Genomic DNA, 44,203 nt, shown 5'->3' with positions numbered 1-44,203 from the left:
GCGAGCCGGCTTTTTCGTGTTTTAAGCAGGCACGACGCTAAGCCTTGCCTCTTCTACTATCTCGATGATGCAAGGCCCCCTGTCCCGAGTAGAGCAGGGGAGGGGGCTTCTCACTTCCCGCCAGCGATGAAGACGGTCTATTCGCCCTGGGGTAAGGCGGCAGGGCCGCCGTCCGGGTTCATGCCTTCTACGGGCGGCTTCCGCCGTGGGCGAGGAGGCGCGGCGGGTGCGGTGGCCGCGGTGACGTTGACGCCGAGGCGCGTCGCCAGGGCGAGGGCGCGGTTCTCGGTGACCCGGAGATGGCAGAAGCCGTGGGCGCCTTCGCGTGCATAGGTGCGGCAGAGCTGCTCGCGGTCCGACGAGAACGCGGCTTGCTCCGTCACGATCGGGCGGACGTCCTCGCGCCGCGCCCGCTGGGTCATTAGCTTGTAGTTCTCGCGCACCGCCTTGTCGGCGACGCCCCGGGCTGAATCGAACTCGGAGGAGCGGGGAATCAGGGTGGCCGCGGCCGGCCCCCACAGGCCGACGGGGGTGGTTGCGCAATCCTGGGCGGAGAACGTGCAGACCGGCGTCGGCCCGAGGCTCGATACCAGCACGCCGCCTTCCGTCACGTCGAACCGCAACGGGCACTCCGCGGCCGCCGCCTCATAACGGGGCACACCTTCCGGCCGGCCCTCCGGGGTCAGGGTGATTGTGCCTCCGCCGCCGAGCGGCACCTTGCAGGTCTCCGTCGGCTGCGAGACTTTGGTGCCCGGCAGCGTGATCCGCGCGGACAAACCCGAGCCGGCGCGCTCGAGCTTGAGGCTGCCGCTCAAGCCGTTGAGCATCAGCTCCTGGCCGACCAGCCCATCTTCCGATGGGGCCTTCAGCACCACGGGGCGCGAGGGGACGACCGGGCGCGGTGCCTCGGGCACGGAGGCCGCGGGATCGTCGGGAAGCGGCGTGCCGGGGATCGGTGCGGCGGGCGGGCCCGCCGGGACCCCGCGCGGCGGCACAGGAGGTTTCGCTGCGCGGCCGATCCCGAACAGCTCCTCGAAGAAGTTTTGGGCCGAGGCTTCGCCGGGCATCAGGGCCGCGAGCGCGAAGCAGGGAACCGCGAGAAACGGGATGACGGGGCTGCGGGTCGGACGCATCGGGTCTTTCGGTACGGCGGCAGGTGGCCCGCGCGATGCCGGCCTCGCACCATGCTGGACGCTCTTTACGAAGCGTTAACACGGCTTCGGTGGCGGAGGCGTGGCCGAGGCGCAACAAAATGCAGGCCGGCGGGACGGCGTTCGAGCAAGTCCTGGAGGCGAGTCGGCACCATAGCGATGCAATGCACGGGCGAAACAGCTTCAAAATCGATCGGCCGGCCGCGTTCCGCGTGACGGCGCAGGCACTTGGCGCGAACGCGCATCTCGGAGGCGGCTTCGCCTTGCGAGCCTGCATCGCCCTTCTTATATCCGGCGAGACGCGGGATTAAGCGTGGGATCGGAGCCGTTCGCGGCCCCTGTTCCGGCCCCGGTTCCGTCTCCACATCTTCCAGCACCACACCGCCATGGGCCGAGCTGCTTCGGGGCTCGGCGGTCTGCTTGATCGCAACCAACATAAGGGATCCCACCATGGGTAAAGTCATCGGCATCGACCTCGGCACCACCAATTCGTGCGTCGCCGTGATGGAGGGCTCGCAGCCCAAGGTCATCGAGAACGCGGAAGGCGCCCGCACCACGCCGTCCATCGTCGCCTTCACCGACGACGGCGAGCGCCTCGTCGGTCAGCCGGCCAAGCGCCAGGCTGTCACCAACCCCGACCGCACCTTCTTCGCCATCAAGCGCCTCGTTGGACGCACCTACGACGATCCGATGACGCAAAAGGACAAGGGTTTCGTGCCCTACACGATCGCCCGCGGCGACAACGGCGACGCCTGGGTCGAGGCCGACGGCAAGAAGTACTCGCCCTCGCAGATCTCCGCCTTCACGCTGCAGAAGATGAAGGAGACCGCGGAGGCTCATCTCGGCCAGCCGGTGACGCAGGCCGTCATCACGGTGCCCGCCTACTTCAACGATGCCCAGCGCCAGGCGACCAAGGATGCCGGCAGGATCGCCGGCCTCGAGGTGCTGCGCATCATCAACGAGCCGACCGCGGCCGCGCTCGCCTACGGCCTCGACAAGAAGAAGGCCGGCACCATCGCGGTCTACGACCTCGGCGGCGGCACCTTCGACGTGTCGATCCTCGAGATCGGCGACGGCGTGTTCGAGGTGAAGTCGACCAACGGCGACACCTTCCTCGGTGGCGAGGACTTCGACAACCGCGTGGTCGAGTACCTGACCGCCGAGTTCAAGAAGGAGCAGGGCATCGATCTGACCAAGGACAAGCTCGCCCTTCAGCGCCTCAAGGAAGCCGCCGAGAAGGCGAAGATCGAGCTGTCCTCGGCGACGCAGACCGAGATCAACCTGCCCTACATCACCGCCGACGCCACCGGGCCGAAGCATCTCGCGCTCAAGCTCAGCCGCGCCAAGTTCGAGTCCCTCGTCGACGACCTGGTGCAGCGCACGATCGAACCCTGCCGCAAGGCGCTCAAGGATGCCGGCGTCTCCGCGTCCGAGATCGACGAGGTCGTGCTCGTCGGCGGCATGATCCGCATGCCGAAGATCCAGGAAGTGGTGAAGTCGTTCTTCGGCAAGGAGCCACACAAGGGCGTGAATCCGGACGAGGTCGTGGCCATCGGCGCCGCGGTCCAGGCCGGCGTGCTCCAGGGCGACGTCAAGGACGTGCTGCTCCTCGACGTGACCCCGCTCTCGCTCGGCATCGAGACGCTGGGCGGCGTGTTCACGCGGCTCATCGACCGCAACACCACGATCCCGACCAAGAAGAGCCAGACCTTCTCGACGGCCGAGGACAACCAGAACGCGGTCACCATCCGGGTCTTCCAGGGTGAGCGCGAGATGGCGGCCGACAACAAGCTGCTCGGCCAGTTCGACCTGATGGGCATTCCGCCGGCTCCGCGCGGCATGCCGCAGATCGAGGTGACCTTCGACATCGACGCCAACGGCATCGTCAACGTGACGGCCAAGGACAAGGCGACGAACAAGGAGCACCAGATCCGCATCCAGGCCTCGGGCGGCCTGTCGGACGCCGACATCGAGAAGATGGTCAAGGACGCTGAGGCCAACGCCGAGGCGGACAAGAAGCGCCGCGAGCTCGTCGAGGTGAAGAACCAGGGCGAGAGCCTGGTCCACGCGACCGAGAAGTCGGTGAAGGAGTACGGCGACAAGGTCTCGGAGGCCGACAAGGGCGGCATCGAGACTGCGATGACCGCGCTCAAGACTGCGCTCGAGGGCGAGGACGTCGAGACCATCAAGGCCCGCACGACGGACCTGATGCAGGCCTCGATGAAGCTCGGCGAGGCGATGTATGCGTCCAGCCAGACGCCCGAGGGTGGGCCGGAGGCGACCGCCGGGGCCGAGGCCAAGAAGGACGACGTCATCGACGCCGACTTCTCGGAGGTCGACGAGAAGGACCAGAAGAAGCGGGCGTAAGCTTCGCGTACGAGTTGAAGCGGGGCCGGAGCGATCCGGTCCCGTTTTCGCTTGCGGCGGCGGCGTCCGCCCTTCATTCCGGGGCCGCCGACGGCCCCGAAGGTCGGAACGCCGCCGGCCACTGGGACGACCCTTCACGACGACGGCACGACGGCGCCGACTGCCGGGGGCAGGCGGACGGCCGGTTAGGCACTATCGAGGCAAGGCATGTCGAAGCGGGACTATTACGAGATCTTGGGTGTCGCCAAGACCGCGTCGGACGGCGAGATGAAGGTCGCCTTCCGCAAGCTCGCGATGACCTACCATCCGGACAAGAATCCCGGCAACAAGGACGCCGAGATCAAGTTCAAGGAGATCAACGAGGCGTATCAGTGCCTGTCCGACGGGCAGAAGCGCGCCGCCTACGACCGGTTCGGCCACGAAGCCTTCACACAGGGCGGCGGCCAGGGCGGCCCCGGATTCGGCAACGAGTTCGGCGACTTCATGTCGGACATCTTCGACAACTTCTTCGGCGACGGCCGCGGCGGCGGCCAGCAGCAGGCCCGCGGGCGCGGCGGCGCGCCGGGCCGCGAGCGTGGGGCGGACCTGCGCTTCAGCCTGGAGATCACCCTCGAGGAGGCCTTCACCGGCAAGGCCGAGACCATCAAGATCCCGACCTCGATCACCTGCGAAACCTGTGCGGGGTCGGGCGCGAAGCCCGGCTCCAAGCCGCGCACCTGCCAGACCTGCGCCGGCTACGGCCGGGTGCGGGCCGCGCAAGGCTTCTTCGCCATCGAGCGCACCTGCCCGAACTGCCACGGCCGCGGCGAGATCGTCGACGACCCCTGCGCGGCCTGCGCCGGGGCGGGTCGGGTCAACCGCGAGCGGACGCTGGCCATCAACGTGCCGGCGGGCGTCGACGACGGACTGCGCATCCGCTTGGCCGGTGAGGGCGAGAGCGGCCTGCGCGGCGGGCCGGCCGGCGACCTCTACGTGTTCCTCTCGATCAAGCAGCACGCCTTCTTCCAGCGCGACGGCGCCGACCTGTTCTGCCGGGTCCCGATCTCGATGGTGACGGCGGCGCTCGCCGGCGAGATCACCGTGCCGGTGATCGACGGCTCGCAGACGCAGGTGCGGATCCCGGCCGGCACCCAGACGGCCAAGCAGTTCCGCATCAAGGGCAAGGGCATGCCGGTGCTGCGCGCCCGCGAGGTCGGCGACCTCTACATCCAGGTCTTCGTCGAGACGCCGCAGAACCTGACCAAGCGCCAGCGCGAGTTGCTGCAGGAGTTCGGCCAGACCGCGTCCGACGACAACCACCCCGAGGCCGCCGGCTTCTTCTCGAAGGTGCGCGACTTCCTCGGCGGGTTCGGCGGCACCGCCCGCCCGTAACCCTGTGCAGACCCCGCGGCGTCCACCGGATGAAATCGTCGCCGGCCCGGTTGAGCCTGCGGCCGGGACCGGATCGATCGGCGCAGGCATGTGTGATCGCATTGTGCTAGGCACGGGCGCGACCTTGCCTGTAAGACAAGTGCCGACCGTCGCGTTCACTGCCGGGATCGCCTTTCCGTGATCCAACCTGAAGGAACACCGGACTTGCCGCCGCTACGTCGTTCCAGTGCGAAAACCTCGTCCGTGAACGCGAAGGTGCGGCGCGATCCGCTGGAGGACGAGGCACGGTTCCTCAAGTCCTGGCTCGAGCGCCCACTCGTCACCGGCTCGGTCACGCCGTCCGGCAAGATGCTGGCCAGGACCATGGCGGCCTACGTCGACCCGGCCGTTTCAGGGCAGGTGATCGAGATCGGACCCGGGACGGGTCCCGTCACCGAGGCGCTGATCCGCCGGGGCGTCGCGCCCGAGCGCCTCGTGCTGATCGAGTTCAACCCTGATTTCTGCACCCTGCTGCGCCGCCGCTTCCCCGGCGTCACCGTGGTGCGCGGCGACGCCTACGACATTCGCGGAAGCGTCGGCGCAGTGATGACGGGGCCGGCCGCGGCGACCGTCTCCAGCCTGCCGCTCTTCACCAAGCCGCTGGAGCAGCGCCTCGACCTGCTCAACACCGCCCACGACCTGATGCATCCGGGCGCGCCGTTCGTGCAGTTCACCTACGCCGTCGTCCCGCCGATCCCGGCGCGCTGCGCGATGGGCAGCTACACCGCCAGCGGCTCGAACCGGGTCTGGCTCAACCTGCCGCCGGCCCGGGTCTGGGTCTACCGCCGGCCCTGATCGAAGCTGCCCGAACACAATCTGAGCGCGTGCCTCAGGTCACATTCAGGTGAGGCCCGCTATCTCTCCGCTCAACGCCGTCGGCGAAAGCCGCGGCGCACAGCAGGAGAGCGCCGATGACCACGACACCGACCCGCACCAGCCTCGCCCTCGCAGCCCTCGCGCTCGCTGGCGGCCTCGCCCTCGCGGCACCGGCCCAGGCCGCGCCGTTCGCACCGGCCCCGCTCGCCGAAGCTCATGCCGACGTTGTGCAGGCGCAGTACGGCTACGGATACGGCCACCGCCATTTCGGCCACGGCCCCCGCCACTTCGGCTATGGCCCGCCGCGCGGCCGTCATTTCGGCGGTCATCACGGATTCGGCGGCCCGCGCTTCGGGCATCACCATCACCATGGGCGCGGCTACGGCTACGGCCGGGGCTACGGCCGCGGCGGTTGGTAGGTAAGATCGGGCCGGTGGCGAAAGCCACCGGCCTTCTTCATGGCTTCGGCGCGATCCGCTCGATCACCGCCGGCCCCTCGGCCGCCGCCTCGCCCAGGCTGTAGGCCGCCCGCAACGCAGCCTCCGCGCGATCCGCCGCCGCCGCGTCGGCGGCGTGAACGATCCCGAGCAACCCGCTCGCATCCCCCGGCCGGGCGAGCTCAGAGAATCCCACCCGCCCGTCGATCCCGTCCTCCGGACGGGTACGGCCGCCGCCGAGGCCGATCACCGCGAGCCCGATCGCGCGGGTCGCGACCCGCGCGACTTTGCCCTCCGCCCGCACCTCCCGGATCACCGGCGCCGCCGGCAGGTGCCTGGTGGGATGCTCCATCAGGTCGGCAGGGCCGCCGAGCGCGGCGAGCATGCGCGAGAACGTCTCCGCGGCCCGGCCCGAGGCGAGGCTCGCCTCCAGCATCGTGGCCGCCGCGTCGAGATCGGGCGCGAGCCCGCCGGCCACCAGCATCTCTGCGGCGAGCGCCAGGGTCACTGCATGGAAGCGCGGCTCGCGGCGCCCGGCGAGGTAGTCGACCGCGTAGGCGACCTCCAAGCCGTTTCCGGCGGCGCTCGCCAGCGGCGCGTCCATGTCGGTGATCAGCGCCACGGTGCGCAGGCCCGCGCCGTTCGCCACCGCGACGATGCTGTCGGCGAGCGCCCGCGCCGCGTCGATCCCGGCCATGAAGGCGCCGGAGCCGACCTTCACGTCCATGACGAGGCCGTCGAGCCCTGCGGCGAGCTTCTTGGCGAGGATCGAGGCGGTGATCAGGTCGACCGACTCCACCGTCCCGGTCACGTCGCGGATCGCGTAGAGCCGGCGGTCTGCCGGCGCGAGGTCCGCGGTCTGGCCGATGATGGCGCAGCCGACCTCGGAGACGACGCGCCGGAACCGGTCGAGGTCGGGCGTCGCGTCGTAGCCGGGAATGCTGGCGAGCTTGTCGAGCGTGCCCCCGGTATGGCCGAGGCCGCGCCCGGAGATCATCGGCACGTAGCCGCCGCAGGCCGCCACCATCGGCGCGAGCACGAGGCTGACCGCGTCGCCGATGCCGCCCGTCGAGTGCTTGTCGAGGACCGGGCCGGACAGGTTCCAGGCCAGCACGCTGCCCGATCGCGTCATCGCCTGCGTCAGCGCTACCCGTTCGGCGATCGACATGCCTTGGAAGAACACCGCCATCGCGAAGGCCGCCGCCTGGCCTTCGCCGACGCGCCCGTCGGTCAGCCCGGCGATGAAGTCGGCGATCTCCGCGGGCTCCAGCGTCGCCCCGTCGCGCTTGCGCCGGATGGTCTCCTGCGGAAGCCTCATGGCGTCGCCTCCGGACTGGTGGCATCCCCGCGGGCGGCCATCAGCACGCCGAACAGGCTGCTGGCGCCGAGCCGGAACGTCCCAGGGCCGGCCCAACCCGACCCCATGACTTGGTCTGTGAGCGCGAGGTAGGTCGCGGCGTCGGCGAGCGTCCGCAGGCCGCCGGACACCTTGAGGCCGCCCCGCCCGGCCTCGCGAATCGCGTGCAGCATGGTCTCGGCCGCCTCCGGCGTGGCCGAGACCGCGCTCTTGCCGGTGGAAGTCTTGATGAAGTCGGCGCCGGCCGCGAGCGCCAGCCGGCTGGCTGTGGCGACGGTTTCGCGGGCCTGCAACTCGCCGGTTTCCAGGATCACCTTCAACGCGGTTCCGGGGCAGGCCTCGCGCACCGCCTCGACCATGAGGCGGGCCGCCTCCGCATCGCCGCGCAGGAGCGCCCGGTAGGGCAGGACGAGGTCGATCTCGTGCGCACCATCGCGCAGCGCCTCCGCGGTGTCCTCGACCGCGCAGTCCACATCTTCGCCGCCCGCCGGGAAGTTGATCACCGTGGCGATCCGCACCGGCCCGCCCGCCAGAACGCGCGCCGCCTGATGCACGAATTGCGGCCAGACGCAGACCGCAGCGACCCCGCCCGCGCGGGCGTCCCGGCATAGCGCGTCGACCTGCGTCGCCGTGCAGGTGTCGCCGAGGTCGGTCAGGTCGAGCAGCGCGAGAGCGCGCCGGGCGGTCGAGGCCGAGTTCAAGGTCGGTTCGGGCATGCGCGTGCGCTTTCGGGGCGGCGTGAGGCTCAAGGATCGCCGCCGGGCAGGCCGGCGACGAAGTTTTGGATCAGCCGGACGAGGTCGCCGGCCGCAGCCGCCGCCGCCTGCTTGGTCTCGGCATGATGCGGGTCGCCGTCGCCGATCCCGGCGGCGCGGTTCGTCACCACCGAGACCGCGGCGACCGGCAGGCCGAGGAAGCGGGCGAGGATCACCTCCGGTACCGTCGACATGCCGACGAGGTCGGCGCCGAGCAGCCCCGCCATCCGCACCTCGGCCGGGGTCTCGAAGGACGGCCCGGAGAACCACGCGTAGACGCCCGCATGCAGGGGGATGCCGCAGGCGGCCGCGGCCGCATCGAGCCGGGCGTTCAGGGCTGGGTCGTAGGCCCGCATCATCGGTACGAAGCGGGCGTCGCTCGGCTCGCCGACGAGCGGGTTCATCCCCGACAGATTGAGGTGGTCGGACAGCCGCACGAGGCTTCCGGGGCCGGCCGCCGGCATCAGCGAGCCGGAGGCGTTGGTGAGTAGCAGGCAGGCGGCGCCGAGGGCCTGCGCGGCGGCGAGCGGCACGCGCATCGCGGCGGCGTTCCCGTGCTCGTAGGCGTGCGCCCGACCCTCGAACACCAGCACCCGCCGCCCGGCGATCGAACCGCGATGAAGCCGCCCGCGATGGCCGCTGACGCCGGCGCCCGGAAAGCCGGGGATCTCGGCATAGGGCCGCGAAACCGCATCCGCGAGCCCGTCGGCGAGGCCGCCGAGCCCGGTGCCGGCGACGATCGCGCAGGCATAGGGGCCGGCAAAGCCCGCCGCGCGCAACGTGTCGACCGCCTCAGTCACCGAGCATCTCCTGGACGAGCGTTTCGGGCCCGAAGGAGTCCGGCAGCAGCGCGTCGAGGGTGAAGCTGCGCCGGACCCCCTCCGGCCCCGCCGCGTGGATCGGCGTCGCGGGCGCGGCGAATTCGCGGATGCGCTGACGGCAGGCGCCGCAGGGCGTGACGAGGCCGCTGCCGTCGCCGAGCACCAGGATTTCGCGGATGCGCCGGCCGCCGGCCAGGATCATCGCGGCGATCGCCCCGGCCTCGGCGCAGGTGCCGACCGGATAGGCCGCGTTCTCGACGTTGCAGCCGGCATGGATCGCGCCGTGCTCGTCGCGGAGCGCTGCGCCGACCGCGAAGCGCGAGTACGGCGCATGCGCCCGGCCGCGTGCCCCGGCGGCGGCGTCGAACAGGGCGGCGAGGTCGAGAGGGGAGGGCGGCATCCCCGATCATTGGCATCGCCCGGCGTGAGCTGTCGAGGGGGGCGCGGGGCGGCGCATGCGGGTGCGGCGCCGGCTTTCCCTTGCCGGGGGCACGTTCTAGAACCCTCGCCAGGAATTCATCACCCGAGGACGACGATGCTGGGCCGGTACGAGCGCGGAGCGGGGGGCGAGGCGGTGGTCGCCTACGGCGACGGCACGATGCGCGTGGTGAAGCCCGGCGCCTTCGTGCGTTGCGCCACCACCGGCGTGCCGATCCTGCTCGACGACCTGCGCTACTGGAGCGCCGTGCGCCAGGAAGCCTACGCCACACCGGACGCCGTGATGGAGCGGCTGAAGCAGACCGGGCGGCCGTAGGCGGCGTTCATACTAAGTCTCATGGGTCAGGACCCATGAGGTCCGGCGGATTGCCGCCGCCCCGCAGTCGCGGGGGCCAGACCTCGATGAGTCGGGCTCATCAAGGTCTGGTATCAGACGTCGCGGCGTTCCAGGATCTCGATGCGGACGCCGTCCGGCCCGTCGATGAAGGCGACCCGCAGGCCCGGCCGCATCACCGTCGTCTCGACGAGCACCGTCACGCCGCGCGCTCGCAGGTCGGCCATCGTCGCGTCGATGTCGGCGACGCCGAGCCCGATATGTTCGATGCCGAGATGCGGTGCTGTCGCGGGCGGCGCGAGGTCGGCCGGTGCCTGCTCGATGAACACCCTCAGGCCGCCGAGGTCGAGCACGACCCGACTGAGCGGCGTGCCCTCACGGCGGATCTCCCGCGCAGCGAGCGTGTCGACGTAGAAGGCGGCCGCGGCCGCCGCGTCGCGGCTGCGCAGGTGGACGTGGTCGATGTGGAAGTCCATTCGGTCCTCGCGGTGACCTAAATCAAAGCCCGGTCGAGGCGGATGATCCGACACGGGGCGCCGGCGCGCGCGGCCGGCGCGTGCGGTGCGCGGACCAGCAGCGCCTCGGCTCGGCCCAGCACCGCCAGCATCGACGAATCCTGGCGCGATTCCGGGTGCGCCACCGGCAGCCGGTCGGGGGCGGTGTCGAGCACGGCGCGCATGTAGTCCTGGCGACCGTCGTTGGCGTCGAGGTCCCGGCCGAGGGTGGCGGGCTCGCTGCGGTCGGCCCCGGCGCGGGGATCGCCGAGCAGCGCACGGATTGCCGGCACGACGAAGAGCAGTCCGCAGACGATGGAGGAGACCGGGTTTCCCGGGAGCCCGATCACCAGCATGTCCCCGAGATGCCCGTGCATCAGCGGCTTGCCGGGGCGCAGCGCCACGCGCCAGAACCCGAGCTCCAGCCCTTCGGCGGCGAGCGCGGTCTGGACGAGGTCGTGGTCGCCGACCGAGGCGCCGCCGAGGGTCACCAGCAGGTCGGCCTCGACCGAACGCGCCCGCGCGAACGCCGCCTCCAGCGCCGGGAGCGTGTCGCCGGCGATGCCGAGGTCGATCGGCTCGCCGCCGGCGCCGTTCACCAGGGCGGCGAGCGCCAGCGCGTTCGAGGCGACGATCTGGTCCCAGGCCGGGATTTCGCCGGGCTGCACCAACTCGTCGCCGGTGGCGAGGATCGCGACACGGGGCTTGCGCCGAACCGCGACCCGGCCGTGGCCTGCCGCGGCGGCGAGGGCCAGGCGGCGCGCGTCCAGGGTGTCTCCCTCCGTCAGGAGCACGTCGCCTTCCGAGAAATCGAGGCCGGCGCGGCGGACGAATCTGTGGGGCGTCACCGCTTCGAGAGCGTGGATCGTCGGGCCTTCGGCGCGTGCGTTCTCCTGGATCAGGATCCCGTCGGCGCCCTCGGGGACCGGGGCCCCGGTGAAGATCCGCACCGTCTCGCCGGGGCCGATCGTCCCCGAGAAGCCGTGGCCGGCGGCGCTCGTGCCGACGAGGCGCAGGCGCGTGCCCTCGGTCGCGTCGGCGGCGCGCACGGCGTAGCCGTCCATGGCGGAGGCGGGGAAGGGCGGCTGCGTCCGGGTGGCGACGACGTCGACCGCCAGCGTCCGCCCGGCGGCGGAGGCCAGCGGCACGTCCTCGGCCGCGGTCGCGCCGGGAACGCTCGCGAGGATGCGCGCCAGCGCCTCGGCGACGGGGATCAGTCCGCTCATCTAGCGTGCCCGGTCACTTGGCGCCCGATCACGCCGCGTCCTCCGCCCGGTAGGCGCCGGAGCGGCCGCCGTCCTTGGCGAGCAGGCGGATGCCCTCGATCCGCATGCCGCGGTCGGCCGCCTTCACCATGTCGTAGACCGTGAGGCAGGCCACCGAGACCGCGGTGAGCGCCTCCATCTCGACGCCGGTCGGCCCCTGTACGCGGACCTCCGCGGTGAGACGCAGGCCCGGCAGCGCGTCGTCGATCTCGCACTCGACGCGCACCTTTGTGAGGAGGAGCGGGTGGCAGAGCGGGATCAGCTCGTGGGTGCGCTTGGCCGCCATGATGCCGGCGAGCCGCGCGGTGCCGACCACGTCGCCCTTCTTGGCGTCGCCCTCGCGGATCAGCGCGAGGGTCGCCGGCAGCATCACCACCCGCCCCTCGGCGCGGGCGGTGCGGGTGGTCGCGGGCTTGTCGCCGACGTCGACCATGTTGGCCGCGCCGCTGGCGTCGAGGTGGGTGAGGCGAGGTTCGTCCACGCTCACGCCTTCGCCTTCTTCGCGGGCTTGGCGTTGAAAGGCTTGCCGCCGAACAGCAGCGCGTGCGTCGCCGCCGTCACGTCCGGCTGGCGCATCAGGCTCTCGCCGACGAGGACCACGTTGAGCCCGTGCCGGCCGAGCCGCGCCACGTCGTCGTGTCCGCCGATGCCGCTCTCGGCCACCGCGATGCGGTCGGGCGGGATCGCGGCGCCGAGCTTGATCGCGGTCTCGAACGAGACCTCGAAGGTCTTCAGGTTGCGGTTGTTGACGCCGATCAAGGCGGTGCCGAGGGGGATCGCGCGGGCGAGCTCGGCGGCGTCGTGGACCTCGACCAGCACGTCCATGCCGAGTTCCTTCGCGGTCTCGACCAGGGCCAAAGCCTCGTCGTCGTCGAGGCAGGCCATGATCGCCAGGATGCAGTCGGCGCCCCAGGCCCGCGCCTCGTAGACCTGGTAGGGCTCGAACAGGAAGTCCTTGCGCAGCACCGGAAGCCCGCAGGCGTCGCGCGCCTGGATCAGGTATTCGGGCCGGCCCTGGAACGAGGGCTCGTCGGTGAGCACCGAAAGGCAGGTGGCCCCGCCCTTCTCGTAGGCCGCGGCGAGCGTCGCCGGGTCGAAATCCGCGCGGATCAGGCCCTTCGACGGCGATGCCTTCTTCACCTCGGCGATCAGGGCCGGGCGGCCTTCCGCCACGTGCGCGCGGATCGCGTCGGCGAAGCCCCGCGGCGGCGAGGCCTTGGCGGCCCGCGTCTCCAGCTTGGCCAGCGGCACTCGCAGCTTCGCCTCGGCGATCTCGCGGCGCTTGTACGCCTCGATGCGCGCGAGCACGCTCGAACGGTCGGTGGCCGGCGGCTCGGTCGGAGGCGGCGGCTCGGCGAGGGCGTCGGTGGCCATCGGTATCCCTTATCCGTTCGAGACCGCGACGAGGCGGGCCAGCGTCGCGCGGGCCGCCCCCGAATCGATCGCATCCTGCGCCCGCGCGACGCCGTCGGCGAGGGCATGCGCCGAACCTGCGACCACGAGCGCGGCGCCCGCATTGAGAACCGCGATGTCGCGGTAGGCATTGCGCGTGCCCGAAAGCACCTGGCCGAGCGCCTGCGCATTGTGCTCGGGGTCGCCGCCGCGGAGCGCCTCGAGATCGTGCAGCGGCAGGCCGACGTCGCGCGGGTCGATCGCGAAGGTCGAGGTCCGCCCGTCCTCCAGCGCGACGACCTGCGTCGGGCCGGTGACGGTGATCTCGTCGAGGCCGTCCGAGCCGTGGACGGTCCAGACCCGGCGGCTGCCGAGTTCCGCGAGGACCCGCGTCAGCGGCTCGGCCCAGGCGCCCTGCGAGACGCCCAGCAGCTGGCATTCGACGCCGGCGGGGTTCGAGAGCGGCCCGAGCAGGTTGAAGATGGTGCGGACCGGCAATTCCGAGCGCACCGCCGCCACGTGGCGCATCGCGCCGTGGTGGGTCTGGGCGAACATGAAGCACAGTCCGGCTTGGGTGAGGCATCGGCTCAGGCCCGCGGGGTCGAGGCCGAGCCTGACGCCGAGTGCCGCCAGCACGTCGGCCGCGCCCGAGCGCGAGGTCGCGGCGCGGTTGCCGTGCTTGGCCACCGGCACGCCGCAGGCCGCGGTGAGGATCGCGGCCAGCGTGGAGACGTTGTAGCTGCCCGAATGGTCGCCGCCGGTGCCGACCACGTCGACGCTGCCGGGGGGCGCCTCGACCCGGACCATGCGGGCGCGCATCGCCTCGACGGCGCCGACGATCTCCTCCGGCGTCTCGCCGCGGACCTTCAGGCCGACAAGGAAGGCCCCGGCCTGGACCGGGGTGACCTCCCCGGAAAGCAGGTCGTCGAAGGCCGCGCGAGCCTCGGCCCGGTCGAGGGAGAACCCGGCGGCGACCTTGGCGAGATGGGGCTTGAAGGATTCCATCGGCTCGACGGGCGGCGCGTTCGCGGGATGCCGCGTCAATGCACGCCGGGGCGGGCCTTGTCACCTGCCGGGTTTCGCCCGCGGCCGTGCGCCTGGTTCCACGCCGTCGCGATGTCGAGGAAGTTCTGCAGGATGCGCGTTCCGTGATGCGAGAGGATGCTCTCGGGGTGGAACTGCACCCCGTGCACCGGCAGGTGCGCGTGCTCCAGGCCCATGATCAGGCCGTCGGCCTCGGCGGTCACGGTCAGGGCCTCGGGGCAACCGGCGCGGTCGACCACCAGCGAATGGTAGCGCGTGGCGTCGAAGCTGTCGTTGAGCCCGCGGAAGATGCCCGTCGCGCCGTGGCGGATGGTCGAGACCTTGCCGTGCATCGGCGCGGGCGCCCGCACCACGTCGCCGCCGAAGGCCTGCCCGATCGCCTGGAGGCCGAGGCAGACCCCGAAGATCGGGATCTCGCCCGAGAGCTGGCGCACCGCGTCGAGACAGATGCCGGCCTCGTTCGGGGAGCAGGGGCCGGGCGACAGCACCAGGGCGTCGGGCGCGCGCGCGCGGATCTCGTCCACCGTCACCTGGTCGTTGCGCACCACCTCGATCGCGCCGCTGAGCGGGCCGATCAGGTGGACGAGGTTCCAGGTGAAGGAATCGTAGTTGTCGATGACGAGGACGGAGGGCGTCGGCGCAGGGCTCATGGCCGACGATCTGGCCCGGCGGGCCGCGTCGGTCAAGACGCCGCGAGCGTCCCCCTTCGCGTCGCGGATCAAGCCGCCGGTTTCGGCCCGACCAGGGCGAACGGCGTGCCCTGCGGGTCCTGGGCCTGGACGATCCAGTCGCCGCCGGGCACCGGGTGAGGACCCTGCAGGACCGTACCGCCTGCCGCCGCGACGCGCTCGGCCGCGGCGTCGATCGCCTCGACGGCGATGTAGAACAACCAGGACGGGGCCGTCGGAAGCGGTGCGCTCATCATGCCGCCGAGGTCCACGCCGTTGCGGGCGAAGACCTGGTAGGTGCCCATCGGCCCCATGTCGACGGCCATGGATGTCTCCCAGTCGAACAGCCCGGCATAGAAAGCGAAGGCCGGCTCCCAGTCGCGGGCGTGCAACTCGTGCCAGGCGAAGGGGCCGGGCGTGCCCCGCGGCGGCATCGGCGGCGGGGGGCCGTCGCCGCGGAAGAGCGCGAAGGCCGCGCCCTGCGGGTCGGCGGCCATGCAGAACCGGCCGACCCCGGGGATGTCCCGCGGCGCGAAGGTGATGCGCCCGCCGGCCGCCGTGACGCGCTCGGCGGAGGCGTCGACGTCGGCGACGCCGACATAGCCGAGCCATCCGTGCCGCGTGCCGGCGGGCGCCTCGCATCCGGCCGACGCCATCATCCCGCAGATGCGCACGTCGCCGACCGTCGCGAGGCGGTAGTCGATGCCGGGCATCCCCGCATCGACGATCGCCCAGCCGGCGACCGCGCCGTAGAAGGCCTGCGCCGCCGCGACGTCGGGGGTGGTCAGCTCGTACCAGACGAAGGTGCCCGCGTGATCCGCCATCGCCTTCGATCCTTTGCACGGGCCGGTTTGTCGCATTGCGATCTATGTTGATATCAACGTAGATCGATTCATGTCAACGGCCGTCTCCTTCGCGACCACCGCCCACATCCGCGACGCCTGCCTCTGCCTGCACGCGCAACGGGCCGCCCGCGCGCTCGGCCGCCGGTTCGACGACGCGCTTCGGCCCCTCGGGCTGACGAGCGGCCAGTTCTCGCTGCTGATGGCGCTGAACCGGCCTGAGCCCGCCGCGATGTCCGCGGTGGCGCGCCTCCTCGCCATGGACCGGACCACGCTGACCGCGGCCCTGAAGGTGCTGGAGCGGCGCGGCCTCGCGACGGTGGCGGTGGACCCGGAGGACGGGCGCGGGCGGCGTCTGTCCTTGACCGAGGCCGGCCGCGCAGGCCTCGCGGCCGCGGTTCCGGTCTGGCGCGCGACGCACGCGGCCGTCGAGGCGACGCTCGGCGGCGTCGACGCCGACATGCTGCGGACGGGCTTGCGCGCTCTCGCCTGAGGCGGCCTGCGCGTCGGCCGGGCCTACTGCCCGCGCTTCGCCTGGGCCGCGAAACGCACCGCGTCCTCGGCGGCGCGGAACAGGGCGCGGGCCTTGTTCACGCATTCCTGATGCTCGGAGGCCGGGTTCGAGTCGTAGACGATGCCGGCGCCGGCCTGCACGTGCATGCGGCCGTCCTTCACGATCGCGGTGCGCAGGACGATGCAGGTGTCCATCTCGCCCTGCGCGCCGAAATAGCCGATGCAGCCGCCGTAGGGCCCGCGCTTCTCGCGCTCCAATTCGTCGATGATCTCCATCGCCCGCACCTTCGGCGCGCCCGAGACCGTGCCGGCCGGGAACCCGGCCGCCAGCGCCGCGAGGGTGTCGTGCCGCGGGTCGAGGTCGCCCTCGACGTTCGAGACGATGTGCATCACGTGGCTGTAGTATTCGAGGAAGAACGAGCCGGTGACCGTGACGGTGCCGAGCTTGGCGACGCGGCCGACGTCGTTGCGGCCGAGGTCGAGCAGCATCAGGTGCTCGGAGCGCTCCTTCGGGTCGGCCAGGAGCTCCTCGGCCAGGGCCCGGTCCGCGGCCGGCGTCGCGCCGCGCGGGCGGGTGCCGGCGATCGGGCGGATCGTGACCTTGTCGTCGCGCACCCGCACCAGGATCTCGGGGCTCGAACAGACTACCTGGAAGTCGCAGAAGTCGAGGTAGCACAGGAACGGCGCCGGGTTCGTGCGCCGGAGCGAGCGGTACAGCGCGATCGCGGGCAGGGTGAACGGCGCCTCGAAGCGCTGCGACAGCACCACCTGGAACACGTCGCCGGCGACGATGTACTCCTTCGCCTTGGCCACCATCGCGAGGTAGGCCTCCGGCGTCGTGTTCGAGACCGGCTCGGGATGCGCCACCGCTGCAAGGTCGATCCGCGCCTCGATCGGCAGCGGCCCTTCCAGCGCCTCGGCGATCCGGTCGAGGCGGGCGAGCGCCGCCTCGTAGGCGGCCCGCGCCGTCACGCCCGCGGCCGGCCGCACCGGGCAGACGACCGTGATCAGGTCGCGCACGGAATCGAACACCACCATCACCCGCGGGCGCACGAGGATGGCGTCGGGCACGCCGAGCGGGTCGGGATTGGGCTCGGGCAGCCGCTCCATGGCGCGAACCATGTCGTAGCCGAGATAGCCGAACAGGCCGGCGGCCATCGGCGGTAGCTTGGGCCCCTCGCGCTCCACGATCGCGCTTTCGGCGATCAGCGCGCGCAGGGAATCGAGGGGCGTCCGGTCGTCGGCGGCGAAGTCGGCGAGGTCGCCGCGGGCCAGCGCCGCCCGGCCGTCGCGGCAGCGCCAGGCGAGGTCGGGATCGAGGCCGATCATCGAGTAGCGCCCGCGCACCACGCCGCCCTCGACCGACTCGAGCAGGAAGGCGGGGCCGGGATGGCGGGCGCGGAGCTTGAGGAACGCGGCGACCGGCGTCTCGAGGTCGGCCACCAGCGTCAGGTCGAGGAGGACCGGCCGTCCGGCCTCGTAGGCCGCCTCGTAGGCGGCGTAGTCGGACGCGTCCGCCATCGGCCTCAGGACTCGCCGCCGATCGCGCGCCGCAGGGCCGCCTGGTTGACGCTGACACCGGCGTTCTTCTGCACCTCGGCGATGTATTCGCCGAGCACGTCGTCGGCGAGCGCCGTGCGGAAGTTGCCCTCGATCGTCTTGTCCGCCGGGCTGCCGGCGACGAAGGCCGGCATCGTCGCGGCCTCGACCTTGTAGACCGCGCGCGACTCGCCCGACGCAGCAGAGCCGGCCTTGCCGACGGCGGTGGCGAAGATGCGGTTGACCACGTCCACGGTCAGCGCATCCTTGGTCTGGTTGCGGGCGAGGTCCTCGCCGTCCTGCGGGTTGACGCCGACCTCGGTGCCGAGCGCCTCGATGGTTTCGCCCTTGTCGAGCCGCTCGGCCAGCGCCTTGCCCTTGACCTGGAGCAGGCGCGACACCTCGGCCTCGCGCCAGCCGGCGGCGACCGCGTCGCGGACCTCGTCGAGGGGCTTGTCGTGTGCGGCGTCGATCTTGGTCACGTCGTACCAGACGTAGCCGCCGGCCTTGGTCCGCAGCGGCTCGTTGTCCCCGCCGATCTCGGCGCGGTAGAGCGCCGGCAGCGTCGTCCCGGAATCGGGGATGCCGGAGACCGTCTGGCCCGCCGGGTCTTTCCCCTGCGCGTCGACCGCCGGGATCGTCACGATCGGCAGGTCGCGCTCCTTCGCGATGTCGGCGAGGGGCTTGGCGCCGGCGCGCTGGTCCTCGATCGCGTCGTGGATCTTGTCGACGCCGTCGCGGGCGCGCGCCAGGGCGATCTGCTTGCGGATCTCCGGCTCGACCTCGGCCAGCGTCTTCACCGTCGCCGGCTCGATCGCGGTGACGTGGAGGAGCACCGTGCCGAAGCGGCCCTTCACCGGCTGGCTGGTGCCGTCCTTCTCAAGGCCGAAGGCGGCGTCGGCCACCGCCGGGTCGAACAGCTCGGCCCGCGTCAGCGTCCCCAGCGTCAGGTCCTTGCCGTCGGCGCCGCGCTCCTGCGCCACCGCATCGAAGCTCTTGCCCTCCGTGATCGCCTTGCGCGCCGCCTCGGCGGCGGCGGCGTCGGGGAACACGACCTGCTGGATCGTGCGCTTCTCGGGAGAGCCGAACCGCGCCTTCTCCTGGTCGTAGACCTTCTGCACCTCCTCGGCCGTGACGGCGTCGGGCTTGGCCATCGCCGTCGGGTCGAGCACCAGCAGGGTCGCGGCGCGGTATTCCGGCGCGCGGTAGGCCGCGCGGTTGCCCTCGTAATAAGCCTTCAGCGCGTCCTGGCTCGGGGCGGCGATGTCGCCGGCGGCGGACGGCGGCAGCATCAGGTAGGCGGCCTTGCGCCGCTCGGTGGCGTAGCGGTGCACCGCCCCGCGCATCGCCTCGGGCACGTGCAGGTCGGCGGAGACGGCTTCGGCGAGCTGCAGGCGGGCGATGACGGCGCGCTGCTCGCGCACGAACATCGCCTCGTTCAGGCCGGCGCGCTGGAGGGTCTGGTAGAACAGCGCCGACTCGAACTGGCCTTGCGCGTTCTGGAAGCTCTTCTCGTCGTGGATCGCCCGGATCACCGAGGTGTCGGGCACCGCGAGGCCGAGGTCGTGGGTCTTCTGGTCGAGGGAGGCCTCGGTGACGAGCTGCGACAGCACCTGCCGGTCGACGCCGAGCGCCCGGGCCTGGTCCGGGGTCAGGGTGCGCCGCATCTGCGTCTGGTAGCGCTGCAGCTGGTTCTGGTACGCGGTGCGCACGGCCTCGGCGGTGATCGGCGTCTTGCCGACCGTGGCCACCGCGGTCGACGAGCCGCCGCGGAAGAACTCCTCCACGCCGAAGACCGCGACGCCCGCGATCAGGAACGTGAAGATCACCGTCAGCACGATCTTGCCGAGCCAGTGCTGGCTGGCGTTGCGGATGTTCTGCAGCATGCTGGTGGCTTGACTCTCTTGCAGGCTCGCGCGCGCTCGGATCGCCGGGGCGGGCGCCGCGAGGCGCCGTCCTTCGATCCGTCCGCGATAGCCTAGTCCGCCCCGGCAGGCAAAGGCGGGCGCGCGACCGCCTACTGCGTCAGGCGGGTCATCCGCACGGCACGGTCGAACATCGCGCTGAGCGAGGCATTGATCTCGTCCGACGAACTGGCCGTGAAGAAATAGCCCGGTGAGGCGCAGCTCTTAAGCGGCGTCGAAAGCGTCGGGCTGAACTGATTGACGCGGTTGTTCTCCCAAGCCGTATAGGTCCCATCGTCCGGGGAATTGATGGTAATGTACGGGATGTAGAGAATCGAGATCGTTGCACCGGCATTCTTCAGTGCTGTGCAGTTGGCGGGATCGATCTGAGAAGGGCTAGAACTATCCCACCAAGCATTGGAGTACCCAGCAAATTTGGACGGATTTCCGGGATAGGTGTACTTTCCGTTCTTTATGATATAGTAGTGCTGCCCGTTCTGCATGCCGTCCGTGATCAGAAATACGAACGGTTTGGGGTTGCTGGTGGACGACCCGTCACCGAAAGCCGAGATCGCCGACTTCATCTGGGGCAGGGCAACTTCGAAATGCGTCCCGCCGCTCCCGGTGCCGGTGCTCGGGTCAACGTTGACCGAGAGCTGAGTGGTGTTGGTGTCGAGAAGTTTCGTAAGCGTCATCGGCCAGGTCTTGGCGCAATCGGCCGCGGTGCTCGCGCTGGCGAGGTTGCCGGAGAGCGGCGAGAGCGTCGCCAACTGGTTGATGAACGGATAGATGCCGACCCGATACTGGTTCGGGACGATCTGGTTGCCGGCGCGCTGGAGCAGCAGACAGACGGCGTTGTTGACCGAATCCGAGCGTAATTGGATCTGTGGGCTGGCGTTCACAGCCTTGTTCCATCCGTTCGCTCCGGGGAAGTGGCAGGCGAACATGCAACCCTGCTTGGAGTCGGTCATCGCCGACTCGACGTTCATGCCGGCGAGCCGGTTCATGTCATTGACCGAGGTCGGCAACCCCATCGAGCCCGAGACGTCCACCATCAGGTAGAAGTCGAGGTAGCTCGGGAGATCGGTCGAGGCGGTCACGGTGTTGGCGAGGGTCGTCGTCGGCGTGCGGAAGATCCGCCCGAAGTTGTTCGTCACGGTGGCCGTGTAGACGATCGTCGAGGTCAGTGTCTGGCCGCTCGATACCAGCTGCGGCGTCTGGAGCGTGTAGGTGGCGTAAGGAACTTTTCCTGCGTTGACGTTGAAGACGTTGGTGGCCTGGGTGATGCCCGCCGCGATCGCCTTGGCGGTGAGGTTGGATTGGCCCTGGTTGGCGGCGATGTAGGCCTTGGCGGTCGCCACGGCTGCGACCGCGGCCGCATCCGCTGCGCTGTCGAGCTTGGTCTTGTCGGTGATCGAGACACCGTAATCGACCCCGAGCCCGATGAGACCGATCATCGGGATCAGGCTGAGGCCGAAGATGATCGCGACGTTGCCGTCACGCGCCGCCGCGAAGCTCGGACGCGCTGCGGGAGGCCGGCCGGCCCGGCGAAGGCGATTCAGTAGCCAGGACATTTGGAGGCGATCCCGTCGCTGTTCGTGGTGTCGTAGTTCACGAGGCTGGCGTAGCGTGGCTGGACGTAGACCGAGCGGGCGACCCGGCTGGCCGGGAAGAACTTCGCGCCGAAGGTAGGCTTGAACGTGAAGACCACGTCGATGACGATGAGCGAGCCCGGGCCGTAGACCGAACGCGGCAGGGTGCCGGCGCTCGCCGCCGCCGTGTTGTCCGCGGGCTGCAGCGGCGTCACACAGAGCCGCTTGTTGCCGCCGTAGGTCCCCGTGCTCGTCCAGACGACGTTGGCGTTGTAGCAGGCGCTCATGTCGGCGCTGTCGGTGCAACCGGTGGACTTCTGGGTGAAGGCGACGCCGGTGTAGTTGATGGTGATGTCCTGCCACCATTGCAGACCTTGCCGCGGAGCGTCCTTCAGAAGGTAAGGGAACAGGACGAGGGCCGCGTCGTAGCTGAAATGCAGGTCGGTCGCGTTGACCGTCGCGATGGTGGAGCCCTGCGGCGGCGTGGTCTGGGAGATCATCTGGCCGATCGAGTGTGCGACGAGCTCGACCTTCCGCGTCGCGTTGACGTAGGTGATCACCTGGAGGCCACCCAGCATCAGCATGAGAAGGATCGGGAGGACGATCGCGAACTCGACGATGGACACGCCGCGTCCGTCGTCACGAAAGCGTCGCGCCAGGATTGTCGGGCCGCGCGCCATCAGAACTTCTCGTTGCGGAACGCCGCGGTCGAGACCGCCAGGTAGCTGTTGGTGCCGCCGTTCCCGAGCATGGACGCGAAGGCCGCGGGCAGGACGGGGATCGGGTAGATGACCTGCAGGTACTGGTAGTCGCCGGCATTCCCGAGATTGTATTGGCCCGGGCCGCTGCTCTGCGACGGGATCTGCAATCCGCTACCGTCCGGCTTGACGAAATTGTAGTATCCGCCCGCGGAAGGCAGCGGGACGATGTAGAGGTTCACCACGACGTTCGCGCACGACATCACGCTCGGAAGCTTGCTGCAGAGCGCGGTCTTAAAGGTGGCCTGATCCGTGGACCCGAACTGGGCTTTGCCGGTCATGACCTGACGCGCGGTCTGGCTCGTGGCGTAATCCAGCCGCTGGTTGACGAACAGAACCAGGGCGGCGACCATGACGAACGTGATCGTCAACAGCAGCATTGGCGCCACGAGGGCGAACTCGACCGCCGTCGCCCCACTTCGACCCTGTAGCAATTGCCGTGCACCGCGCATGCCCTGTCATGGCACGGCAGGAATTAAGGCCAGTCTAACATAGTGTAGTCTTTTCGGGCCTAATGCCCCGTCGCCTGGACGGCATTCCGCGCGGTTCGCGGGCCATTTCCCGATGCGCCCCTTTCGGGCTGCTTTGGCTCACAGCGAGCGTCGCATGATCTTCGCCTGCGATCGTCTCACGCGGGCGCCGATCCGGTTTGCGCCCTCGGGCGGGCTCTGGTAGCCCCGGCCCCCGCATGCGACGGGCGGCGCAAGGGACGGCAGGGACATCGATGATGCGTTCGGGACGGCGGCCCCTGGTTGCAGGCAACTGGAAGATGAACGGGACGCGGGCCTCGATCCCCGTGGTCGACGCGGTGCGGACCGGGCTGTCGCCGGCGCTCGCCGAGACCATCGACCTGCTGATCTGCCCGCCCTCGACGCTGATCTCGGCCTGCGTGGCCGCGACCTACGATTCGCCGATCGCCATCGGCGGCCAGAACCTGCACGCCAAGCCGAGCGGCGCCTTCACCGGCTCGATCTCCGCCGAGATGCTGGCCGACCTCGGCGCCACCTACGTCATCGTGGGCCATTCCGAGCGCCGGGCCTACCACCACGAGACCGACGACGGCGTCCACGCCAAGGCGCTCGGCGCCCGGCGCGCGGGCCTGTGCGGCATCATCTGCGTCGGCGAGACCATGGAGGAGCGCGAGCAGGGCCGGGCGCTGGACATCGTGCGCGCGCAGCTCGCGATCGGCACGCCGAAGGGCGCCACCGCGGCCGACACCGTGATCGCCTACGAGCCGGTCTGGGCGATCGGCTCGGGCCGCACGCCGACGGCGCGCGAGATCGCCGAGGTCCACGCCTCCCTGCGCGAGATGCTCGACAAGCTCGTCGGCGAGGAGGCGGCCAAGATCCGCATCCTCTACGGCGGCTCGGTCAAGCCCGGCAACGCCCGCGAGCTGCTCTCGGTGGAGAACGTCGACGGGGCGCTTGTCGGCGGCGCGAGCCTCGTCGCCGAGGACTTTCTGGGGATCTGCGCCGCCTACGCCTGAGCGGCGCCCCGCTCAGATCTTGTAGGCCTGCCGGGCGAGCAGCCGCCAGCGGCCGCCGTCGCGGTGCCAGACCTGCATCACGCCGATGCGCACCGGCACGGTCTTGCCGCCGGAGGTCGTCTCGCCGCTGAAGACGTGCCGGGCGATGGCGTCCTCCCCGACGACCGAGACCGAGCGGTCCGACAGGACGATGCTCGGGAAGGCGGAGCGCCGGCTCGTCAGCGCGTCGACGAAGGCGGCCTTGTCCTGCACTGCGCCGCCGGAATGGCCGTAGCTCAGGCCGTCGAGCACCAGCGCGTCGAGGGCGGCGGCGTCCGGTGCGAGCAGGGCGGCGGTCAGGGCGTCGACCGCCGCCTCCACCTCGGTCGCGGCTCCAGCGGATACTGCAGGGTTGGAGGCGAGGAGGGCTGCGGCGAGAGCGAGAGCGAGCAGGGGGCGGCGTGCGATGGGCATGGCGTCTTCCTTCCGATCCGGTCGGGGCGCGTTGGCCGCGCCAGGTTCCGACGCCGTCTTTGAGCATGCGGAGCCCACGTGCGGCGAGGCGGACGGCTGACATCGCGTCGGCGATCGTCATGTTTGGCGCCCGCCCGCTTGTGGTGTATGCCCCCGCCAGATGGGCAGCCGGTGCGACGCAGCGCCGGCCGCCGCGTCCGGTCCCCACCCCAGCGGGCGGCTCGCGGGACCGGCGCACGCACTGAAAACGATTCCGGAAACCCGATGCAGACCGTCCTGATCGTCGTCCACCTCATCATCGTGTTGTCGCTGATCGGCGTCGTGCTGCTGCAGCGCTCCGAGGGCGGCCTCGGCCTCGGTGCGGGCAGTAGCGGCGGCGGCGTCTCCGGCTTCATGACCGGGCGCGGCCAGGCCAACGCGCTGACGCGGGCCACCGCGATCCTCGCCGCCCTGTTCTTCGTCACCAGCCTGACTCTGGCGGTGATGTCGCACCGCTCCGCCGCGCCGAAGTCGATCCTCGACGGCGCCGGCGGCACCGCGCAGCCGACCGGCCAGCCCGCGGGCGCCGACAACCTGCTCGACACTCTGCGCCGCCAGAACAACGCCCCGGCCGAGGGCACTTCGACGGCGCCCGCCGCTCCGGCTCAGCCTGCCGTTCCGGACGCGCCGCAGTCGCGTTGAACGCCGCGTCGCACCCTGGACGGCGCAGCCGCGCCGTTCGATCGGACAAAAGAAACTTAACGCTCCCGCCCTAGGCCTGCCCAATCCAGCGTTGCGCGATTTCCGTGGGGATCGCGCGATGCGGGTGTCATGCCGTTTGGCGAATCGCCCAGCCTTCTCTATGGACCGAGGCCCATGACGCGGTACGTTTTCATCACCGGCGGCGTGGTCTCCTCGCTCGGCAAGGGTTTGGCCTCTGCGGCGCTCGCAGCGCTGCTCCAGGCGCGCGGCTACACGGTGCGCCTGCGCAAGCTCGACCCCTATCTCAACGTCGATCCGGGCACGATGAGCCCGACCCAGCACGGCGAGGTCTTCGTCACCGACGACGGCGCCGAGACCGACCTCGACCTCGGGCATTACGAGCGCTTCACCGGCGTACCGGCGACCCGGGCCGACAACATCACCACGGGCCGGATCTACCAGGACATCATCGCCAAGGAGCGCCGCGGCGACTACCTCGGCGCGACGATCCAGGTGATCCCGCACGTCACCAACGCGATCAAGGACTTCGTCCGCGACGGCAACGACGCCTTCGACTTCGTGCTCGTCGAGATCGGCGGCACGGTCGGCGACATCGAGGGCCTGCCGTTCTTCGAGGCGATCCGCCAGCTCGGCAACGACCTGCCGCGCGGCTCGACCGCCTTCGTGCACCTCACGTTGCTGCCCTACATCCCGTCCGCGGGCGAGCTGAAGACCAAGCCGACGCAGCATTCGGTGAAGGAGCTGCGCTCGATCGGCATCCAGCCCGACATCCTGCTATGCCGCTGCGATCGGCCGATCCCGGCCGACGAGCGGCGCAAGCTCGGGCTGTTCTGCAACGTGCGCGAGACCGCGGTGATCGAGGCGCGCGACGTCGCCTCGATCTACGACGTGCCGCTGTCCTACCGCGAGGCCGGCCTCGACCGCGAGGTGCTGGCGCATTTCGGGCTCGCCCACGACGGCGAGCCGGACCTGACGCGCTGGCGCACGATCTCGGAGCGGGTGCGGAACCCCGAGGGCGAGGTCACCATCGCCATCGTCGGCAAGTACACGGGGCTGAAGGACGCCTATAAGTCGCTCACCGAGGCGCTGACCCACGGCGGCATCAGCCATCGCTGCCGGGTGAACCTCGAATGGATCGAGGCGGAGGTGTTCGAGCGCGAGGACCCGGCCCCATTCTTGGAGGGGATCAACGGCATCCTGGTGCCGGGCGGGTTCGGCCAGCGCGGCGCCGAGGGCAAGATCCGCGCGGCCCGCTTCGCGCGCGAGCGCAAGATCCCGTATTTCGGGATCTGCTTCGGGATGCAGATGGCGGTGATCGAGGCGGCCCGGTCGCTCGCCGGCGTGCCCGACGCCAACTCCACCGAGTTCGGCGACACGCCCGAGCCTGTCGTCGGCCTCCTCACCGAGTGGCTGCGCGGCAACGAGCTGGAACAGCGGGCGGCCGCCGGAGACCTCGGCGGCACCATGCGGCTCGGCGCCTACGGCGCGACGCTCCACCCCGACACCAAGATCGCCGCGATCTACGGCAGCACCGACATCTCCGAGCGCCACCGGCACCGCTACGAGGTCAACATGGCCTACCGTGAGCGGCTCGAGGCCAAGGGCCTACGCTTCTCCGGCCTGTCGCCGGACGGGCTGCTGCCGGAGACGGTGGAGCATGTCGGCCACCCGTGGTTCATCGGCGTCCAGTTCCATCCCGAGCTGAAGTCGCGCCCGTTCGCGCCGCATCCGCTGTTCGAGGGGTTCGTCGGCGCCGCGATCGAGCAGAGCCGCCTGGTGTGAGGCGGCGGTGCCCGCGATGACGTCGATCTCCGGGCTGCCCGCCTTCCTCGGCTACGGCGCCGTCGCCTGCGGGCTGGTGGCGCTCTACCTCGGCGTCTACTTGACGGCGACCGCGCACCGCGAGATCGCGCTGATCCGGGCGAACAACGTCGCCGCCGCGATCGCGCTGGGCGGCAGCCTGGTCGGCTACGCACTGCCGCTCGCCGTGGCGATCTACAACGCGCAGTCTGTCCTCGACTGCGTGATCTGGGGCCTCGTGGCGCTGGTCGTGCAGATCCTGATCTACTTCCTGGTCCGGCTCGTCCTGCCGGACCTGTCGCGGCGGATCGCAGATGGGGAAAGCGCCGCCGCGATCCTGCTGGCCGCCGCCTCGCTCGCTGGCGGTGTGATCGACGCCGCGTCCATGACCTACTGAACGCGGCCGGTCGCGGCCGTCCGATCGTCGGCCTGCGACCTTCTCAAGCGCGGCCGGAGTTCTTACGTCTCGGCCTTGCGGCATTCTGCCGTCCAGGAGCCGGGCCGTCCGAGACGGTCCGAACGATCATGTCCTCGCCGATCGAACGGTCCTCGAAGCGCTCGACCACCGTCGCGCTCGTCCTCGTCGCCGGCGCAGGGGCCACGGCCTTCGCGCTCGGCCGCTGCGACCCCTCGCAGCGCGAGGAGGACGTGCTGGTCTACCGCGATCCCGACGCCTGCATCCGCGGCGGGCTCCGCACGGAGAACGATTGCCGGAGCGCCTACGCCACGGCCCTGGCCGCCTACCCGGAAGGCGCGCCGCGCTATCCCTCACGCGTCGATTGCGAGGGGCATCATGGCGCCGGGCACTGCGTGGACGGTACCGCCGTCGCGGCGAGCGCCGCCGGGAGCTTCGTGCCGATCCTCGCCGGCTACGCGGTCGGCCGACTGGCCGAGCAGGCCCTCGCGCCACAGCCGCTGTATGATCATCGCCCCGATCAAGCCGGCATCGCGTCGTCCGGCGCGGGTGGAGGCGGCTACTGCACGAGCTGGGGCGGGCGCGTCGTCACCGGCAGCGGTGGCGCGTCGTCGAGCGCGCGGGTCTCGTCGCCCGCGGTGCGTCCGGCCGCCTTCGGCGGGTTCGGCGCCACGGGCCGCAGCTTCGCCGCGCACGGGACGGCGGGCCACGGGGGCGGCGGCTGATGCGCCGCATCGCGTTGGGCGAGCGGCCGGACTGGCGCGCCAGCGCGCAGACCAACGGCTTCACCTTCCACACCCTCGACGGGGCACCTTATTGGGACGAGAGCCACGCCTACGCCTTCACCCTCGAAGAGGTCGAGCGCGACATCGAGGGGCCGGGCACCGAGCTCCACGCCCTGTGCCTCGACTTCGTCGCCGACGCGGTCGAGGACGCGCGCATCCTCGCCTCGCTCGCGATTCCGGAAGCCGCCTGGGACGTGGTGCGTGACAGCTGGCGCCGCGGCGACCCCACGCTCTACGGCCGGCTCGACCTCGCCTATGGCGGCGACGGCACCGGCCCGGCCAAGCTCTTGGAATACAACGCCGACACGCCGACGGCGCTCTACGAGGCGGCGGTGTTCCAGTGGCTGTGGCTCGAGGACCTGCTGCGGCTCGGCCGGCTGCCGGCCGGGTCGGACCAGTTCAACGCCGTGCACGAGCGCCTGATCGCCCGCTTCCGCGCGGTCGGCGGCGCGTCGCTGGCGCTGACGGCTTACGCCGACGCGCCCGAGGACCGCGGCACCGTCGCCTACATCGAGGATTGCGCGCGCCAGGCCGGCCTCGCGACCCGCTTCCTCGACCTCGGTGACATCGGGCTCGCCGCCGACGGCCGCTTCGTCGACCGGGCGCTGACGCCGATCACGACCCTGTTCAAGCTTTATCCGTGGGAATGGGCGTTCGCGGATGCGTTCGGCGCGGCTTTGTCCGCGACGCCGACGCGCTTCCTCGAACCGCCGTGGAAGGCGGTGCTGTCGAACAAGGGGCTGCTGCCGCACCTGTTCGCCCGCGAGCCGGGCCATCCGAACCTGCTGCCGGCCTATTTCGAGGATGACCCCCAGAAGGCGCGGCTCGGTACCTCTTTCGTCAAGAAGCCGCTGTTCTCGCGCGAGGGTGCCAACGTGCTGATGGTGTGCGACGGCGCCGTGCTGGCCCAGGACCACGGCCCCTACGGCGCAGGCGGTCACGTCCGCCAGGCGCTCGCCGAGCTGCCGTGCTTCGACGGGCGCCACGCCCTCGTCGGCGCCTGGATCGTCGGCGACGACTGCGTCGGGCTGTGCCTGCGCGAGTCGGATGGGCCGATCACAACGAACGCGGCCCTGTTCGTCCCGCACGTGATCCTGCCGGGGTGAGTGCGCCGATGACGCGCTGTGCAAGGCGCGCGCGACGGCCTATCTGAGCGGACGTGACGGACATCCTCTTCTACCACCTCCAGAACCAGCCGCTCGAAGCGGTGCTGCCGAACCTCGTCGAGAAGTCGCGCGAGCGCGGCTGGCAGGCGGCGATCCAGGCGGCGACCGAGGAGCGGCTGCAGGCGCTCGACGACCACCTCTGGACCTTCCGCGACGACAGCTTCCTGCCCCACGGCACCGATCGCGAGCCGGATGCGGCGAGCCAGCCGGTGGTGCTGACGCTGCGCGAGACCAACCCCAACGCCGCCGCGATCCGCTTCCTCGTCGAGGGCGCCGACCTGCCGCCGGATGCCGGCGACTACCAGCGCATCTGCGTGCTGTTCGACGGCACCGACCAGGATGCGCTCCTGCGTGCCCGCGAGCAGTGGAAGGCGGCCAAGGCCGCCGGCCACGCGGTCGCCTACTGGCAGCAGGACGACGACGGCCGCTGGCTGAAGAAGGCGTGACGTTCCCTCGCGCACCCGACCGGATTTCAGGATTCGCCATGCGCTTGTTTGACAATGCGATCGAGGCCGCGCTCCGCGCGCTTCCCTCCCCCCTCTGCGGGAGAAGGTCGTCCGCTCAGCGGGCCGGGAGGGGGGAGCGACAGTGCCGGATAACGCGCACCCCTCTCCCGAGCCTCGCCGACGCGAGGCAAACCCTCTCCCGCAGGGGAGGGAGGGCATGCGCGTTCGGGTTTGCGCTCCTGATGGCTTTCGCCCCGCTTCCGGCCATCGCCCAGGCGCCGCAGCGCGGCCCCTCCGAATCGCGGCCGGCCGAGGGCCGCAAGCTTCCGCCCGATTCCACCACCGAGCAGAGCGTCACGCTCCCCAACGGCCAGAAGCTCGACTTCACCGCCACCGCCGGCAGCCTGCCGCTGGTCGACGAGTCCGGCAAGCTGCAGGCCGAGATCGCCTTCGTCGCCTACACTCGCCCCGCGGCGGCCGGGACGGCGCGGCCGATCACCTTCGCGATCAACGGCGGCCCCGGCGCGGCGTCGGCCTACCTGAACGTCGGCGCGATCGGCCCGTGGCGCCTGCCGGCCGACGGGTCGAGCATCAGCCCGTCACGCTCGGTGGCGCTGGTGCCGAACGACGGCACCTGGCTCGACTTCACCGACCTCGTCTTCATCGATCCGGTCGGCACCGGCTACAGCCGCGCCGCCGACGGCGACGGCAAGGCGTATTGGAGCGTCGACTCGGATGCCTCGGTGCTGTCGGCGGCGATCGCCCGCTACCTGCGCGTCAACACCCGCATGGGCGACCCGAAGTTCTACGTCGGCGAGAGCTACGGCGGCTTCCGCGGGCCGCTGATCGCCGCCAAGCTCCAGGAGGATGTCGGCGTCGGCCTGTCGGGCCTCGTGCTGCTCTCGCCGGTCCTCGATTTCGGCACCCTGTCGCCGCCGCGGTCCAACCCGTGGGGCAACATCCTGCGGCTGCCCTCGTATGCGGCCGGCGCCCTCGAGCGGGCCGGCACCGTGCCGACCCGCGACACGCTCGCCGACACCGAGCGCTACGCCACCGGCGCCTACCTGGCCGACCTGTTGAAGGGGCCGAACGACGCGCCGGCGGTGGCGCGCCTCACCGAGCGCGTCGCCGCGCTGACAGGGCTCGATCCGGCATTCGTCAAGGCACAGGGCGGGCGGCTGTCGTCGAACAGCGTCCAGCGCGAAGTCGACCGCGCCACGGGCCGCGTCGCCAGCGCCTACGACACCGGCGTCAGCGGCTGGGACCCGGACCCGACCGCGGCGCATTCCGGCTTCGACGACCCGCTGCTCACCGCTTTGCAGGCGCCGCTCACCAGCGCGATGATCGACCTCTACGCGAAGAAGCTGAACTGGCGGGTGACGAACCTGCGCTACGAGCTCCTGAACACCGCCGTGAACCGCAGCTGGAGTTGGGGCGGCGGCCGCTCCGCGCCCGAGGCGGTCGGAGCGCTTCGCGGGGTGCTGGCGCTCGACGGCAACGTCCGGGTGCTGGTGGCGCACGGCTTCACCGACCTGGTGACGCCGTACTTCGCCTCCAAACTGCTGATCGACCAAATCCCGTCCTATGGGCCTGAGCCGCGGCTGTCGCTCGCGGTGTACCCTGGCGGGCACATGTTCTATTCCCGCCCCGATACGCGGGCGGCGTTCAAGCGCGACGTCTCGGCCCTCTACGCCGCCGCGCTGAAGGCCCGCGAGGGCACCGCACCCAACTTGGAGCGCAAGGAGGCGCCGTGACGTTGCCCGACCTGCGAACGCTCGCCAGCGGCACCCTGTTCGCGGCAGCCCTCCTCGGCGCCTGCACCGTGACCGAGCGGACGCCGCCGCCGGCCCCTTCCGAGATCGTGCCGATCCCGCCGCGCGTGGCCGCGGCGCCGACCTTCACCGGTCCGGTGCTCGCGCCGGACGGGTCCTGCACCGGGCCGGTCCCGACGAGCGCCGCCGCGATCGAACTCGGGATCGGCGAGTGCGACCTCGTGCGCCTGAAGGGCCGCCCGCCGGTGGACGTGCTGGTGGGTGAAGGCCGCGCGGGTCGTGAGGTGCAAGTGCTCTACACCGAGCCCGGGGCGAAGGAGCTTTACTTCTTCGTCAACAACAAGCTCGACCGCTTTGTGAAGTAGGCAGCCGGAGGCGCGTCTTCGCGTCGCGACCTTTACGACATCGTGAGCGAGGCGGCGCGATCCGCGCTACCGCAACCGCCAAACCTTCAGCACGTCGCCGCCGAGGGGCAGCGGTTCGAGCCAGTCGGCCTGGACTTCGCCGCGGGCGAGGCGCGTGGCGAAGGCGGGTCCGTCTAAGCCTGGGCTCGGCCGCGCACGGCAGACGACGACGTAGCGGACGCCGTGCGCCGCCACGTGCCGGCGCAGGTCGGCCTCGCTGCCGCCGAGACCTTCGATCGCGGCGGTGAGCCCTGGGATCGCCCGGTGATACGGCGCCGCGACCACCGCATGCGGCGTCCGCATCAGGATCGACGGCCCCATGACGACCGGCGCGAGCACCGTTCCGGCGGGAAGCGCGGCGAGCGGCTTCACCGCGGCGTCGGCCTGGCAGGCGAAGGCCTCGGCGCTCGCCGCGGCGGCCCCGCTTTCTTCGAACAGGCCGGCGAGGGCCGCCGGGGCCATCCAGGCGGTGCTGATCATCGCGATGCCGAGGGCGGCGAGGCCGGCCCGCCGGCGCGGCGCGGCGGCGCGGTCGCCCGCCAGCGCGAGGGCGCGGTCGAGCACCGGCCCGGCCACCAACGGGATCAGCCCGGAGGCGACGTAGATCCCACGGAACTGGAACCAGCCGATGACGAGGCCTGGCCAGAGGAGGACGGCGGCGACGCCGTAGGCGCGCCGATGTTCGGGCGCCCCGCGGAACGCCGCCCAGGAGGCGGCGAAAGCCGCCAGCGCCAGGACGGGATAGTAGACCAGCATCTCCCACTGCCGGCGGGCGACGAACTTCGGCACCGAGGTCATCTCGTTGACCATGAGCAGCCAGCGGTCTCGGACCAGCGGCGTCATCCCCGGGAACGGGCCGCCGAGGCAGATCGGAAACAGCAGAGCGAAGCCGCCGACGAGGACCGCGCCGATCGCCGCGACGACGGCGATGCGCGCCCCGATCGAGCCGAGCCGCCGGTCGAGCCCGGCGCAGGCGAGCGCGGCCGCGCCCCCGCCGCCCGCGAGCCAGAGCCAGGGCGGCGAGAGCGCGTCGCAGGCGGTGGCGGTCCAGAGATGCGGCGCGGTCTGGGCCCCGAACAGGAGCGGCGCCGCGAGCCCGAGCCCGAGGCCGAAGCCGAGGAAGCAGGGCAGGGCCGGCCGGCCGCGAAAGACCCAGTCGCCGACCACGAACAGCGCCCCGAGCGCGACGGAGGGCAGGCCTTCGAGGCCGATCGCCAGGGAGAAGGCCGCGAGCGCCCCGGCCGCCACCCCGGCCCGCGCGCCGCCGCGGATCAGGGCCGTCGCCATCCCGAGGATCGCGATCATCTGCACGTCGTGGTGGTCGACGCGGCCGGCGGCGAATTGCACGGTGACGCCGAAGGTCTGCGTCGCGGCGAGCACCGCCAGCACCGCCGCCCGCGGGCCGAAGCTCGTCCGGACGCCGGAAAAAAGCGCGGTCGCGTAGACCGCGAGCAGCAGCGGCGGCCAGAACGCCGCGACGAGCCCCTCCGCCAGACCGGAGCCGACCCACGGCGTCAGCACGAGCAGCAGGCCGGCCGGCGGCGCGTCGAGCAGGCGCGACCAGTGGCTCGGCACGCCGTCCGGCGGCAGGAAGCGGTACTGCACGTTGTCGTACCAGCCCTGGCCGGCGGCGAGGTCGCGGGCCTCGACCAGGCGCATGGCGTCGTCGGTGTCGGGCACGCGCAGGTGCCGGATCGTCTCGATCACGTCGCCCGGCGGATACAGCGTGACGACGCAGAATAGGACCAGCAGCCACAGGAGCTTGCGCGCATGGAGGCCCGCCGGCGGCGCGGCCGGAAACGAAGCTGTGGCCGCCATCGCGCCTCTCCGGTTGTCCGCCGGAGGGTCCGGCCGCGACGGGTCTCGTCGTGCTGGCGCGACCTTGCCGCGAACGCGCTTAACGGGCGGTCAAGGCCGCCGGCTTGGCAGGTTTCCTTAACCACGCCGGGAGCAGGGTCCGACGACGCGAAGGCAGGCCGGGGCAGCGGATGAGTCACCACACCGAGACGCTGGTGATCGGCGGCGGACCCGCCGGGCTGACGGCGGCCTACCTGCTGTCGAAGCAGGGCCGCGACGTCACCGTGCTGGAGCGCGACCCGGATCAGGTCGGCGGCATCTCGCGCACGGTGAGCCACAACGGCTACCTGTTCGACATCGGCGGGCACCGCTTCTTCTCGAAGTCGAAGGCCGTGGTCGACCTCTGGGACGAGATCCTGCCCAACGACTTCATCGAGCGTCCGCGCCTGTCGCGGATCTATTACCAGGGCAAGTACTACGCCTACCCGTTGAAGGCGTTCGAGGCCCTGCGCAACCTTGGGATCCTCACCAGCACCGCCTGCGTGCTGTCCTACCTCTACGCCCGCGCCAAGCCGATCCATGAGCCCAAGCACTTCCACGGCTGGGTCCGCAACCAGTTCGGCGAGAAGCTGTTCTCGATCTTCTTCAAGACCTACACCGAGAAGGTCTGGGGCATGTCCTGCGACGCGATCTCGGCCGATTGGGCCGCGCAGCGCATCAAGGGCCTCGACCTCGGCGCCGCCATCCGCGACGCGCTGAAGCGATCGCTCGGGATCAAGGCCAAGCGCAAGGCCGGCGAGCCGGTGATCAAGACGCTGATCGAGTCGTTCCGCTATCCCCGCCGCGGCCCCGGCATGATGTGGGAGGCGGCCGCCGACAAGATCGCCGCGCAGGGCGGAAAGGTGCTGCTCGACCGGGGCGTCGACGGCCTCTCGTTCGACGCCGCCGCCGGCCTGTGGCGCGTCTCGGCCCTGCGCGGCGACGGCACGCGCGAGACCTTCACCGCGCGCCACGTGATCTCGTCGGCGCCCGTGCGCGAGCTCGTGGACGCGATCACGCCGCGCCCGATCAGCACATTCCAGGCGCGGGCGCTGCAGTACCGCGACTTCGTCACGGTGGCGCTGATCGCCAAGTCGCAGGAGGACTTCCCGGACAACTGGATCTACATCCACGACCCGTCCGTCCAGGTCGGCCGGGTGCAGAACTTCCGCTCGTGGTCGCCGGAGATGGTGCCCGACGAGGCCCACACCTGCCTCGGACTCGAATATTTCTGCTTCGAGGGCGACGGCCTCTGGACCGCGAGCGACGCCGACCTCGTGGCGCTGGCCAAGCGCGAGATCGGGCAGATCGGCCTGATCGACCCGGCCGACGTGATCGACGCCTGCGTCGTGCGCCAGCCCAAGGCCTATCCGGTCTACGACGAGACCTATGCCGAGAACGTCGCGCTGGTGCGGATCGAGCTGGAGATGGACTACCCTACGTTGCATCTTGTGGGGCGCAACGGCATGCACAAGTACAACAATCAGGACCATGCGATGATGACGGCGATGCTCACCGTCGAGAACATCGTCGCGGGCAAACGCCGCCACGACGTCTGGCGGGTCAACGAGGACGCCGAGTACACCGAGGCCGGCGTCTCCGGCGCGGAGCACGCCCTCGCCAGCGAGCGGCTGGTGCCGCGCAAGGTCGCCTGAGGCGACAGAGGCCGGGCCGCGTTACGACGCGGCCTTGCCGGCGCCCGCCCGCGGCATACACTCCCCGCCAACGCCCGGTCTCAAGGGCGGTCTCGGGAGATCAGCCCCATGCGTCCGGTGTTCCTCGCCGCGCTTCTGTCCAGCGCCGCCCTCGTCACGTCCGCCCTCGCCCAGGGCGCGCTGCCCGCCGAGACCAAGGCCAAGGTGGACGACTTGGTCAAGCTCCAGGGCATGCAGAGCACCAACACGGCGCCCGCCCCCGAAATCCCGCAGACCGGCCGCAAGGCCGACGCGATCCGCAAGACGCTCGCCAAGATCAAGCTCCCCGAGGGCTTCAAGATCGACCTCTACGCGATCGTGCCGGACGCCCGCGCGATCGCCGTCGGCCCCAATGCCGGCGTGCTGTTCGTCGGCACCCGCAAGACCAAGGTCTACACCGTCACCGACCGCGACAAGGACCGCGTCGCCGACGAGGTCCGCGCCTTCGCGCCGGGCATCGACTTCAAGATCCCCAACGGCGTCTGCTTCTCGAAGGACGGCGTGCTCACGGTTGTCGAGCAGAACCGGGTGCTGTCCTTCCCCGCGGCCGAGTTCTTCTACGAGAACCCGGACGTCGCCGCCGGAATCGTGGTCAAGCAGGGCGAGCTGATCCCGGCCTCGGAGGAGAGCTACAACCACACCGCCCGCGTCTGCCGCGTCGGCCCGGACGGCAAGACCTACATCGCGCTCGGCCAGCCCTACAACGTGCCGGCGCCCGAGAAGATGGACCTCTACCGCACGCACGGCATCGGCGGGATCGTGCGCATGGACGCCGACGGCAAGAACCGCGAGGTCTACGCCACCGGCATCCGCAACTCCGTCGGCATCGACTTCGCCGCCGACAAGTCGTTGTGGTTCACCGACAACCAGGTCGACGGCATGGGCGACGACAAGCCGCCGGGCGAGCTCAACCACGCCACCAAGGCCGGCGAGAACTTCGGCTTCCCGTGGTTCGGCGGCGGCGCCGTCCGCACCGTCGAGTACAAGGACCAGACCCCGCCGGCCGGCGTCGTCGCCCCGGTGGCCGAGCTGGCGCCGCACGCCGCCGACCTTGGGCTGACCTTCTACAACGGCCGCCAGTTCCCGCAGGCCTATCGCGGCGGCATCTTCATCGCCGAGCACGGCTCGTGGAACCGCACCGAGCCGGTCGGCGCGCGCGTCATGTTCGCGCCCGTCGTCGACGGCAAGGTCGGCCAGCCGAAGCCCTTCGCGGAAGGCTGGCTGACCGGCGACGGCGAGTATCTCGGCCGCCCCGTGGACGTCGCGGTGCTGCTCGACGGCTCGCTCCTGGTCTCCGACGACGCGGCCGGCGCGATCTACCGGATTTCGTACGAAAACGACGCGAAATAGAACGCATTTCCATCGTTGCAGGCACACGCACCGACACCTGAACGGCCACTTGCACGATCACTTCCAGGATCACTTGCAAAGCCACTTGCAAAACCACTTGCACAGTCACCTGCACACGCACGCGCCGGGCTCGCCCGGCGCGTGCGGCCGGGGTGCCGATCCCGGGCTCGGCGGCGTGCGGGCGATGCGCATTCTCGAACGTCCACAGGCTCGCACCCGCCCGGTCCCCGCATGATCCGCCTCGCCGCCTTCGCCCTGATCCTCGCCGTCGCGCCCGCCCTCGCCCAGGCCGGCGACGCGGCGGCGGGCCGGAAACGCGCCACCGCCTGCCAGACCTGCCACGGGATGGACGGGCTCTCGAAGCTGCCCGAGGCGCCGAACCTCGCCGGCCAGGTCGAGGTCTACCTCGTGAAGGCGCTCACCGAGTATCGCGACGGCACCCGGCAGAACCCGGTGATGTCGGTCGTGGCCAAAGACCTGTCGGATGCCGACATCGCCAACCTCGCGGCCTATTACGGCGGCCTGCAGATCGAGGTGATCCCGCCGGGCTGAGCGGGACGAACGCCGCCGGCCGGGGGGGCGAATTTGTCCTCGGCGTCGAGCCTCGGATTGAAACGCGAGCCTGCTCGACCGGCTGGTCTCGACCCGATCGTGGCGTAGCGATCGACCTGTAGGATGCAAAAGGCCGACGTTCGCACGCTGGGCATCGGGAATGTCGGCTGGCGTCGGGGCTGTCTGCCGAAGGATCTATGATGTCGGTCGGTCGCGGTCTACTGCTTGAAGAGCCATAACGATTCGAGGACGACCGCCATGCAGGAAGACGGCGGAGATCCGGATGGATGGGCCGGCATGAACGCCATCAGCGCCAACGACATCGTCGAAACCATCCCGACCGGTCTTCTGGTGCTCGACGGGGATCTGCGCGTCCGGTCGGCCAATCGCGCGTTCTGCCGCACCTTCGGCGTGACGGTCGAGGACACCATCGGGCAGCGGTTGTTCGAGCTCGGCAACGACCAGTGGGACATTCCGGCTCTCCGAGACCTGCTCGGCACGATCATCCCCGATGACCAGGTCGTCGAGGCCTATGAGGTCGAGCACGACTTCCCCGGGATCGGTCGCAAGGTCATGCTTCTCAACGCCCGCAAGGTCTACCGCCCGGGCGACGGCACAGAGCGGCTTCTGCTGGCCATCGAGGACGTGACGGAGGCGCGCGAAGCGCGACGCGAAAGCGAACGCACCTGGGAACTTGCCCAGAACGTCGTCGATACCATTCGGGATCCGCTCCTGATCCTCGAAGGCGACATGCGGGTGACCACCGCGAGCCGCGCCTTCCTGCAGCTCTTCGACGTGCCCGCCGAAGCCGTGATCGGCCATAAGCTTCACGACCTGTCGCAGGGGCAATGGAAGATCGGGAAGCTGCAGGCGCTGTTGGCGCGCGTGGTCCCGGACGAGGAGGCCTTCGACGGCTTCGAGATCGAGGACGAATTTCCGGGCCTCGGAAGACGAATCTTCAAGCTGAACGCCCGCAAGGTGTTCCGCCCCGGCGATCACGTCACCCGGATGCTGGTGGTGTTCGAGGACGTGACCGAGGCGCGGATGCTCGAACGGCATCGCGAGATGCTGTCGACCGAGCTGGCCCATCGGATCAAGAACAGCCTGACGGTCATCACCTCCTTCGTATCCTACGAGGCCCGCCGGGCGGCCGAACCGTGCCGGGAAGGCTACCGGGCCATGCAGGCTCGGATCGGTGCGGTCGCCCAGCTGTACGATGTCATCGCGCGCTCCGCCGCGCTCGGCCCGGTCCCGATGGACACCTACCTCACCGGCATCGCCACGAGCTTGCGCGCCAGTCTTCTGGGGGAGGGCTCGCACGTCACGATCTCCGTCTCCGCGGAGCCGCTGTCGATCGATCCCGATCACGCGGTGACGATCGGACTGATCGTCAACGAGCTCGCGACGAATGCGGTCAAGTACGCGTTCCCTGACGGGAAAGGTCAGATCGTCCTCGGGTTCGACCGGCGTGAGGGTGAGGTCGCCCTGACCGTCAGCGACAACGGCGCCGGTCTCGTGGTCACCGGCGGTGGGCCATCCGGCTCGGGACTCGGCTCGCGCTTCGTCGAAGCCTTCGTGCGCCAGATCGACGGCATTCTCGCGACCGCGACCAACGCCCAGGGCACGACGTTCACGGTACGCCTTCCGTCGTCCATCCTCGCATGAGGGTGGCGCTGCGATCCAATCGGATCGCGCGGGTGGAATGTCCGATCGTGGGGGCTGCCTGGGCCTGCGCGATGATCTTTTCGGCTCGAAGCGGACCGGCAGAAATGCATGCGTTGCGCACCGCCTGGCCGACGTTCACACTGAGACGCGACCCCCGCCGGGGGTAGCCCAAAGCCGATCCTGGACGCACGCGGAGGCATCGATGCGGGTCCCCACAGCTTTCGCCCCGGACGCGACGGTGTTTCCCGCACGCGTCGCGATCGGGCTCGGGCCGCGCCCGGTGCTGGTCGTGGCCGCCGCCGCCGCGCTCGTCGCCGGGACGATCGGGGTCGTGCGGGCGCCTGCTGTTGCGATCGATCCGGATCTCGTCCGGGTGATCCGCTGCATGGCCCTGATCAAGGGCGGTCTGGCGTTGGCCGCGCTCGCGGCCTGCCTCTGGCGGCTCGGGCGGCCGGCCGCGGGCTGGCGCAGATTCGCCTACGTGGCGGGGCCGCCGTCGATGCTGGGCGGGGCCGTCGCCCTGTGGTCGCTGCATGGGGTCGGGCTCGCGGCGCTCGGCCTGCATCTCGGGCTGTTCGGCGTGCTCGCCGCGGGGCTGACGGACCCCGCCTTCTTCGACGGCTGGCGCCGCCGGCGCGCGTGACGGCGGCGCGATTTTCGATAAAACGCGTCAGCGGCCGAGCCGCCGCCTGGCCTCGTCGCGGGCTCGATGCTCGAAGCGGGCGAGGGCGACCCGGCGCTCCAGCGAGAGCGCGTCGCGCCCCGGCGGTATCGCGATGATCTCGGCCACGGTCTCGCGCTCGCGGTAGAGGCCTTCGAGCGCCGAGCCCGCGAGCGTCGCCGAATCGAGCCTGTCGGCGAAGGCGTCGTCGTGGCAGGCGCGCACGATCTCGGCCTCCAGCAGCAAGCCCGGGGCGCAGGCGCGCTGGTCCTCGTCGTAGGCGGTCTTCAGAAGCGTCGCGACGCCGCCGCCGACGAGCGCGAGGCTGATCGCCACCGGCCTGCCGTCCAGCGCCAGGATGTCCGCGCGGGCGCCGACCGGCCCCTGCGCCGGCCCCTCCTTCTGCCCGAACAGCGCGCGCGCGAAGGCCGCGTGCTCCGGGCGGCAGGCCATCGCCGTGCCGGCCGCGCCCTTCCAGCCCACGCGCTCCAGCGCGAGGAAGGCCGCGACCGCTTGGTCGAGGTCGGGGCCGGCAGTCGCGGTCGCGAAGGTCACCGCGCCGGCCTCGCCGAGGCGCTTGGCGCGGCGGCGGAGGTCCTTCAGGCGGCCCTTGTGCGGGTGGCCCTCCAGGAACGCGTCGTGGCTCGCGCGCCGGTCGAGCACCGGGCGCGCGAACGCGGCCACCGTGGCGCGTCGCCAGCCGGCGCGGTCCATCGCGGCGACGAGGCCGGCGCCGGCCGGGCCGTCGAGGGGCAGCAGCGGCCAACGCCAAGCCCGGCCGCCGGAGGCGGCTGCGAGGCCCGCGACGAGGGCGTCGAGCACGGCGTCCCGTGCCGGGCCGTCGGCGACGAGGGGCGCGGTCGCGGTGACGAAGGGCGACAGGAAGGGCCGCGCGACCCGGCCCCCGAGCGCGCTGACATCGCGCGCGATTCCGTAGGGCAGGGCGGCTTCGAGCCGGCCCGCGCGGCGGATTGTGACGAAGCGCAGGGCCTCGGGGGCGAGGCCGGCGCGCTGATGCGCGGCGACGACGTGGCGGGCGTAGTGCGGATGCGGCGCCCGCGCCCGCGCGAACAGGTCGTCCCATTCGGCCGCATCCGGCGCGTCGGACGGGCCGGCCTCGATCGCGGGCATGTGGACGGCGGAGATCATCGCGGGTTCGCCGTGAAAAGGCCGGTCCAGACCGGGGTCGAGAGGCCGTGGACGCGGTGCGCCGCCAGCGCCAGGATGCCGGCGCGCAGGATCGTGGTCAGCGCCATCCCGAGCGCCGCGCCGATCACCCCGAGATGCGGCACGAGGAGCAGGCAGGCGCCGACGGCCACCGCCAGCATCGCCAGGGTGATGCCGGCGCAGAGCCGCTCGCCGCCGAGCATGGTCAGCAGATCCTCACCCGGGCCGAACAGGCTCGCGGCGACGCTGCCGGCGGCGAGCACGGCGAGGATCGGGATGCTGTCGGAGAATTGCGGGCCGAACATCGCCAGCAGCAGGGGGCTCGCGGCGACGACGGCGAGCGCCACGAGGGCGGTGGCCGCCAGGGTGCCGCGGCCCTGCAGGCGCACAAGCCAGGAAAGCGTCGCCCAGTCGCCGACCGCATGCGCCGCGCTGAAGCGCTGCGCGGTGGCGGCGACGGCGGCGAAGTGCACGAACACGACGAATTGCTGGATGCGCGTCGCGGCGAAGTACAGGCCGACCGCCGAGGGCGGCATCAGGAAGCCGAGCACCACCACGTCGACGAAGGTGAAGCCGGCGTTGGCCAGGTCGATCAGCGCGATCGGCAGGCTGGCGCCGAGCCAGTGGCGCCAGCGGTAGCGGCGCGGGCCCTTGGGCAGGGTGCGCGCCATCCGCGCGATCACGAGCGTCGCCTGGATCGCCACCGACAGGATCGCGGCGGCGAGCATGCAGGCCATCGCGACCCAGGCGTGGGCGGGCGCCCCGAGCAGGATCGCGGCGACCATCGCGACCATCATCACGGTCTGGCGCACGAGGTAGGGCGGGGCGATCGCCAGCACCGCCCAGTTCTGGCTGCGGGCGAGGCCTTCGAGGAAGTCCTGGAGCGCGAACAGCGGCAGCACCAGCGCGCCGACGAGGAGCGGCGCCCGATAGGGCCCGGCGACCCAATCGGGCCGCAGCGTCAGGATCGCGGCACCCACCCCGGCGACGAGGAGGGCGGCCGCGCCGATCGCGACGGCGCCGGCCACGAGGTAGCCGCGGGCGTGGTCGAGGTCGCCGCGGGCCTGGTCGACCGGCAGGAAGCGGCAGGCGCCCTGCGACAGGCCGAGCGTGACCGAATGGCCGATCATCGCGGTCCAGACCCAGACCGTGGCGAAGATGCCGTATTCCTGCCAGCCCATCAGCCGGGCGGTGAGCACCTGCGCGCCGTAGGCGAAGCCGGCCGAGGCGATGCGGATCGCGAACACGTCGAGGGCGGTGCGGGCGGGGCCGGTCGCGGCGGCGCGCAGGCGGTGGACGGCCGAGCCGAGGGTCGCCGCCGCCATGTCCGCCTCCTCGATCCCGCGCGGATCGGCCCCGAGCCCTAACCCGGCCGCCGTTGCGGCGGGGTTAATGGGGCAGGGTCAGGGTCTTACCGACGTCAGGGTCTTACCAACGTCAGGGCTTTGCCGGCGTCAGGGCCTCGCCGGCACCGCCGTCGCCCCCGCGGTACCGGTGGGCTTCGGCGCCGTCGCTCCCGCGGTTCCGGTGGCCTCGGGCTGCTGCAGCGACAGCGTGATCGCGCGGCTGACGTGCTCGGCCATGCAGCGCAGGCCGAGGTCGTTGAGGCGGAACTGCTGGCCGAGCATGTGGCCCTCGCCCTTGTCGCTGCGCCCGGCGAGGTAGCGCATCGCGTCGTAGCGCAGCACCAGCGGCACCTTCTCCTGCGTCGCCACCGTGCGCACCGACTGGACGATGCTGGTATAGTAGGCGTCCGCCGCGAGGCTCGCGGTGTAGAGCGGGTCGACCAGGACCACGTCGATGTCGTGCGACTTGATCCACTTCACGGTCTCGGTGAGCGCGTCGGTGAAGGCGTCGAGCTCGACCCGGGCGAGGGCGTCGTGGGTGCCGACCTGCCAGATCACGAGGTCCGGCTCCACGTCGGCGACCATGCTGCGCAGCCGCTCGGCCGCGCCCGAGGCGATCTCGCCCTGGAGGCCGCGATATTCCATCACCACGTCGACGTTGGGCATCGCACGCTCCAGCGCCGTCTCGAGCTTGACCGGATAAGTCGCCGAGGCCCCGGGCGCGGCGTTGCCGCCGATAGCGAGCACCCGCACCGGGCGGTTCTTCTGCAACGCCGCCTTCACCGCCGGGAGCTGGGACAGGGTGTAGAGCTGCGAGCCCGGGACGCGGCATTCCGGCGACAGGCTCGTATCGCCCGGCTCCGCCTCCTTGCTCCCGGCCCCGGAGGGCGGCGACACCACCATCGGGACGCCCGGCGCACGGGGCGCCTCCTGAGCTGCGACCGGCCAAGCCGCGACCAGCCAAGGCGCGACCGGCCAAGCCGCGAGCAGGCCGAGAAGCCATGCGACGGCGATCCGGTGCATCGCGCCTGTCCTCACGACGCCACCCGGGGCTTGCGGCCGCGCCATTCCACGAACCACGCCGTCGCGCCGAGGCCGACGATGCCGACGGCGAGCACGATCATGTCGACGACCAATCCGCCGCCGGTCCGAAACCGCAAGAGCTGGCCGCCGAGGCTCAAGATCGATCCCATGGAGAACACGGCCAGGGAATTCCGGCCCAAGCCCGCAAGATACCCGACAATCAAGGGGATCCGAGGCGCGATGATACCGTAGACCGGGCCGAACGCGAGAAGGACGCCCACGAAATGTAACAGGCGTGCCGGCGTCAGGTAGGTCTTGTCGAAGGTGAACAGCAGTCGCGGGTCCGGCACCAGCATCGGATCGGGCCGGATCTCCAGCACGGAGAGCACGATCCCGAGCACGACGATCGCGATCCCGAGGGGGAACAGCCGGCGCGACCAGAGCCGGAGCGTGCCCGAGGTGCGGTTCCAGTCCTGCAGGACGAAGCCGAGCACGAGCAGCAGCTGCCAGCACCACGGATCGAAGAACCAGTCGCCCTGGCCGGGCCAGGATTGCAGGTTCCACTCCTCGACCAGGCTGGCGAGATAGAGCCCGACCGAGAGCCCCAGCGCCAGGAGTCGGTTCAGCCGGGCGATCAGCACGAAGGCCGGCGCGATCCCGAGCAGCACCACGTAGAGCGGCAGGATGTTGAAGAAGCCGAGCTGGTGGGTCAGCAGGACCATGCCGACGACGGTCTGGATCGGGTCGGCGAAGAACCCGCCGGCATTGTGCCATTCGAGGATGAGCGGGTTGTCGAACACCAGCGCGGTGCCGGCGATCATCGCCAGCGCGATCACCATCACGGCGAGCTGCGCCCGGTAGACCTCGATGGTGCGCGACAGCAGGCGCAGGACCGAGCGCAGGCGCGGCTCAGGGGTGCCGTCGCGGCCGCGGGTGGCGATGCCGATCGACCAGCCGGCCAGGAACACGAACAGCTCGGCCGCGTCCGAGATGCCGTATTGCGAGTAGGTGTAGCGCTCGAAGGTGTTGCCGGGGACGTGGTTGATGAAGATCGTGACGAGGGCGAGCCCCCGCCAGAAGTCGATCGCGTTCGGTTCCCGCATCGCGGTGTCGGCTCCGGAAGTTCGGCGTGCGGGCTCGGCGGGCGTCGGCGCTTCGCGACGCAGCGAAGGCGGGTCCTGATACGGCGGCGCAGGCCCGACTGCAAAGGTTGGACGCGAACGAGGCGCTCGACAGGTCGAACCGCCGCGCCGCGAGCCGCGTTACGCCGGGACCAAGGAGCGCACGATGTCCAGAACCCGCCCGATTTCCGTCTTCGTCCTCGCCGCCGCTCTGGCGTCGTCCCTCCCGGGGCAAGGCTTCCTCCCGGGGCAAGTCTTCCTCGCGGGGCAAGCCCTCGCCCAGGCCGAGACCGGGACCGGCGGCGGCGCGGCCTCGACGGTGACGGCGCCGAACACCTCGCGTGTCGGCCGGACCATGCCGCCCTCGACCGGGGCCGGCGCGGCTACCGCCGACGACCGCCGGACGCGCACGCCGAACGAGAAGCAGGACGACCAGCTCATGCGCGGCATCTGCATCGGCTG

At 71.0% G+C, this 44,203-nt stretch carries 44 protein-coding genes; 21 read left to right on the top strand and 23 right to left on the bottom strand.

Going from position 1 to position 44,203, the window contains the following annotated elements; genetic code table 11:
* Positions 1–137 precede the first annotated feature (137 nt).
* Positions 138–1,133, bottom strand: coding sequence for a hypothetical protein (locus MFF13_RS11825; protein WP_147828956.1), 996 nt, complete (start codon positions 1,131–1,133; stop codon positions 138–140).
* Positions 1,134–1,601: 468 nt separating this feature from the next.
* Between MFF13_RS11825 and dnaK the strand changes: the two genes are divergently transcribed.
* From dnaK to MFF13_RS11805, 4 genes are all read left to right on the top strand, one after another.
* Complete coding sequence (dnaK, locus tag MFF13_RS11820) at positions 1,602–3,518, top strand: molecular chaperone DnaK (protein WP_147828958.1); 1,917 nt, start codon at positions 1,602–1,604, stop codon at positions 3,516–3,518.
* Between the two features lie 207 nt (positions 3,519–3,725).
* On the top strand, positions 3,726–4,889 hold the full coding sequence (dnaJ, locus tag MFF13_RS11815) for a molecular chaperone DnaJ (protein WP_147765159.1): 1,164 nt from the start codon (positions 3,726–3,728) through the stop codon (positions 4,887–4,889).
* A 204-nt stretch (positions 4,890–5,093) separates the two neighbouring features.
* A complete protein-coding gene (locus tag MFF13_RS11810; protein WP_147751405.1) occupies positions 5,094–5,723 on the top strand; it encodes a class I SAM-dependent methyltransferase in 630 nt (209 codons plus the stop codon).
* 116 nt (positions 5,724–5,839) lie between these two features.
* The gene (locus MFF13_RS11805) at positions 5,840–6,163 is read left to right on the top strand and encodes a hypothetical protein (RefSeq protein WP_147828962.1); all 324 of its coding nucleotides are present in this window, start codon (positions 5,840–5,842) and stop codon (positions 6,161–6,163) included.
* A 37-nt stretch (positions 6,164–6,200) separates the two neighbouring features.
* Here the strand turns inward: MFF13_RS11805 and deoA are convergent, their stop codons facing one another.
* Genes deoA through MFF13_RS11785 form a run of 4 tightly spaced genes read right to left on the bottom strand, consistent with a single transcriptional unit; the run spans position 6,201 to position 9,514 of the window.
* Positions 6,201–7,499, bottom strand: a complete 1,299-nt coding sequence (deoA, locus tag MFF13_RS11800; RefSeq protein ID WP_238272229.1) for a thymidine phosphorylase — start codon at positions 7,497–7,499, stop codon at positions 6,201–6,203.
* Positions 7,496–8,254, bottom strand: a complete 759-nt coding sequence (deoC, locus tag MFF13_RS11795; protein ID WP_238272228.1) for a deoxyribose-phosphate aldolase — start codon at positions 8,252–8,254, stop codon at positions 7,496–7,498. The genes deoA and deoC overlap by 4 nt, the downstream gene beginning before the upstream one ends.
* A gap of 29 nt (positions 8,255–8,283) precedes the next feature.
* A complete protein-coding gene (locus MFF13_RS11790; RefSeq protein WP_147751401.1) occupies positions 8,284–9,093 on the bottom strand; it encodes a purine-nucleoside phosphorylase in 810 nt (269 codons plus the stop codon).
* On the bottom strand, positions 9,086–9,514 hold the full coding sequence (locus MFF13_RS11785; RefSeq protein WP_147751400.1) for a cytidine deaminase: 429 nt from the start codon (positions 9,512–9,514) through the stop codon (positions 9,086–9,088). Before MFF13_RS11785 ends, MFF13_RS11790 begins: the two co-directional genes overlap by 8 nt.
* A gap of 135 nt (positions 9,515–9,649) precedes the next feature.
* Between MFF13_RS11785 and MFF13_RS11780 the strand changes: the two genes are divergently transcribed.
* Positions 9,650–9,868, top strand: a complete 219-nt coding sequence (locus MFF13_RS11780; RefSeq protein ID WP_147751399.1) for a DUF2093 domain-containing protein — start codon at positions 9,650–9,652, stop codon at positions 9,866–9,868.
* A gap of 113 nt (positions 9,869–9,981) precedes the next feature.
* Here the strand turns inward: MFF13_RS11780 and MFF13_RS11775 are convergent, their stop codons facing one another.
* From MFF13_RS11775 to MFF13_RS11745, 7 genes are all read right to left on the bottom strand, one after another.
* On the bottom strand, positions 9,982–10,362 hold the full coding sequence (locus MFF13_RS11775; RefSeq protein ID WP_147751398.1) for a VOC family protein: 381 nt from the start codon (positions 10,360–10,362) through the stop codon (positions 9,982–9,984).
* 17 nt (positions 10,363–10,379) lie between these two features.
* Complete coding sequence (locus tag MFF13_RS11770; RefSeq protein ID WP_147751397.1) at positions 10,380–11,606, bottom strand: molybdopterin molybdotransferase MoeA; 1,227 nt, start codon at positions 11,604–11,606, stop codon at positions 10,380–10,382.
* A gap of 28 nt (positions 11,607–11,634) precedes the next feature.
* Entirely contained in the window at positions 11,635–12,126 is a 492-nt protein-coding gene (gene moaC, locus MFF13_RS11765; RefSeq protein ID WP_147762347.1) for a cyclic pyranopterin monophosphate synthase MoaC, read from the bottom strand.
* Positions 12,127–12,128: 2 nt separating this feature from the next.
* Positions 12,129–13,019, bottom strand: coding sequence for an indole-3-glycerol phosphate synthase TrpC (gene trpC / locus MFF13_RS11760; RefSeq protein WP_147751395.1), 891 nt, complete (start codon positions 13,017–13,019; stop codon positions 12,129–12,131).
* Positions 13,020–13,028: 9 nt separating this feature from the next.
* Complete coding sequence (trpD, locus tag MFF13_RS11755; protein ID WP_147828966.1) at positions 13,029–14,042, bottom strand: anthranilate phosphoribosyltransferase; 1,014 nt, start codon at positions 14,040–14,042, stop codon at positions 13,029–13,031.
* Between the two features lie 35 nt (positions 14,043–14,077).
* Positions 14,078–14,731, bottom strand: coding sequence for an anthranilate synthase component II (locus tag MFF13_RS11750; protein ID WP_147828968.1), 654 nt, complete (start codon positions 14,729–14,731; stop codon positions 14,078–14,080).
* A 68-nt stretch (positions 14,732–14,799) separates the two neighbouring features.
* Positions 14,800–15,573: a VOC family protein gene (locus MFF13_RS11745; RefSeq protein ID WP_147828970.1), complete on the bottom strand. Its 774-nt coding sequence runs from the start codon at positions 15,571–15,573 to the stop codon at positions 14,800–14,802.
* A 70-nt stretch (positions 15,574–15,643) separates the two neighbouring features.
* Here MFF13_RS11745 and MFF13_RS11740 point away from each other — a divergent pair, with 70 nt between their 5' ends.
* Positions 15,644–16,084, top strand: coding sequence for a MarR family winged helix-turn-helix transcriptional regulator (locus MFF13_RS11740; RefSeq protein ID WP_147828972.1), 441 nt, complete (start codon positions 15,644–15,646; stop codon positions 16,082–16,084).
* A 23-nt stretch (positions 16,085–16,107) separates the two neighbouring features.
* On the opposite strand, the gene trpE is transcribed toward MFF13_RS11740, so the two are convergent.
* The 5 genes from trpE to MFF13_RS11715 form a co-directional block, all read right to left on the bottom strand.
* Positions 16,108–17,625: an anthranilate synthase component I gene (trpE, locus tag MFF13_RS11735; protein ID WP_147828974.1), complete on the bottom strand. Its 1,518-nt coding sequence runs from the start codon at positions 17,623–17,625 to the stop codon at positions 16,108–16,110.
* 5 nt (positions 17,626–17,630) lie between these two features.
* A complete protein-coding gene (locus MFF13_RS11730; RefSeq protein WP_147828976.1) occupies positions 17,631–19,529 on the bottom strand; it encodes a peptidylprolyl isomerase in 1,899 nt (632 codons plus the stop codon).
* A 131-nt stretch (positions 19,530–19,660) separates the two neighbouring features.
* Complete coding sequence (locus MFF13_RS11725) at positions 19,661–21,121, bottom strand: TadE/TadG family type IV pilus assembly protein (protein ID WP_147828978.1); 1,461 nt, start codon at positions 21,119–21,121, stop codon at positions 19,661–19,663.
* Entirely contained in the window at positions 21,106–21,765 is a 660-nt protein-coding gene (locus MFF13_RS11720; protein WP_238272227.1) for a TadE/TadG family type IV pilus assembly protein, read from the bottom strand. The genes MFF13_RS11725 and MFF13_RS11720 overlap by 16 nt, the downstream gene beginning before the upstream one ends.
* Before the next feature lie 53 nt (positions 21,766–21,818).
* Positions 21,819–22,349, bottom strand: coding sequence for a TadE/TadG family type IV pilus assembly protein (locus MFF13_RS11715; RefSeq protein ID WP_147828982.1), 531 nt, complete (start codon positions 22,347–22,349; stop codon positions 21,819–21,821).
* Positions 22,350–22,621: 272 nt separating this feature from the next.
* On the opposite strand from MFF13_RS11715, the gene tpiA reads away from it, so the two are divergent.
* A complete protein-coding gene (tpiA, locus tag MFF13_RS11710) occupies positions 22,622–23,383 on the top strand; it encodes a triose-phosphate isomerase (protein ID WP_147762336.1) in 762 nt (253 codons plus the stop codon).
* Positions 23,384–23,395: 12 nt separating this feature from the next.
* Here the strand turns inward: tpiA and MFF13_RS11705 are convergent, their stop codons facing one another.
* Positions 23,396–23,836, bottom strand: a complete 441-nt coding sequence (locus MFF13_RS11705) for a nuclear transport factor 2 family protein (RefSeq protein ID WP_147828984.1) — start codon at positions 23,834–23,836, stop codon at positions 23,396–23,398.
* Between the two features lie 264 nt (positions 23,837–24,100).
* Between MFF13_RS11705 and secG the strand changes: the two genes are divergently transcribed.
* The 8 genes from secG to MFF13_RS11665 all read left to right on the top strand — a co-directional run bounded on the left by secG (position 24,101) and on the right by MFF13_RS11665 (position 31,287).
* Positions 24,101–24,517: a preprotein translocase subunit SecG gene (gene secG / locus MFF13_RS11700; RefSeq protein ID WP_147828986.1), complete on the top strand. Its 417-nt coding sequence runs from the start codon at positions 24,101–24,103 to the stop codon at positions 24,515–24,517.
* Between the two features lie 174 nt (positions 24,518–24,691).
* Positions 24,692–26,320: a CTP synthase gene (pyrG, locus tag MFF13_RS11695; protein ID WP_147751383.1), complete on the top strand. Its 1,629-nt coding sequence runs from the start codon at positions 24,692–24,694 to the stop codon at positions 26,318–26,320.
* A 16-nt stretch (positions 26,321–26,336) separates the two neighbouring features.
* The gene (locus MFF13_RS11690; protein WP_147751382.1) at positions 26,337–26,735 is read left to right on the top strand and encodes a DUF350 domain-containing protein; all 399 of its coding nucleotides are present in this window, start codon (positions 26,337–26,339) and stop codon (positions 26,733–26,735) included.
* Between the two features lie 128 nt (positions 26,736–26,863).
* Positions 26,864–27,478, top strand: a complete 615-nt coding sequence (locus MFF13_RS11685; protein WP_147751381.1) for a DUF1190 domain-containing protein — start codon at positions 26,864–26,866, stop codon at positions 27,476–27,478.
* A complete protein-coding gene (locus MFF13_RS11680; protein WP_147751380.1) occupies positions 27,478–28,644 on the top strand; it encodes a glutathionylspermidine synthase family protein in 1,167 nt (388 codons plus the stop codon). The genes MFF13_RS11685 and MFF13_RS11680 overlap by 1 nt, the downstream gene beginning before the upstream one ends.
* A 53-nt stretch (positions 28,645–28,697) precedes the next feature.
* Positions 28,698–29,150 carry a DNA polymerase III subunit chi gene (locus MFF13_RS11675; protein WP_147751379.1) on the top strand — a complete coding sequence of 151 codons (453 nt, stop codon included), beginning with the start codon at positions 28,698–28,700 and terminating at the stop codon, positions 29,148–29,150.
* Positions 29,151–29,392: 242 nt separating this feature from the next.
* On the top strand, positions 29,393–30,904 hold the full coding sequence (locus MFF13_RS11670; protein WP_147751378.1) for a S10 family peptidase: 1,512 nt from the start codon (positions 29,393–29,395) through the stop codon (positions 30,902–30,904).
* A gap of 11 nt (positions 30,905–30,915) precedes the next feature.
* Complete coding sequence (locus MFF13_RS11665) at positions 30,916–31,287, top strand: hypothetical protein (protein ID WP_373322522.1); 372 nt, start codon at positions 30,916–30,918, stop codon at positions 31,285–31,287.
* A 66-nt stretch (positions 31,288–31,353) separates the two neighbouring features.
* Here the strand turns inward: MFF13_RS11665 and MFF13_RS11660 are convergent, their stop codons facing one another.
* On the bottom strand, positions 31,354–33,144 hold the full coding sequence (locus MFF13_RS11660; protein WP_147828988.1) for a hypothetical protein: 1,791 nt from the start codon (positions 33,142–33,144) through the stop codon (positions 31,354–31,356).
* A 170-nt stretch (positions 33,145–33,314) separates the two neighbouring features.
* Here MFF13_RS11660 and MFF13_RS11655 point away from each other — a divergent pair, with 170 nt between their 5' ends.
* The 5 genes from MFF13_RS11655 to MFF13_RS11635 all read left to right on the top strand — a co-directional run bounded on the left by MFF13_RS11655 (position 33,315) and on the right by MFF13_RS11635 (position 39,066).
* Positions 33,315–34,817 (top strand): NAD(P)/FAD-dependent oxidoreductase, encoded by a 1,503-nt coding sequence (locus MFF13_RS11655; RefSeq protein ID WP_147814371.1) that lies wholly within the window; start codon positions 33,315–33,317, stop codon positions 34,815–34,817.
* A 108-nt stretch (positions 34,818–34,925) separates the two neighbouring features.
* A complete protein-coding gene (locus MFF13_RS11650; protein WP_147828990.1) occupies positions 34,926–36,206 on the top strand; it encodes a PQQ-dependent sugar dehydrogenase in 1,281 nt (426 codons plus the stop codon).
* Between the two features lie 231 nt (positions 36,207–36,437).
* Positions 36,438–36,758, top strand: a complete 321-nt coding sequence (locus tag MFF13_RS11645; RefSeq protein ID WP_147828992.1) for a c-type cytochrome — start codon at positions 36,438–36,440, stop codon at positions 36,756–36,758.
* 297 nt (positions 36,759–37,055) lie between these two features.
* The gene (locus MFF13_RS11640; RefSeq protein WP_147751372.1) at positions 37,056–38,423 is read left to right on the top strand and encodes a sensor histidine kinase; all 1,368 of its coding nucleotides are present in this window, start codon (positions 37,056–37,058) and stop codon (positions 38,421–38,423) included.
* Positions 38,424–38,625: 202 nt separating this feature from the next.
* Positions 38,626–39,066 carry a hypothetical protein gene (locus MFF13_RS11635; protein WP_147828994.1) on the top strand — a complete coding sequence of 147 codons (441 nt, stop codon included), beginning with the start codon at positions 38,626–38,628 and terminating at the stop codon, positions 39,064–39,066.
* A 27-nt stretch (positions 39,067–39,093) separates the two neighbouring features.
* Here MFF13_RS11635 and MFF13_RS11630 read toward each other — a convergent pair whose 3' ends face one another.
* The 4 genes from MFF13_RS11630 to MFF13_RS11615 form a co-directional block, all read right to left on the bottom strand.
* Positions 39,094–40,233, bottom strand: coding sequence for a GNAT family N-acetyltransferase (locus MFF13_RS11630; RefSeq protein WP_238272226.1), 1,140 nt, complete (start codon positions 40,231–40,233; stop codon positions 39,094–39,096).
* Entirely contained in the window at positions 40,230–41,576 is a 1,347-nt protein-coding gene (locus MFF13_RS11625) for an oligosaccharide flippase family protein (RefSeq protein ID WP_238272225.1), read from the bottom strand. Before MFF13_RS11625 ends, MFF13_RS11630 begins: the two co-directional genes overlap by 4 nt.
* 129 nt (positions 41,577–41,705) lie before the next feature.
* Positions 41,706–42,620 (bottom strand): SGNH/GDSL hydrolase family protein, encoded by a 915-nt coding sequence (locus MFF13_RS11620; RefSeq protein ID WP_373322520.1) that lies wholly within the window; start codon positions 42,618–42,620, stop codon positions 41,706–41,708.
* Between the two features lie 11 nt (positions 42,621–42,631).
* On the bottom strand, positions 42,632–43,723 hold the full coding sequence (locus MFF13_RS11615) for an OpgC family protein (protein ID WP_147753857.1): 1,092 nt from the start codon (positions 43,721–43,723) through the stop codon (positions 42,632–42,634).
* A gap of 184 nt (positions 43,724–43,907) precedes the next feature.
* Here MFF13_RS11615 and MFF13_RS11610 point away from each other — a divergent pair.
* Positions 43,908–44,203 (top strand): hypothetical protein (locus MFF13_RS11610; RefSeq protein WP_238272224.1); only part of this gene is annotated, 296 nt, incomplete at its 3' end.

The organism is Methylobacterium cerastii, assembly GCF_022179125.1.
In the GTDB taxonomy this organism is placed as follows: domain Bacteria; phylum Pseudomonadota; class Alphaproteobacteria; order Rhizobiales; family Beijerinckiaceae; genus Methylobacterium; species Methylobacterium cerastii.
The sequence above is the reverse complement of the archived record's forward strand: the minus strand, read 5'-3'. Positions and strand labels throughout refer to the sequence as shown.

Excerpts from the sequence above, each read along its gene's own strand:
- MFF13_RS11725 (WP_147828978.1), bottom strand. The coding sequence starts at position 21,121 with ATGTCCTGGCTACTGAATCGCCTTCGCCGGGCCGGCCGGCCTCCCGCA.
- MFF13_RS11640 (WP_147751372.1), top strand. The coding sequence starts at position 37,056 with ATGAACGCCATCAGCGCCAACGACATCGTCGAAACCATCCCGACCGGT.
- tpiA (WP_147762336.1), top strand. The coding sequence starts at position 22,622 with ATGATGCGTTCGGGACGGCGGCCCCTGGTTGCAGGCAACTGGAAGATG.
- MFF13_RS11730 (WP_147828976.1), bottom strand. The coding sequence starts at position 19,529 with ATGCTGCAGAACATCCGCAACGCCAGCCAGCACTGGCTCGGCAAGATC.
- MFF13_RS11775 (WP_147751398.1), bottom strand. The coding sequence starts at position 10,362 with ATGGACTTCCACATCGACCACGTCCACCTGCGCAGCCGCGACGCGGCG.
- MFF13_RS11670 (WP_147751378.1), top strand. The coding sequence starts at position 29,393 with ATGGCTTTCGCCCCGCTTCCGGCCATCGCCCAGGCGCCGCAGCGCGGC.
- MFF13_RS11785 (WP_147751400.1), bottom strand. The coding sequence starts at position 9,514 with ATGCCGCCCTCCCCTCTCGACCTCGCCGCCCTGTTCGACGCCGCCGCC.
- MFF13_RS11715 (WP_147828982.1), bottom strand. The coding sequence starts at position 22,349 with ATGCGCGGTGCACGGCAATTGCTACAGGGTCGAAGTGGGGCGACGGCG.
- MFF13_RS11625 (WP_238272225.1), bottom strand. The coding sequence starts at position 41,576 with ATGGCGGCGGCGACCCTCGGCTCGGCCGTCCACCGCCTGCGCGCCGCC.
- trpE (WP_147828974.1), bottom strand. The coding sequence starts at position 17,625 with ATGGCGGACGCGTCCGACTACGCCGCCTACGAGGCGGCCTACGAGGCC.
- MFF13_RS11750 (WP_147828968.1), bottom strand. The coding sequence starts at position 14,731 with ATGAGCCCTGCGCCGACGCCCTCCGTCCTCGTCATCGACAACTACGAT.
- MFF13_RS11650 (WP_147828990.1), top strand. The coding sequence starts at position 34,926 with ATGCGTCCGGTGTTCCTCGCCGCGCTTCTGTCCAGCGCCGCCCTCGTC.
- MFF13_RS11660 (WP_147828988.1), bottom strand. The coding sequence starts at position 33,144 with ATGGCGGCCACAGCTTCGTTTCCGGCCGCGCCGCCGGCGGGCCTCCAT.
- dnaJ (WP_147765159.1), top strand. The coding sequence starts at position 3,726 with ATGTCGAAGCGGGACTATTACGAGATCTTGGGTGTCGCCAAGACCGCG.
- MFF13_RS11705 (WP_147828984.1), bottom strand. The coding sequence starts at position 23,836 with ATGCCCATCGCACGCCGCCCCCTGCTCGCTCTCGCTCTCGCCGCAGCC.
- MFF13_RS11620 (WP_373322520.1), bottom strand. The coding sequence starts at position 42,620 with ATGCACCGGATCGCCGTCGCATGGCTTCTCGGCCTGCTCGCGGCTTGG.
- deoC (WP_238272228.1), bottom strand. The coding sequence starts at position 8,254 with ATGCCCGAACCGACCTTGAACTCGGCCTCGACCGCCCGGCGCGCTCTC.
- MFF13_RS11645 (WP_147828992.1), top strand. The coding sequence starts at position 36,438 with ATGATCCGCCTCGCCGCCTTCGCCCTGATCCTCGCCGTCGCGCCCGCC.
- MFF13_RS11685 (WP_147751381.1), top strand. The coding sequence starts at position 26,864 with ATGTCCTCGCCGATCGAACGGTCCTCGAAGCGCTCGACCACCGTCGCG.
- MFF13_RS11770 (WP_147751397.1), bottom strand. The coding sequence starts at position 11,606 with ATGAGCGGACTGATCCCCGTCGCCGAGGCGCTGGCGCGCATCCTCGCG.
- deoA (WP_238272229.1), bottom strand. The coding sequence starts at position 7,499 with ATGAGGCTTCCGCAGGAGACCATCCGGCGCAAGCGCGACGGGGCGACG.
- pyrG (WP_147751383.1), top strand. The coding sequence starts at position 24,692 with ATGACGCGGTACGTTTTCATCACCGGCGGCGTGGTCTCCTCGCTCGGC.
- MFF13_RS11615 (WP_147753857.1), bottom strand. The coding sequence starts at position 43,723 with ATGCGGGAACCGAACGCGATCGACTTCTGGCGGGGGCTCGCCCTCGTC.
- trpD (WP_147828966.1), bottom strand. The coding sequence starts at position 14,042 with ATGGAATCCTTCAAGCCCCATCTCGCCAAGGTCGCCGCCGGGTTCTCC.
- MFF13_RS11780 (WP_147751399.1), top strand. The coding sequence starts at position 9,650 with ATGCTGGGCCGGTACGAGCGCGGAGCGGGGGGCGAGGCGGTGGTCGCC.
- MFF13_RS11635 (WP_147828994.1), top strand. The coding sequence starts at position 38,626 with ATGCGGGTCCCCACAGCTTTCGCCCCGGACGCGACGGTGTTTCCCGCA.
- dnaK (WP_147828958.1), top strand. The coding sequence starts at position 1,602 with ATGGGTAAAGTCATCGGCATCGACCTCGGCACCACCAATTCGTGCGTC.
- MFF13_RS11690 (WP_147751382.1), top strand. The coding sequence starts at position 26,337 with ATGACGTCGATCTCCGGGCTGCCCGCCTTCCTCGGCTACGGCGCCGTC.
- trpC (WP_147751395.1), bottom strand. The coding sequence starts at position 13,019 with ATGGCCACCGACGCCCTCGCCGAGCCGCCGCCTCCGACCGAGCCGCCG.
- MFF13_RS11740 (WP_147828972.1), top strand. The coding sequence starts at position 15,644 with ATGTCAACGGCCGTCTCCTTCGCGACCACCGCCCACATCCGCGACGCC.
- secG (WP_147828986.1), top strand. The coding sequence starts at position 24,101 with ATGCAGACCGTCCTGATCGTCGTCCACCTCATCATCGTGTTGTCGCTG.
- MFF13_RS11805 (WP_147828962.1), top strand. The coding sequence starts at position 5,840 with ATGACCACGACACCGACCCGCACCAGCCTCGCCCTCGCAGCCCTCGCG.
- MFF13_RS11745 (WP_147828970.1), bottom strand. The coding sequence starts at position 15,573 with ATGGCGGATCACGCGGGCACCTTCGTCTGGTACGAGCTGACCACCCCC.
- MFF13_RS11655 (WP_147814371.1), top strand. The coding sequence starts at position 33,315 with ATGAGTCACCACACCGAGACGCTGGTGATCGGCGGCGGACCCGCCGGG.
- MFF13_RS11825 (WP_147828956.1), bottom strand. The coding sequence starts at position 1,133 with ATGCGTCCGACCCGCAGCCCCGTCATCCCGTTTCTCGCGGTTCCCTGC.
- MFF13_RS11680 (WP_147751380.1), top strand. The coding sequence starts at position 27,478 with ATGCGCCGCATCGCGTTGGGCGAGCGGCCGGACTGGCGCGCCAGCGCG.
- MFF13_RS11630 (WP_238272226.1), bottom strand. The coding sequence starts at position 40,233 with ATGATCTCCGCCGTCCACATGCCCGCGATCGAGGCCGGCCCGTCCGAC.